The following is a 41,039-nucleotide window of genomic DNA, read 5'->3' as shown; positions in this document are numbered from 1 at the left end:
CGGGCGGTCTCTCCGGTGGTGGTGGGGCAGACGGGACGGGGGCGGACGGACACCGTCAGGACCGACGTGTCGGCTGCGGCGGCTCGTGCGTCGCGCCTGCGCTGGAGCCTACCGAGCACCCGGTCGACCCCGAACCCGAGCAGTCCGGCGACCACCATCGAGACGGCCGCGGCGACGAGCGGCTCGTGCAGGAAGGACGACGTGGCGAGGGCGATGCCGATCGACGTCGCACTCCACGCCGTCCCCGCGACCGCACTGATGCCGAGGAACCGGCGGTACCGGAGGCCCGTGGCCCCGGCCGTCATGTTGACGGCGACCCGACCGACCGGGATGTACCGACCGACGAGGATGAGACTCGCGGAGCGGCGCTGCATCTGTCGCTCGGCGAACGCGAAGGCCGCCGCGATCCTGGGACGCCTGGCGTTCCGCAGGCGACGCAACCCGACGCGACGACCGATGGCGTAGGCGACCGAGTCGCCCGCGATCGCGCCGACCGCAGCGACGCCGAGGACGGCCGCGAGCACCGGCTGACCGGAGGTCGCGGCGACCGCGGCCACCGCGACGAGGGCCGTCTCGCTCGGGACCGGCGGGAAGAACCCGTCGACGAGGCACAGGGCGAACAGGACGACGTAGACGAGCGGCGAGGACGCCAGGTCGACGACGAACGGGGTGATCTGGTCGAGCACGGGTGCCGCTCCTCCCGTCGACGTCCCTCGCCGACGGGTCCGACGCTACGGAAGCCGTGGCTGCTTGCCATCCCGCTGTGGTCGGGGTGACCCCCTACCGCGGTATGACTCCGCCGGTCGGGTCAGGAGCGCCGGGGCTGGTCGGCGTGCTGGTCGCGCTCCGCCGGCTGCTCGTGCGCGAAGACGACGTCGGGGGCGTCGACCGAGCGGTCCGTCACCGTGGTCGGGGCCTCGAGGTGCACGGCCCCGGACGGCACGATCCCGACCCCGCCGAAGCGCTCCATGACCCGCCACTGCACGACGACGTCCTCGCCGGCGTGCCCGACCGGCAGGGTCTCCCAGAAGCCGAAGCCCCCGACCGCCTCGAGCGCGGCCCGGTCGTAGAGCGCACACGCGCCGACCCATGCGACCCGGTACGGCAACCAGCCACCCGGCTCGACGTCGAGGTCGGCGGCGACGTGCACCAGGTTCGCCGCGTTGTGCAGGGACCAACGGTCGAAGCCGGGCGTGCCGCGTCGCACCACCTCGGGCACGACGGGACCGTCCCAGAGGGCGAACGGCGCCGTCTCGTGCGGCCGGCGGTCCGGCAGGTAGGACAGACCCTGGACGGCGCTCCCCACGAACCCGGTCCCGAGCGAGCGGAGGGCGTCGAGCATCCGGTGCACGGAGCCGGGCTCCAGCCACACGTCGTCGTCGAGGAACAGGACGGCGTCGGCCGTGGCGTGGGCGAGCAGGAAGTGCCGGTGCTCGGCGAGACCCCGCCGCTCCGGGTGCGTGAGGAGCGTGACGGGGCGGCCCTGGGCCTCCAGGACGCGGACCATGGCGGCGACCGCCGGCTGGGCGGCGGCGTCACCGGCCTCGGACTGGTCGCTGAGCACCAGCCGGAAGGCGACGTCCGTCTGCGCGGCCAGGCCGGCGAGCGTCGCGGCGAGCTCGGCGGTGCGCCCCACGGTCGGGATGAGGACGTCGACGTCGACGGGGGCGCTCCCGCCCGGTGTCACCTCGGTCGGACGGCCCCAGTCGCCCGACCAGCGCGCGCCGCGCGTCACGCGTCCCCCGGGACCGGAGCGTGGTCGGCCGTCGGTGCGCCGTCGCTCGTGCGGGTGCCGGCCGCGGTCTCGCGGATGCGCCGGACGACCGCGCTGGTCGAGTGTTCGGCGACGTAGTCGACCATCACGACCTCACCGCCGTGGGCCCGGACGACCTCGGTCTCACTGAGCATCTCGGGGGAGTAGTCCCCGCCCTTGACGTAGACGTCCGGCCGGATGCGTTCGATCAGCGGGATCGGGGTGTCGGTGGCGAACACCGTCACGAGGTCGACGCACGCCAGCGCGGCGAGCACCCCGGCACGGTCCTCGGCGGTGTTGATCGGCCGCTCCGGGCCCTTCAGCCGGCGGACCGAGTCGTCGTCGTTCAGCGCGACGACGAGCAGGTCGCCGAGCTCGCTCGCCTGGCGGAGGTACGTCGTGTGGCCGCGGTGGACCACGTCGAAGCAGCCGTTGGTGAAGACGATGCGGCGACCGGCGCGACGGGCCTTCTCGACCGCCGCGGCGAGTTCGTCGTGGTCGACGACGGTCTCGGCGGGGGCGGACACCGAGGCCACGAGGGCGTCGGCGGAGCAGACCGAGGTGCCGGCCTCGCGCACGACGACGTCGGCGGCGGCCTGCGCGAACGACACCGCGTCGCGGACCGGGGTGCCGACGGCGAGGGCGACCGACGCGGCGGCGCAGAAGGTGTCGCCCGCCCCGGACGCCTGCTGTTCGGACGCCGGCGTGGCCCGGGTCCGGTGCACGTCGGCAGCAGCGTCCGCACCGGGGCCGTCGAGCAGCACCGTGCCGTTGCGGTCGAGCGTCACGACGGCGTTCCGGGCCCCGGTGACGGCGAGCAGGTCGTCGCGTGCGGCGACCACGGTCGTGGCACGGTCGGCGCCCTGACCGAGGTCGCGCCCGAGCAGCGCGGAGGCCTCGCCGGCGTTCGGTGTGACGAGGTCCGGGTGCAGTGCGCTCCAGCGCGAGAGGTCGTGTGCGTCGACCACGACCGTCGTCGGACGGTCGCGCTCGAGCACGGGGACGACGGCGGTCGCGTCGACCCCGAGGTCGTAATCGCAGACCACGACGGCATCGGCACGGGCGGTGTCGGCACCGTCGGTGACGGCGCCGTCGGTCGTGCGCGCGTCGTCGGCCGTCGCGGGGCGTCGGCCCTGCACGGCCGCGGCCGTCGCCTCGGCGAGCAGCGCGGTGTCCGCGGCGCTCGGCCGAGCGGCCAGGTCGTCGACCCGGACGACCACGCGGTCGCCACCGACGATCCGGTCCTTGCTCGTGGTCGTGGCCCCGGGGACCGCGACCAGCCACCGCGTGTCGACGCCGGCGGCCTCCAGGCGGTCCCGCAGCACACGGCCGGTCTCGTCGTCGCCGATGAGGGCGACCATGCGGACGTCGGCGCCGAGGGCGCGGGCGTTGACGGCCGTGTTCGCCGCGCCGCCCGGGACGGCGATGGTCTCGGTGACCCGGACCACGGGTGCCGGTGCTTCGCGGGACACCCGCTCGGCGGCGCCGACCGTCCAGCGGTCGAGGATCACGTCCCCGACCACGACCACGGTCGGACGTTCGGTGGTGATCGTCTCGACGACGCGGCGGACCAGCCGGACGTCGGCGGTCATCGGACGTCCTCGGCGGTCGCGGTGTCGGTGTCGTGGCTACCCGCGGTCGCCGGGTCGACGGAGGACGTCGCCGTGCGGCGAGGAGCGGCCTCCAGGTGCACGACCGTGGTGGTCGTCATCTCGTCGAGCAGGTGCGGGCCGTACCCGAAGCCGGAGCCCGACGCGCCGCGGGGCTCGGCGCTGCCGCCGGGTGCACCGCCGAACACGGCGTTGATCTTCACGGTGCCGACGGGCAGCTCGGCGGCGGCCTGCAGCGCGGTCGCGGTGTCACCGGTCAGGACGGTCGCGGCCAGGCCGTACCGGTCCTCCGCGGCGAGGCGCAGCCCCTCGGCCATGTCGTCGACGACCCGGATCGGTGCGATCGGGCCGAACGTCTCCTCGGTGAGCACGAGCATGTCGTCCGTGCAGCCGGTGAGGACCGTCGCCGGGTAGAACGTCCCCGGTCCCTCCGGGACCGCACCGCCGGTGACGACACGGGCTCCTGCTGCCACCGCCTGGTCGACGTGCTGCTGCACGGTCGCGCGGAGGCGCTCGTCGACGAGCGGGCCGAAGTCCGCTGCGGCCGACGCGGTCTTGCGCTCCGCGGCACTGACGAGGGCCGCCGTGAAGTCCTCGGCGATGTCCCGGTGCACGTAGACGCGCTCGACGCTCGTGCAGATCTGACCCGTGTTCGCGAAGGCCCCGAGGGCGACCTGCTCCGCCGCCCACACCGGGTCGACGTCGGCGTCCACGATCGCGGCGTCGTTGCCACCGTTCTCGCGGATCACGTGCGCTCGGGTGCGCAGCGCGGCCTCGGCGAGACGGTCACCGGTCGCCGTCGAGCCGACGTGGGCGTAGACCGCGATGCCGTCCTCCGCGAGGAGCTGTTCGCCCGTCGAGGCGTCCCCGTCGACGCCGACGAGCACGCCCTCGGGCAGTTCGGCCGCGAGCAGGCGGTTGAGGAGCGCGATGGTGCCGGGGCTCCGCTCGCTGCCCTTGTGGACGACGGTGTTGCCAGCGGCGATCGCGGCACCGAGGATCCCGCAGGCCACCGCCACCGGGTCGTTCCACGGGGTCAGGGCGAGCACGACACCGCGCGGGTGCGGCACGGCGAAGTCGGCGGCGCCGTGGTTGCCTCGGAGTGCCTCGCCCCGGTGCAGCGGGCCGAGTTCGGCGTACTGGATGAGCGTGTTGATGCCGGCCTCGACGCCGCCGAGGGCGTCACCCGGGACCTTGCCGGTCTCGCGGGTGTTCATCGCCGCGAGGTCGTCGGCGTGCTCGCGGAGCCGCTCGGCTGCGGCACGCAGGAGGGCACCGCGCTCACCCGGCGCGGTCCGGGCCCACCCGGTCGCCGCTGCCCGCGCACGCGCGACCGCGTCACGCACCTCGTCCGCCGTGCTCCGGCGGGTCTCCGAGGCCACCTCGCCGGTCACGGGGTCGAGCACCGTGATCGTGTCCGCGGACGAGTCGTCCGTCGACGGAGCGGTCGTGGTGGGGGCATCCAGCGTCATGTGCGTCCTCTCGTGGTGGTCCGGCGTCGTGGCACCGGCCCCTCCACGCTGCTCCTCCTCCGCTGGACACGCCCGCGGGATGCGTGCGGGTGTCCACGGGACGCAGCAGCAGCGCGCCCGGACGGCTGCTGCACACCGGCCCGAGCGCGGCCGGGTAGGAACGAAGGGATGCGGTCGGACGACCCGCCGCGTCGGACACGAGGAGGACGACGGGCGTGGTGCAGATCGGACGGGGCGGCGAACGGTTCGAGGGGGTCCGCGAGATCGCGGTGCTCCGCGGTGGGGGACTCGGTGACCTGATGTTCGCGATGCCCGCGATCGAGGCCCTCGCGGCCGCCTACCCGGAGGCCCGCCTGACCCTGCTCGGGACCCCGATGGCGGCGGCGCTGCTGCCGGGGCGCACGGACGCCGTGCACGCCGTCGAGGAGCTCCCGGTGTCCCCGGGGGTCCGGGACGGCGGCGACGGCGCGCCCGACCTCGAGGACTTCTTCGCCCGGTTGACCGGCCGGTTCGACCTCGCGGTCCAGCTGCACGGCGGCGGGCGGAACTCGAACCCGTTCGTCCTCCGTCTCGGCGCGGCGCACTCGGTCGGCACGGCCACCGAGGACGCGACCCCGACCGAGCGGTGGGTCCGCTACGTCTACTACCAGCACGAGGTGCTGCGCGCGCTCGAGGTCGTCGGACTGGCCGGGGCGGAACCCGTGACCCTCGACCCGCGCATCACGGTGTCCGACGAGGAGCGCGCTGCCGTGCGGGAACGACTCGGGGTGCACGGCCGCCTGGTCGCGATGCACCCGGGCGCGACCGACCCGCGTCGTCGCTGGAGCCCGGAGCGCTTCGCCGCCGTCGCCGTCGCGCGGCTCGAGGCGGGCGACGACGTCGTCCTGGTCGGGGACGACTCGGACCGTCCGGCCGCGACGACCATCCGCGCCTCGGTGTCCGAGGCCGTGGAGCCCGAGGTCGCCGCGCGCCTGCACGACCTCACCGGGGCGCTGCCGCTGCGTGAGCTCCCGGCGGTGCTCGCCGCCGCCGACGTCATGGTCGGCGACGACTCCGGACCGCGACACCTCGCCGTCGCCGTCGGGACGCCGACCGTGGGGGTGTTCTGGTTCGGGAACGTCATCAACGCCGGGCCGCTCGACCGCGGCCGGCACCGGGTGCTCATGAGCTTCGTCACGCGCTGCCCGGTGTGCGACGTCGACGTCACCCAGGTCGGGTGGAGCGCGGAGCGCTGCGAGCACGACCCGTCGTTCGTCGACGAGGTCACGCCGGACCGGGTGCTCGCCGACGTCGAGGACCTGCTCGCCACCACCTGAGCGCTCTGGCGTCCGCCCCGACGCCTCTCGAGGTCGCACGACACGCCGCGGCGCGACGCCGGACGGACGGGAGGCCCGGTACCAGCTGGTACCGGGCCTCCCGTCAGGCGCGTGTGCCGGTCAGGGCCAGCTGGGCTCCGTCGCCGGCATGATCGACAGCTCGCGGATCTCGCAGCCGGCCGGCTGCGACAGCGCGAAGATGATCGAGTTCGCGACGTACTCCGGCTCGATGAGCTGCGCGTCCGGACCCGGCTTGTACTGCTCGGTGCGGTCGGCGAAGAAGTTCGTGCGCATGCCCGCCGGGATCACGTTCGTGACGCCGATGCGGCCGGCGGTCTCGGCGGCGAGGGCCTGCGAGAACCCGCGGACGCCGAACTTCGACGCCGAGTAGGCGGTGCCGTGGCCGACACCGCGGAGCGCGAGCGACGACGAGATCGTGACGACCCGGCCGTGCGTGGCCTCGAGCGCGGGGAGCGCGGCGCGGACGGTCGACGCGGTGCCGATGAGGTTGACGCCGACGATCTTCTCCCAGTTGCCGGACGAGATCGCGTCGATCGGGGCCGGGGTGTCGATTCCCGCGGCGGTCACGACCGCGTCCAGGCCGCCGTGGCGCTCGACGGCCTCGCGGACGGCCTGCTCGACGGCGTCGGTGTCCGACACGTCCACGGCGACGGCGTCGACGCCCTCGGGGACGGCGTCGATCCGGAGGTCGAGCACGATCGGGGTGCCGCCGGCCTCGGTGACGGCGGCCACGACGGCAGCGCCGAGTCCGGAGGCGCCGCCGGTGACGAGGACGCGGCCGATGGGGGTGGTGGGGACGGGCATGGATGTCCTTTGCGTTGTGGTGCTGTGGTCGTGAGGTGGGGTCGGCGGGCTCAGCCGACGCGTTCGATCGCGGCGGCGAGCCGGGTGGTGGAGCGGCCCGGGTGGAAGGGCACGGTGACGACCCGGCCGCCCCACTCGGCGAGCGTGGCGGACTCGGGGAGCTCGTCCGCGGTGTAGTCGCCGCCCTTCGCCCACACGTCGGGCCGGAAGCGGCGGAGCGCCTCGTCGGGGGTGGACTCGTCGAACACCACGACGGCGTCGACGCAGTCGAGCGCGAGGAGGAGTTCGACGCGGTCGTCCTGGCCCATGATCGGACGGTCGGGCCCCTTGAGACCGCGGACGGAGTCGTCGGAGTTGAGGCAGACGACCAGGCAGTCACCCAGGGCCCGCGCGGCCGAGAGGGTGCGCGCGTGGCCGGCGTGCAACAGGTCGAAGCACCCGCCGGTGGCGACGACGACCCCGCCGGAGGCCCGGACCTCGTGCACCACGCGGAGCGCGTCGCGGTCGGCACCGGGGACGGCGATCGGTGCGGGCGGGGCACCCTCGACGAGCGAGGCGACCCCACCGGCGGCCAGGTAGGCGGATGCGTCGGCGACCCCGGCGGTGACCGCGTCGGCGATCTCCGCGCCGCCGGCGAGGGCGACGGCCACACCGGCGGCGAGACGGTCACCGGCGCCGCACGGGTCGCCCGCGGTGACGGACGGGGCCGGGACGAAGCGCGAGTCGGCCCCGCGCTCGGTGCGCCGACCGACCAGTGCGCCGCGGTCGCCCATCGTGACGGCGACGGCCTGCACGTCCCAGCGGGCGACGAGGTCCGCGGCGGCGTCGGTCGCGAACGCGACGCCGGAACCGGAGAGACCGGTGAAGCGGTGCGCCTCGCTCGCGTTCGGTGTCGCGACGGTGGTGCCGGGGACGGGGGCGGCGCCCTTCGGGTGCGGGTCCCAGACCACGGGTGTGGTGGCGACGGCCGCGGCGAGGGCGGCGCGCATGTCCTCGGCGGCGGCCAGGCCACGACCGTAGTCGGCGACGATGACCGCGTCGGCGCCGTCGAGCGCCTCCCGCATCGCGGGCGTGACGGCGGGCACCGGCGGGGTGTCGCAGCCCTCGTCGATGCGGACGAGGGCGTGCTCGCCGACGCGGACCCGGGTCTTCACCGGGGTCGGGGCGCCGGAGGGACCGTCGACGATCCGCACGCCGGGCAGCAGCGTCCGGAGCTGGTCCGCCGGCCGGTCGTCGCCGAGGACGGTGACGAGCGTGACGTCGTGGCCGTCCTTCGCGAGCATGGTGGCGACGAGGCCCGCCCCGCCGGCACGTCGCTGGTCGGACCGCACGTCGACGACGGGGACCGGGGCGTCGGGGCTGAGCCGGTCGCTCGTGCCGCTGACGTCGACGTCGAGCAGGGTGTCGCCGACGACGACGATGCGGAGCTGACGGTCGGTCATCGGGTGCCTCCTCGGCGGAGCACGGGCTCCATGGCCCGGCAGAGTGCGTGCACGAGGACGAGCTGGGCCTCCTGCACGTTGGCGGACGGGCCGTCGATCGCGATGACGTCGTCGACCGCGCTCGCGAGCGGGTTCGGCAACGAACCGGTCATCGCGATGGAGCGGGCCCCGGCGTCGCGCGCGGCGGCGGCGGCGGCGAGCAGGTTCGGGCTCTTGCCGCTGGTGCTGAGCAGGACGACGACGTCCCCGGCGCGGGCGTGGGCGCGCACCTGGCGGGCGAAGACCTCCTCGTAGCCGTAGTCGTTCCCGATGGCGGTGACGGCCGAGGTCTCGGCGTGCAGCGCGATGGCGGAGTACGCCGGGCGGTCACCGTCGAAACGGCCGGTGAGCTCGGAGGTCAGGTGCTGTGCCTCGGCTGCCGAGCCCCCGTTGCCCGCGGCGAGGAGCCGCCGCCCCGCGACCAGGCGGGTGGCGATGTCGTCGGCCCACGCGGCGATGTGTCCGCCGTGGTCGGCGAGCGACGCGATGACGGGCACGGATGCGGCGATGTGGTCGAGGACGACGTGCGTGCTCGTCGCGTCGCCGGTGGTGGACTCGGTCGTGCCGATCCCGGTCTGCTCGATGGTCATCGGGCGTTCCTCTCGGTGATGGGGAGCGCGGCGTCGGCCAGCGTCTCCTCGGCGGGTCGGACGGCGTCCGGGATGCGGGTGGTCGGTGCCGCGCTGGTGCGCCCGGGGGTCGGACGCGGCGCGTGGGTGCGGCCGCCCGCGACGAGTCGTTCGTAGACCCGCTGGGTGTCGGCGGCGACCTTCCGCCAGGTGTACTTCGACTCGGCGCGGCGGCGCCCGGCCTGGCCGTAGGCGGTCCGGCGTTCCGGGTCGTCGAGGAGACCGCCGAGGGCGACCGCGAGGCCGTCCTCGTCGCGCGGCTCGACGTGCAGCCCGGTGGCGTCCTCGACGACGGTGTCGATGAGGCCGCCCACCCGGGAGGCGACGACGGCGACACCGCACGCCATGGCCTCGAGCGGGACGATGCCGAACGGCTCGTACCAGGGTGCGCAGACGACGACGTCGGCACTGCGGTACACCGCGCCCATCTCCTCCTGCGCGAGCTGCCCGCGGAACGAGACGTGGTCGCGGATGCCGAGGTCGCGGGCGAGGGCGTCGAGACGCTGGTACTCGGGGTCGTCGGGCAGGTCGGCCCCGGCGACGCCGGCCCCGCCGACGACGACGAGTTCGACGTCGCGGCCTTCGGCGACCAGGCGGGCGACGGCGGCGATCGTCGTGCCGACGCCCTTCCGCTGCACCAGGCGCGAGGCGGTCAGCACCCGGAACGTGCGACCGCGATCCTCGACGGGGCCGTCCGGACGGAACAGCTCGACGTCGACACCGCACGGGACGACGGAGATGGACCGGAGGGGCACACCGAGGCTCTTCAGCTCGAAGGCCTCGTCGGAACAGGTGGCGACGACCTGGTCGGCTCCGCGTCCGACGGCCGGTTCGAGCCACTCGCGTTCGACCGGGCTGGTGTCTGCCGCCCCCTGGTGCCGCCGCTTGACGACGCCGAGCGCGTGGAAGGTCTGGACGACGGGGATGCGCGCCCCGCCGGTGCGGACCTGCACCTGCGTGACGGCGTCGAGGGTGGCGTGGCCGGACATCCAGAAGTGCCCGTGCACCACGTCGGGGCGGTCGGTCAGCCACTCGGACGCGAGCACCTGCGCGAACGTCCCCATGTACGGGAGCAGGTCGTCCTTGGGCACGCGTTCGGCGGGACCGGCGTCGACGTGCACGACGTCCACGCCCGGCCGCAGCGGGACGCGGACCGGCAGGCTCGCGTCGTCCCGACGCGTGTAGACGGTGACCGTGTGGCCGCGGTCGGCCAGGGCCGCGGAGAGCGCGGCGACGTGGACGTTCTGCCCACCGGCGTCGACGCCGCCGAGGGTCGCGAGCGGGCTCGCGTGCTCGGAGACCATGGCGATCTTCATCAGCTGCTCCTCCCACCGTCCGGCACCGCTCCGGCGCCGACGGCCTCCGTCGACCGTTCCGGGCGCGCCGTGCGCATCCGGGCGTGGTGCTCAGTGTGCACGTCGTCGAGCAGGGCGTCCCAGTCCGCGGTGAAGCGGGACAGCGCGTGTCGCGCGAGCACGGCCTCCCGGGCGACGAGGCCGCGTCGGCGCGCCTCCTCCGGGTCCTCCAGGAGCGTCCGGGCGGCCCGCACCAGCTCGTCGACGTCCGTCGCGATGGCACCGGCCTCGGCGGGCACGGTGCGGGACGCGTCCGTGGTGGCGAGGACGAGCACCGGCATCGCCATGTGCATCGACTCGATGAGCGAGAGGCCGAGCGAGGTCCAGCGGTTCGCGTGGACGTAGGCGCGGCGCTGCGCGAGGGCGGCGTGCATCGGGTCCGGCTTGACGTCGCCGAGACCGACGAGCAGGTCGCCGTGCCCGAGTCCGGCCAGCTTCTCGGTGCCCATGCCGAAGACGTCGACCGGGGCGACCGCGCCGAAACGGGGGAGCAGGTCGGTGCCGACGACGCGGTTCCGTCGGACGGGTTCGTTGATGACGGCGCCGAACCGCTCCAGCTCGCCGGTGTACAGCGCGCCGGGGTCGACGACGCCGTGCTCGACCACGGTGGTCCGGGTGGAGCCGCAGTCCCACATGAGGGCGTTCCAGTGCGTCACGTGCGCGATCGTCACGTCGTCGCGGTCCCGGAAGGGGTGCCGGCTGTCCGGCACGTCCACACGCGGGGTGTTGTGCTCCACGAAGACGGTCGGGACGTCCCGACCGCCGAGCAGCTGCCGCGCGACCTCGAGTTCCTCGGGGCGCTGCAGCACGACGAGGTCGACGTCCGCGTCGGCGACGTCCGCGGGTGCGATCTCGACGGCGTTCGTGCCCCAGTCCCGGCCACCGCGACCGAGGCCCCAGCCGTCACGCTCCGGGGTGGTCGGGATGAGGTACTCGTGCGGGCCGCGGACGAAGGCGTCCATCCAGCCGCCGTGCACGTGCCACACGAGGATCCGCATGCACTGCCTTTCGGTCACTGTCGATCAGGAGGAGGAGGAGAAGGAGAAGCAGTGCCGCACGCTACCGCCGGGTCTCTGGTGCTGTTCGCAGGGAGCCGTCGTTCGTCCGGAGAGCGCATCCGACCAGGCGCTCGTGGGCGGCGAGCACGTCATCGACGCCGACGCCCGTCAGGCAGGGGTGTCCGGGGACCGGACAGTCGCGCGCCCGACTGAGGCGGCACGGGGCTTCCTGGTCGCCGAGCAGTTCGACGTGCGCGGCGTACGGCGCCCACTTCACCGCCGGGACGACCGGCGAGAACAGGCTGACGATCCGCGCGCCGACGGCGGCGGCGAGGTGGGCGGGCCCGGTGTTGCCGACCACCACCACCTCGGCGCCGGCGAGGACGGCGGCGAGTCCGGCCGGGCTGGTCCGACCGCCGAGGTCGACGGCCGTGCTGCCCGCGACCTCGGCGGTGAGGTCGCGCTCGCCCGGGGACCCCGTGACGACGACGGGGACGCCGAGCCGGGCGTACTCGGCCACCAGGGCACGGTGGGAGGACGGGGGCCAGGAGCGGGCCTCGACGCTGGTACCAGGGTGGACGACGACGTAGCGGTCCAGGGCCGCGACCTCGGAGGGGACGCTGACTCCCTCGTCGTCCCGGATCCGGAGCGCTCCGTCGTCGCCGTCGGGCAGCGGGAAGCCCGCGGCCGCGGCGATCCGGAGCGCGCGCTCGGGCTCGGGGACGTCCTCGGGCAGGTCCTCGCCCGGGCGGAGCCGCACGTCGAGCAGCGCGCCCGGGTGGTCGACCGAGGCGCCGGACACGCGCGGGACGCCGGCGAGCCGGAGCAGCATCGCGAGCGGCAACGGGGACTGGTGGAAGGACGTCAGGACGACGGCCTCGTCCGGCCGCTCCTCGGCGATCAGCGCCCGGAACTCGGCGAGCACGGCGTCGTCGAGCGGGCGGACCGTCTCGGTGACCCAGGGCGCGGCCCACACCCGCAGGGTGTCGACGCCGGGCAGCAGGGCACCGGCCGGGGCTCCCTGGGGGCCGCAGAGCAGGGTCACGTGGTCGGCACCGGCGGCGACGGCGCGGACGGCGGGCCCGGCGACCAGGACGTCGCCGAACGAGTCGAGCCGGGCGACCAGCACCCGGTGTCCGTCCCCGCGCCCGCCGCTCACGCCGACACCGGGGCGGCGTGCGCGACGACGAGGGCGACGGCCTCCTCGAGGGAACCGGCCACCGTCGTGGCCGCCGCGACCTCGGCGGGCAGGGTGCGCCCGGTCGGGACGAGGACGCCCTGCGCCCCCGCGGCGGCCGCGGCGCCCACGTCGGCGCCGATGTCGCCGATCACGACGAGGTCCGCCGCGTCGAGCCCGAGTCGCTGTGCCGCAGCGAGGACCATGCCCGGCCGGGGCTTGCGGCACGAGCAGTCGTCCTCGCGGTCGTGCGGGCAGACCTCCCACACGTCGAACGGTCCGACGAGTTCGTCGACCCGGGCGTTCGTGGCGTCGACCTGCTCGCGGGTGGCCATGCCCTTCGCGATGACGGACTGGTTCGTGACGACACCCACCGCGAGCCCGGCGGCCCGGGCCGCGGCGACGGCGCGCGCGGCGTCCGGGACGGGGACGACACGTTCCGGGTCCGCGTTGTACGGGACGTCGATCACCAGGGTGTCGTCACGGTCGAAGAGCACACCGCGCAGCGGTCGGTCGGAGAGAGCCACACTCCTCTCTACCGGGCGGACGGCGGGCTCGCCCAACCCGGCAGCGGCGCGTGGCGCGCCGCGGACAGCTCCTCGGTGTCGCGGACGACGGGCCCGCGGCCCGGTAGCGTCGGACCTCGTGACCGCCGTACCCACCCTGCCCCCGTCCGACGGCCGACCGGAGCTCGTCGTGCTCCGTGCGATCAAGCTCGGCGACCTGCTCGTCGCCGTCCCCGCGCTGCACGCCCTCCGTCGGGCGTTCCCCGGCCACCGGATCACGCTCGCGACGACGGCCTGGCTCGCCCCGGTCGTCGAACTCGTCACCGACGTGGACGTGCACCTCGCCCAGCACGGCCTCGACCACCCGATCGCGGTCCCGGCCGGCGTCGTCGACGTCGCCGTGAACCTGCACGGCGCGGGCCCGGAGTCCGGGCAGCTCATCGACGCGCTGCAGGCCCGACGGGTGATCGGGCACGGCGCCCCCGACGGGCCGGAGTGGCAGCACGACGTGCACGAGCGCGAGCGCTGGGCCGGCCTGGTGACCGCGCACGGCTTGCCGGCCGACCCGGACGACGTGTCCATCGCCGTCCCGGCCGTCCCCGCCGTCGTCGAGGGTGCCGCAGTGGTGCACGTGGGCGCCTTCCACGGGGCGCGGCACTGGCCGGTCGACCGCTTCGCCGAGGTGGTGCGCGGCCTCGTCGCGCGCGGTCACCGCGTGGTGCTGACGGGCGGCTCGGACGACGTCGAGCGGGCGCTGGCCGTCGCGGCGTCGGCCGGTCTCGACGACGCCGCTGTGCTCGCCGGCCGCCTCGACCTGCAGCCGTTCGCCGCGGTCGTGGCCGCGGCGAGTCTCCTCGTCACGGTCGACACCGGAGCCGCGCACCTGGCCTCGGCGTACGGCATCCCGTCCGTGGTGTTGTTCGGTCCGGCCCCGCCCGAGGCCTGGGGTCCGCCGGCGTCCGGCCCGCACGTGGTCCTCACCGACGCCTCGGTGCGCCGCGGCGACGTGTTCGCCGAGGACCCGGACCCCGCGATCCTCGCCGTCAGCGCCGAGGACGTGCTGACCGCGGTCGACGGGCTCGGTGTGACGCCCGCCGTCACCGCACCCAGCACCGATCGGTAGCGTCGATCCGACGGCTCGGAGGGTCCGGCCGTCGGAGGGAGACGCCGTGTTCGAAGCAGCCAACATCCGGGACTGGATCGGTCTGCCGGTCGTCGACGACCAGGACGACAAGATCGGCAACCTCGAGAGCATCTACTACGACACCGCGACGTCGGAGCCGGCGTTCGGGTCGATCACCACGGGCGTCGTCGGCAAGAAGCTCGTCTTCGTCCCGCTCGTCGGCGCGACCGTCACCCCGAAGCACCTCGTCGTGACGTTCGACAAGAAGGCCGTGAAGGAAGCACCGTCGATCGCCACCGACGGCGAGCTCGACGCCGCGCTCGAGCCGGAGCTCTTCGCGCACTACGGCATGCCGTACCAGCCCGGCGCCGGCGGCGAGCGTCGTCTCGGTCGTCGCTGACCATCCCTGTCCGCGGAGGTCGAGCCGGACCGGCTAGCCTGGTCCGCTCGACCCCGCCCGCGGGTCGCCACCCGACCCGAACCCGCTCCGGAGCCCACCCTGCGCCGCTCGACCGTCCGCCGCGTGCTCACCGCACTCGTGACGTCGGCCGTGCTCGTGGGGGCCGTCGTCGTCGGTGACACGGCCGTGACGCCGGCGGCGGTCGCCGCTCCGCAATGGCCGGTCCCGCAGCCCTTCCCGGTCACGGACGACCCGCCGGAGACGCTCCCCGACCTGCCACCGGGCAGCGAGTACGTCGCCCTCGGCGACTCGTACTCCGCCGGGTACGGTCTCGGGCACCCGACGGGCCTGCCGGTCCGGGCCTGCGCCCAGTCGGGTGAGGACTACCCGCACCGCATCGCCGCCCGGTTCGGGCTCGACCTCACCGACGTCAGCTGCGCCGGGGCGACGAGCGAGGACGTCCGCGACGGCACCCAGTTCCGCGGGGCTCCGCCCCAGATCGAGGCCCTGTCCGCGTCCACCCGGCTCGTGACGCTGACCATCGGCGGCAACGACGCCGACCTGTTCGGCACGGCCGCGTCCTGCCTCGCGCTGTCGGCCTCGGGGCCGGTCTTCTCGGGCCAGAACGCGCCCTCGTGCCGGAGCACCCTGGTGGCCGACGGGCTGGACACCCTCGGCGTCAAGATCCAGAGCCGGGTGGCGCTCGGGATCGCCGAGACGCTCGCCGACGTCCGTGCCGCGGCCCCGAACGCCAGGGTGGTCCTGCTCGGGTACCCGGCGATCTTCCCGGACGAGGCGCACACCCCGTCGTCGGGTTGCTTCCGGCCGGCCGTCGACCTCGGGACCCTCGCCGGACGGTTCCCCGAGGACACCTACCCGTTCACCGACACCGACGTGCGCTGGCTGCACGGCGTGCAGGAGCAGCTCGACGAGGTCGGACGGGACGCCGCCCGCGCTGCCGGCGTCACGTTCCTCGACGTCTTCGCCGCCACCCAGGCGCACTCCGCCTGCGCGCGCAGGGGGTCCTACGTCGAGGGCATCTCCCTCGACTCCCTCGGCGGGCTGCGCCGCATCGACCTGAAGCCCGGCGCCCTCCACCCCGACCGAGCGGGCGTCCGGTTCCTGACCGAGAGCACCGCGGACCTGCTCCGGCGCGAGTTCGGCTGACGCGTACCGACCGGGAACGGCAGGCGGCCGGCGGTGTCCCCTCAGCTCCGGAGCACCGCCGCGAGCCGGTCGAGGAGCGCCGGCACCGCCGCCAGGACCGCGATGTGTCCGTCCGTGGCGCGTTCCTCGTACTCGACCGCCGGGAGTGCCGCGGCGAGTCGCCGCCCGTGCGCGACCGGCACGACCCGGTCACGGGCGCCGTGCACGACGACCGGCGGGACGGTGACGGCCGACGGTTCGAACCCCCAGTCGGTCACGAACGCCACGTCGTCGTCGGCGCCGCCCTGGAGGCCCGTCGCACCGGCCGCGCCCGCATCGCGTCCCAGCGCCGCCCAGTCCCCGTCGAGCGCTGCCCGGTCGACGTCGACGAACTGAGCCGGGTCGAACGTGGCCGACGCCGCCCAGGCGATCCGGGCCTCCCGTCCGGCGGTCGCTGCCCGGAGGCCTCCGTCGGCCGCCATGCCGTCCCACCACTCCGACGTGTCCTCGAACGGCGCGGGGCAGGCGAGGACGGCCGCTGCCGCGACGCGGTGGGGGAGGAGCGCTGCGGCGGCGAGCGCGTGCGGACCCCCGCCGGAGCCGCCGAGCACCGCGACGCGTGCGACCCCCAGGACGTCGAGGACCTGCTCGAGGTCCTGGGCGCCGTCCGCGACGCGTCGCCCGGGCAGGGCGTCGGCGCCGCCGTAGCCCGGGCGGGTGACGGCGACGAGGCGCAGACCGCGCGCGGTCGCTGCGCTCGTCAACGGCTCGAAGAGGACGCCCGTGTGCGGCGACTCGTGGTGCCACACGACCGTCGGCCGCTCGGTGTCCGGTGCGGTGTCGTCGACCAGGACGAAGCGGCCGTCCCGGAGCTCGATGCTGCGCATGCGCGCGAGGGTAGTCTGCCGACCGTGCCCCCACGTTCCGCCGGTCTCCTGCTGCACCGTGACACCGGCGAAGCACTCGAGGTGTTCATCGCCCACATGGGCGGTCCGTTCTGGCAGCGGCGCCCGCGGGCGTGGACGATCCCGAAGGGCGAACCGGTCGACGGTGAGGACACCCTCGCCGCCGCGTGCCGCGAGTTCGCCGAGGAGATCGGCACCGCGCCTCCCGACGGTGTCCCGGAGCTGCTCGGGGAGTTCCGGCAGGGGTCCGGCAAGGTCGTGACGGTGTACGCCCTGCAGGCGCCGGCGTTCTCGGTGGACGTGGTCCGGAGCAACACGGTCGCCCTCGAACTGCCCCGCGGCTCCGGTCGGTTCGTCGACGTCCCCGAGGTGGACGACGCGCGGTGGACACCGCTCGACGTGGCGCGGGGGCTCGTCGTCGCCGGGCAGGTCGCCGCGCTGGACGCCCTGGTGGCACGCGCCTGACCGACTCCGGGCGGAAGCCAGGTCGGGGAGCCGGCGACGGACCTCCCGGGGCTTGCTACCGCTCACCGACGGTCCGGACGGAGCCCGTCGCCGTGCGGATCGACCCCGTCGCAGCACGGTGGACGGTCGCGACCGAGCCGGTGATCGTCTGGATGGCGCGGCTCACCGTCGGGATCGAACTCGTGACGACGGCCAGCGACGAGGTGAGGACCTCGATGGAGGACGTGCTGAGGTGCGGCTGCGCGGTGGCGCGCACCGGGAACCCGCGGCGGGCGAGCACGACGACCGACAGGCCACCGACGAGCACCACCGCTCCGGCGAACGGCAGCGTCTGCAGCCCGGACAGCCCGAGCACCTGCCCGCCGAGTGCGGCACCGCCCGCGATGCCGATGTTCGAGGCGCCGTTGACGAGCGCACCGGCGATCTCGGGGCTGACCCCGCCGGTGCGGATCGCTGCAGCCATGAACAGCGTGCCGGTCGTCCCGTTCGCCGCCATCCAGACGCCGGCGACGACCATGGTGCCGACCAGGGACCCGTGGGCGAAGGGCATCACGACGAAGGCGACGGCCATCGCGGCGATCGACACCAGGAGGGTCTGCCGGGGCGCCCGGTCGACGAAGACCCCGGCGAGCCAGAGCCCGATCACCCCCGTGCCACCGAGGACGAGCAGCGCGCCGGAGACCATGCCCGCGTCGAGTCCGGCGTCGACGACGTAGGGCCCGACGTAGGTGTAGACGACGTAGTGCCCGGCGAAGAGCAGCAGGTCGGCGACGACGACGGACAGCAGTCCGGTGCGGGCCCACGCCTTCGGAGAGCCGACGTGCGGTGAGGCGGCACCCCGCACGGAGGGCAGGAAGGCCGCGGCGACCACGGCGAGGACGGCTGCGCAGGCGGCGACGGCGCCCACGGCCGGACGCCAGCCGACGGACTGGCCCACGCCGGTGGCGAGGGGCACGCCGATCACGAAGCCGAGTGAGCTGCCGGAGTACACGAACGCGATGGCGCGTCCGGCCAGGCGCGGCGGGACGATGCGAGTGGCGTACGCCGAGGCGACGGAGAAGAACAGCGCGTGGGCGATGCCGCCGACGACCCGGCCGGCGCAGACGACGGCGAACGAGGGTGCGAAGGCGACGAGCGCGTTCGACACGGTGTACCCGACCAGGGTCGCGACGAGCACGGTCTTCCGTGGCAGCCTGGCGGTCAGTGAGGTCAACGGCAGCGCGAGCAGGGCGACCGCCGCGGCGTACACGGTGATGACGATGCCCATGGTCGACTCGGTGACACTCAGGTCGTGGCTCATGGTGCCGAGCAGTCCGACCGGCATGAGCTCGGTCGTGATGGCGAAGAACGTGGCGAGCCCGAGCACGGCGATGCCGACCACCGACGACGTCGTCACGGTGATCGGCGTCGTGTACGGGTGGACGGTCTGGTTGCTGGTGGTGGACACGGCGGCTGACCTCCTCGAGGACGTGCGAGGAGCGCGCGCGGACGACTGGTCGACCGGGGTGGGGCGCGCTCGGGTGGATGGGTGGGGTGTGGAGATGTGGTCCTGGCCACTCCACGGCGAGTGCGCTCATCCAGTGTTGCACGAGGCTCGCGGTTCCCGCGAGCACGCCCGGGCGGTTCTCGCGATGCTCTCAGGAGCGCTCCAACGAGCACCCGGTCGCGCACCTGGCGGGGGCTCGGCGTGCGTCAGTACGTCCGGCTCGTGGCCGTGCTCGTCACGGTGCCCCGGACGGCGCCGCCGACCAGACGCACCCAGAGTGTCCCGCTCAGCGACGTCGCCGACAGGGACACCGTGCCGTGCAGGGCGTCCTCGCGGGGGTAGCAGGCGCTCGTGCCCTCGATGCGGTCGGCCGTCGCGACCAGGCAGACGGTGGAACCGTCCCGCCCGACGCCGGCCCAGACGTTCCACGGCGTGGCCGAGGCCTCACCGGACAGCGACCGGTTCGTGAACACCAGGCGTGTCGTCCGGAGTGAGACCGGCGCCTCGACGGACCCGGGGAGCTGGTCGGCGAACGTCTGTGGCAGGTCGAGCATCTGTTCGACGGTCACCGTCCCGGCCGCCGGGGTGACCGTCGTCGTCGCGGGTCGTGCTGCGCTCGTGCCGACCGAGAGCCCGACTCCCGTGCCCACGACGAGACCGACGACGACGGCCCCGCCGCCGAGCGCCCACAGCACGGTCTGGTCGGTCCGCCGCGCGCGTCCGACCAGACGCCGGACAGCGCCCAGGAGGCCCGTGCCGCGCCGGTCCGTCCCACCGCGGTCCGCCTCGTCGTCGTCCATCGCAGGGCCGTCGCTGCCCGCACCGGTCGCGGTGTCCACACGCCCTCCGGGGGTGGCGCCGTCGGACGACCCGACCGGGAGGGTGCCGGACGGTGAACCGGTGGGCACCGGAGTCATCGCCGGGTCCGCCCGCGGTCGCGTGTCCGGAGCGGACCGTGTGCCGGACGGGGGATCGGTGCGGGCGCGTCCCCGGGCCTCCCGGTCGAGATCGGCCAGGGCCATCCGGGCGCGCACGGCCTCGGCGGGTGTGGACGCGGCGCCCCAGGCGACGCGTTCGAGACGGGCACGTGCTGCCGCGTCGTCGTCGGTCCGGCTCATGCGCGCTCCTCGTCGTCACGCCTGTGCTCAGCCTGCCACCGGCACGGTGTCGGCGCGCACCCAGACCGGGGGGAGTACGCCCGGGGGATGACCACCGCGCAGAACGACCAGTCGCCCGACCCTGCCGTCCCCGCCGACGCCACCGGATCCACGCCGGCGGACGTGGACGAGGAGACCCTCGAACCGCTCAGCCACGACACGCAGTCGGGCGAGGCCGACTACGTCGCGACGAGCCCGGGCGGGAGCGGTACCGAGCGGCACGTGCCCCTGCCCGAGGAGGAACAGGGTCGTGACACCGAGTACGACCCGGTCGACCAGGGGCCGCAGCAGGAGGGCCAGGGCGGCTGACGGCCAGCGGGGCGCGGCTCGACCGTGCCCTGCTGGTCACCCCGCCCTCGGTCGTCCCCCGACTAGCGGACCAGGCGGCGGAGGGCGGCGCGCTCACCGAGCGTCCAGACCGCGCTCGTCACGACGTACAGTGCGGCGGCGAGCGGGACGACCGCGGCGAAGACGACCGAGACGAACGGCACCCACCGTGCGATGCCCGCCGCGACCGCAGCGCCGGGTGCGGTGGCGTCGGACCCCGCTGGGCCCGGCGCGACGACCGGGTTCCAGTGGAGCTGCGCCCGGCGGGTCAGCTCGACCGTGACGGCGAGCACGCCGAGCAGCACGAGGACGACCCAGGCGTGCACCCACAGCGGTGACGTGACGACCGCGACCGCCGACTGCGCGAGCGGGATGCCGGCGAGGGTTGCGCGGAGCAGGGCGTTGACGGTCCCGTCGATGCTCACGTGGGTGCAGAGCGTGTACAGCAGCGAGACGACCGGCGCCTGCGCGAGGACGGGCAGGCACCCGGCGAGCGGTGACACGCCCTCCGCGGTGTACAGCTCCTGCAGCGAGCGCTGGAACCGTACCGTGTCACGGCCGGCTCGCCGCCGGAGTTCGGCGATCCGGGGTGCGAGGCGCCGGCGGTCCCGCTCCGCGCGCACCTGCAGGACGGACAGCGGGACGAGCAGGACGCGGACGGCGAGCGTCAGCACGACGACGGCGAGTGCCGCCGCCATCGGTCCCACGACGGGGGTGAGCAGTTCGGTGAGGGCGGTGACGGCGGTCGCGCCGGTGTGCAGCACGGCGTCGAGGCCAGGCAGGGTGGTGATGTCCACGGGGGTCCTTCGATCGATGGGTCGGGGCGTCTGCGGCCCGACACCGACCGGTGTCAGACCGCCGAGACGGCTCCCGGTGCCCGCGGTCGGGCGTGCCCGTCCGCGTCGGGGTCGCTCCACGCGATCCGGGTGGCGAGATCCGGGGCGTTCGAGGGCACCCGGGGGGCGGCGCCGACCGCTCCGATGAGGAGGGCGACGAGACGCAGCACGAGTGCGGCCGCGGCGAGCGCCGCGATCCCCGCGACCGTGAGACCCATCGCGGTGACCCCGAGCACGGCGACCGTGATCGCCGGTGGAGCGCCGAGTGTCGGCAACTGGGCGAGTGCGGCGGGGTCGAGTGCGTGCAGCGCGGCGACCACGCGGAGCAGCACCTCGATGACGGTCATGGTGCGGCTCAGCGTAGCGTCCGCGAGCCTCCGTCGGCGTGCCGGTCGTGCGGGGCAGGATCGGTGCATGAGCGCAGCCTCCCCGAGCACCCCGGCGACTCTCGCGCTGGAGCGGGCCGGCGTCCCGTACACCCCACACGTCTACGAGCACCACGAGAGCGCGACGAACTTCGGCGAAGAGGCCGCGGCGGCGCTCGGGCTGCGTGAGGAGCAGGTGTTCAAGACCCTCGTCGTGTCGGTGGACGGCGAGCTCGCGGTGGCGATCGTCCCCGTGGCGGACCGGCTCGACCTCAAGGCGATCGCAGCCGCCGTCGGCGGGAAGAAGGCCTCGCTCGCCGATCCGACGCTCGCGGAACGTCGCACCGGGTACGTCGTCGGCGGGATCAGTCCGGTCGGGCAGCGCACCCGTCTGCGCACCGTCCTCGACGCCTCGGCCGCCGACCACCCGACGATCTTCGTGTCGGGCGGGCGTCGCGGGTTCGACGTCGAGCTGGCCCCGGCGGACCTGGCACGGGTCACGGACGCGAGCACAGCGACCATCACCCGGACCTGAGTCGACCCGCCGCAACTTCTTCCTCCAGACGGGAATGACGGCGGTCCTCCTGCGTTGCATTGAGCCGAAGGCACTCAAGTTCCTCAGGAGGTCCCTTTGCCACAGACGTTCGGCCCGACCGGCGGCAACGACTCGTTCGACGAGTTCCTCGCACGACTGCTCGCGGCTTCCCAGAACCCCGGCCAGTCCCAGCGGTCCATGCCGTTCGGACGACCGGTCGACATCACGCGGCTCCTCAGCCGGCGTACCCACGAGCTGCTCCAGCAGACGGCCGCGTACGCGGTCGAGCAGGGTCAGCACGAGATCGACGCCCTGCACGTCCTGCACGTGCTCGTCGGCACCGAGCCCTTCGCCGCCGTGCTGCGGTCCGCGGGCGCCGATCCCGAGCGGTTCGCCGCCGAGGTCGAGCAGCGCCTGCCGATGCCGTCCGGCGACCGACCGGAGGGCCGTCCGGCGCTGACCCCGTCGGCGCAACGGATCCTGCTCGAGGCCACCCAGGCCGCGCGCGGCTTCGGCAGCACGTACACCGACCCCGAGCACGTCTTCTTCGCGCTCGTCACGGACCAGGACACGGTCGCGGGCCAGCTGCTCGCGAGCGCCGGCGTCACCCCGCAGGTGATGCAGTCCTACGCACAAGAAGCGGCCGAGGCCGCACGAGAGGGGCGTCCCATGCCCGGCACCACCGCCCAGCAGGACCAGCAGTCGGAGACGCCGACGCTGGACCAGTACGGCACCGACCTCACCGCCCGCGCCCGCGAGGGTCGCATCGACCCGGTGATCGGCCGCGCCGACGAGATCGAGCAGGCCGTCGAGATCCTGCTCCGTCGCACCAAGAACAACCCGGTCCTCATCGGCGAGCCCGGCGTCGGCAAGACCGCCATCGTTGAGGGGCTCGCCCAGCGCATCGTCGACGGTGACGTCCCGGCCCTGCTGCAGGGCAAGCGGGTCGTCGCCCTCGACCTGCCCGGCATGCTCGCCGGCACGCGCTACCGCGGTGACTTCGAGGAGCGTCTGACGAAGGCGATGGACGAGATCGCCGCACACGCCGACGAGCTCATCGTGTTCGTCGACGAACTCCACACGGTCGTCGGCGCCGGCGGCGGCGGCGAGGGCGGTGCCATGGACGCGGGCAACATCCTCAAGCCGCGCTTGGCCCGGGGCGACCTGCACCTGGTCGGCGCGACGACGCTGAACGAGTACCGACGCATCGAGAAGGACGCCGCCCTCGAGCGCCGCTTCCAGCCCGTCACGGTGGGGGAGCCGAGCGTCGAGGACGCCGTCGCGATCCTCGCCGGTCTCAGCCCCCGGTACGCCGAGCACCACGGCGTGACCTACGCCGACGACGCCATCCGCGCCGCCGTCGAACTCTCCCACCGGTACGTCACCGACCGGCACCTGCCGGACAAGGCGATCGACCTCATCGACCAGGCCGGCGCCCGCCGCCGCCTCGCCCGCTCGGGCGACGTCGACGTCGAGGCGCTCCGTGCCCAGGTCGCCGACCTGACGGCCCGGAAGGACCGCGCGGTCGCGGAGGAGCAGTACGAGGAGGCCTCGGACCTGCGGGACGAGATCGCCGGACTGGAGGCGCGGATCACCGCCGCCGCCACCGGTGACGTCGAGCGCGCCTCCGTCCCGTCGCCCGCGGACGACGTCATCACCGAAGCGGACATCGCCGCCGTGGTGTCACGCGCCACCGGCATCCCGGTGACCCGCCTCGGTTCCGCCGACAAGACCCGACTCGCCGCCCTGGAGTCGGAACTGCACGACCGGGTGGTCGGACAGGACGACGCGGTGCGGGCGATCGCGAAGGCGGTCCGGCGCAGCCGCACCGGCATGGGCGACCCGCGTCGCCCGGTCGGCAGCTTCCTCTTCCTCGGTCCGACCGGTGTCGGCAAGACCGAACTCGCCAAGGCGTTGGCCTCGTCGCTGTTCGGTGACGAGTCGGCGATGCTCCGCTTCGACATGAGCGAGTTCGGCGAGCGGCACACGGTCTCGCGGCTCGTCGGTGCCCCTCCGGGGTACGTCGGCTACGACGAGGCCGGCCAGCTCACCGAGCGCGTCCGTCGGAACCCGTACTCGGTGATCCTGCTCGACGAGGTCGAGAAGGCGCACCCCGACGTCTTCAACCTGCTGCTGCAGGTGCTCGACGACGGCCGGCTCACCGACGGCCAGGGCCGGACGGTCGACTTCCGGAACACGGTGGTCATCATGACCTCGAACATCGGGTCGGAGTTCCTGGCCTCCCGCTCGGGCGCGCTCGGGTTCTCGGTGGCCGCCGACGGCGGCTACGCGGAGGACGACCTGCGCAACCGGGTGATGGGCAAGCTCCGCGAGTCGATGCGGCCGGAGTTCATCAACCGCATCGACGAGATCGTGCTCTTCCGCAAGCTCGAGCGCGGGCAGCTGCGGTCGATCGTGTCGCTCCTGCTGCAGGAGACGGCGTTCCGGCTCGCCGCGCAGGGCATGGTCCTGTCGGTGTCCGAGGCGGCGACCGACTGGCTCGCCGAGCACGGGTACGAGCCGGAGTACGGCGCCCGTCCGTTGCGCCGGCTGATCCAGCGCGAGGTCGACGACCGGATCGCCGAACTGGTGGTCGACGGGTCCGCGCACGAGGGTGACACGGTACGGATCGACATCGCCGACGGCTCGGTCGTCGCCGTGGTCGCCGCTCCCGTCGCGGTCTAGTCCTGTCGATGACGTCAGGAGCCCCCCGGCACTCCGGTGCCGGGGGGCTTCTCGTGTTCCCGGATGCAATTCCGCAAGAGATGGAGAAAAGGGGTTGCGGAGCCCGAGTCGACCTGGATAGTGTTCTCTCGACGCGAACGGACGACCGAATGCGTCGGGAATCACATCCCGCATCACCAGAGAACCGTGCCGAAAGGGGGCCGACAATGATCACCACGCAGACGCCGTTCCGAGCAGTCCGTGGAACCACCGGTCCCACCGTCGGTTCCTGCTGACCGGACCTCCTCCCTGCCACCTGCCGTGCGCTGAGCCTCAGCTCGCGACCGGCTCCCGGCTCCGATCCCGCACTGCCGGGCCGTTCCGACGGGCCTGACCGAGCGGGAGCGCCGCTGGGCGGCCCCGCTGGTCGGACGCCGTGGATCCCGCTCGTGCCGTCGCACGCGCGGGTCGCCGCGGTCCCCGACCGATCGCAGCGTCCGTCACCGCGACGATGAGGCGATCGACACGGTGGGCCGCCGTGGCCGGGAGAAGGCCGACCTGCAACGACCCGAAATGCTCGCTGGACCTCGTCGAGTGCATTCTCCCGGCATTCACGAGGTGTCTTCGTCGCGCCGCCTCGGCGACGCGACGGTCTTCCCGGTCGATTCGTCGACCCCTTTTTCCCGAAATGCATCCGAAATGGTGAACCAATGTCCTCCAAGACCGTCCTCCCACCCCCGAGACCCGTCCGGCCGCCGATCCGTGCTCCCCGGCCCGTGTCGCTGCCGGACCGGCTGGCGCTCCGCCTCGGCCTCGCCCTCATCGTGTGGAGCCGCCGCACCCGCCGTCAGCCGCACGAGGTCGACCCGGCCGCGGTGCTCCGCCGGCAGCGCGAGCACGAAGCGCGCCTCGCCCGCGAAGCCGAGTGGCTGATCCTCGGCGCCGGCATGCACCTGTGGCGCTGACCGGTCAGGCTCGGCGAGCGCGTCCTCGGCCACGGCCACGGACGGGAGGCACGGCACCAGCCGGTCCCGAGCCTCCCGTCCGTCCCGTCCGCACGCACCCGCTCCACCCGCCCGGGGCGTCACGGCCGTGCGCCGTCGGCCCGTACGGTTGACGACATGACCGACACCGCCGCCGCCCTCGTCGAGCGCCTCACCCAGATCGTCCCCGACTTCCCGAAGCCGGGCGTGCTCTTCCGCGACGTCACCCCGGTGTTCGCCGACCCGATCGCGTTCGGTCGGGTCTGCGAGGCCCTCGCCGCGCCGTTCGCGATCGGTGCGGGCTTCGCCGCCGTCGCCGGCATCGAGGCACGCGGGTTCGCCCTCGCCGGTGGCATCGCCGCGCAGCACCAGGTCGGCGTGCTCACCGTCCGCAAGGCCGGCAAGCTCCCCGGCGAGGTCCTCAGCGAGCAGTACGCGCTCGAGTACGGCGAGGCCGAACTCGAACTCCGCCCCGGGCAGCTCGAGCCGGGCACCCGGGTGCTCGTCGTCGACGACGTCCTCGCCACCGGCGGCACGGCAGCCGCGACCGTGACGCTGCTCGAGCGCGCCGGGTACGAGGCGATCGGGTTCGCCGCGCTGCTCGAACTCGACGGGCTCTCCGGGCGTGAGCGCCTCGAGCCGCGCCTGCCCGTCACCACGCTCGGCGCCGTCCCCGCCTGAGCGCGACGGCGTCCCGGGGTGGACCCGTGACGCCACTACCATTGACGCACCACCAGACCGAGGGAGCCCCACCATCGTGACCGAGTCAGTCGCTGCCGAGTCCGCCGAGCCCGCCGACGTGCCCCAGGCACCCGAGCCCCGCACCGCGACGACGACCACGACGGGCACCGAGCTCTTCGACGGCATCCGCGGTGTCGTCGCCATCCGGGTCGACGGCGTCCTCAAGGACCTCGCGGCCGAGGTCGCCACCGGTGAGACCGCCGAGCCGGTCACCCTCGACGAGCAGGACGGTCTCGACATCCTGCGCCACAGCGCCGCGCACGTGCTCGCGCAGGCCGTGCAGCAGATCAACCCCGACGCCAAGCTCGGCATCGGGCCGCCCGTCACCGACGGCTTCTACTACGACTTCGACGTCGCCGAGCCCTTCACGCCGGACGACCTGAAGGCGATCGAGAAGGGCATGGACCGCATCGTCAAGCAGGCCCAGCGCTTCCGGCGCCGGGTGGTCTCCGACGACGAGGCCCGCGAACTGATGGCGGGGGAGCCCTACAAGCAGGAGCTCATCGGCCTGAAGGGCGCCGCGTCCGAGGGTGACTCGGGCGAGAGCGTCGAGGTCGGCGCCGGCGAGCTCACCGTGTACGAGAACGTCGACCCGAAGACCGGCGACGTCGTGTGGCAGGACCTCTGCCGCGGCCCGCACGTCCCGCACACCCGCTGGATCGGCAACGCCGCCAAGCTCATGCGCGTCGCCGCCGCCTACTGGCGCGGTTCGGAGAAGAACCCGCAGCTGCAGCGCGTCTACGGCACCGCCTGGCCGGACAAGGACCAGCTCAAGGCGTACCTCGTGCGCCTCGAGGAGGCCGCCAAGCGCGACCACCGCAAGCTCGGCGCCGAGCTCGACCTGTTCTCGTTCCCCGACGAGATCGGCTCGGGACTGGCGATCTTCCACCCGAAGGGCGGCATCATCCGCCGCGAGATGGAGGACTACTCGCGCCGTCGGCACGAGCAGGAGGGCTACTCCTTCGTCTACACGCCGCACATCACCAAGGGCGACCTGTTCGAGCAGTCCGGCCACCTCGGCTGGTACAAGGACGGCATGTTCCCGCCCATGCACATGGACGAGGCACGCGACGAGGACGGCAACGTCACCCGGCAGGGGGCGGACTACTACCTCAAGCCGATGAACTGCCCGATGCACATCCTCGCGTACCGGTCGCAGGCCCGGTCCTACCGCGACCTGCCGCTGCGGATGTTCGAGTTCGGCACCGTGTACCGCAACGAGAAGTCCGGCGTGATCCACGGGCTCACCCGCGTGCGCGGCCTGACGCAGGACGACGCCCACATCTTCACCACGCAGGAGAAGATGAAGGAGGAGCTCACCACGACGCTCCGGTTCGTGCTCTCGCTGCTCCGCGACTACGGCCTCGACGACTTCTACCTCGAGCTGTCCACGAAGGACCCGGAGAAGTACGTCGGCGACGACGACGTGTGGGAGGTCGCGACGAACACCCTGCGCGAGGTCGCCGAGGAGACCGGCCTCGAGCTCGTCCCGGACCCCGCCGGCGCCGCCTTCTACGGCCCGAAGATCTCCGTGCAGGCCCGTGACGCCATCGGCCGGACCTGGCAGATGTCGACCGTGCAGCTCGACTTCAACCTGCCGGAGCGCTTCGGCATCGAGTACGCCGCGGCCGACGGCACCCGCCAGCGCCCGGTGATGATCCACCGCGCCCTGTTCGGGTCGATCGAGCGCTTCTTCGGCGTGCTCACCGAGCACTACGCGGGCGCCTTCCCCGCGTGGCTGTCGCCCGTGCAGGTCGTCGCCATCCCCGTCGCCGAGGAGTACGGCGACTACCTCGACGAGGTCGTCGCGAAGCTCCGCGCGAAGGGCGTCCGCGCCGAGGTCGACCACTCCGACGACCGCATGCAGAAGAAGATCCGCACGCACACCAAGGCGAAGGTGCCGTTCCAGCTCATCGCGGGCGGGGACGACCGTGACGCCGGGGCGGTGAGCTTCCGCTTCCGTGACGGCCGTCAGGACAACGGCGTGCCCGTGGACGAAGCGGTCGAGCGCATCACGACCGCCATCCGCGACCGCGTCCAGGTCTGATGTCCGGCCCGCTCGACGACGAGGGCGACCCGCTGGTGATCCGGGACGCCGCCACCCAGGCGGCGGTCCCGGACGCCTTCCAGCGGCTGTGGAACCCGCACCGGATGGCGTACATCGACGCCGGCCGGGCCGGTGAGGGGCGCGGACACCGCGACGACTGCCCGTTCTGCGAGGCGCCGCACAAGTCCGACGAGGACGCCCTCATCGTCGCGCGGGGCGAGCACGCGTACGTGCTGCTCAACCTGTACCCGTACAACAACGGCCACCTGCTCGTCTGCCCGTACCGGCACGTCCCGCTGTACGACCAGGCCACGCCGGAGGAACTGCAGGAGATCGGCGAGCTGACCCAGACGGCGATGCGCGTCCTCCGACAGGTCTCCCACTGCGACGGCTTCAACATCGGGATGAACCAGGGCGAGGTCGCCGGTGCCGGGGTCGCCGCCCACCTGCACCAGCACATCGTGCCGCGGTGGCAGTCGGACGCGAACTTCTTCCCGATCATCGCCCGCACGAAGTCGCTCTCACAGCTGCTCGGCGAGACCCGACGACTCGTCGCCGAGGGGTGGCCGGAGCACTAGACTGTCGGCATCATGAGCGACAGCACCCCCAGCACCGTCAACGCCACTTCGACCACCGGGTCCTCGCGCGTCAAGCGCGGTCTCGCGGAGATGCTCAAGGGCGGCGTCATCATGGACGTGATCGACGCCGAGCAGGCCCGCATCGCCGAGGAAGCCGGCGCCACGGCCGTCATGGCCCTCGAGCGCGTCCCGGCCGACATCCGCGCGCAGGGCGGTGTCGCCCGCATGTCGGACCCGTCGATGATCGAGGAGATCATCGCCGCCGTGTCGATCCCCGTCATGGCGAAGGCCCGCATCGGCCACTTCGTCGAAGCGCAGGTGCTGCAGGAGCTCGGCGTCGACTACATCGACGAGTCCGAGGTCCTTTCGCCCGCCGACTACGTGAACCACATCGACAAGTGGGGCTTCACGACGCCCTTCGTCTGCGGTGCCACCAACCTCGGCGAAGCCCTCCGTCGCATCACCGAGGGCGCGGCCATGATCCGCTCCAAGGGCGAGGCCGGCACGGGCGACGTGTCCGAGGCGACCAAGCACATCCGCACGATCTCGAAGGAGATCGCGGCGCTCCGGAACCTCAAGGACGACGAGCTCTACGTCGCCGCCAAGGAACTGCAGGCACCGTACGACGTCGTGAAGGAGGTCTCACGGACCGGCATGCTGCCGGTCGTGCTCTTCACCGCCGGTGGCGTCGCCACCCCGGCCGACGCCGCGATGATGATGCAGCTCGGGGCGGACGGCGTGTTCGTCGGCTCCGGCATCTTCAAGTCCGGAGACCCGGCCAAGCGTGCCGCGGCGATCGTCAAGGCCGTGACCTTCCACGACGACCCCAAGGTCATCGCCGAGGTCTCGCGCGGGCTGGGCGAGGCGATGGTCGGCATCAACGTCGCCGACGTCCCCGCGCCGCACCGTCTCGCCGAGCGTGGCTGGTAAGGCCGCGCCCCGGATCGGCGTCCTCGCACTGCAGGGGGACTTCCGCGAACACATCGCCTCGCTGACGGAACTCGGTGCCGACGTGGTGCCGCTCCGCCGTGCAGAGGAACTCGGCGCGCTCGACGGCGTCGTGATCCCCGGCGGGGAGTCGAGCGTCATGGACAAGCTGTCCCGGACGTTCGGCATCGCGGAACCACTCGCCGACGCCATCCGCGGCGGACTGCCGGCCTACGGCACGTGCGCGGGCATGATCATGCTGAGCGCCCGGATCACCGACGGCATTGCCGGACAGCACACGCTCGGCGTCCTCGACACCACGGTCCGGCGCAACGCGTTCGGCAACCAGAACGACTCGTTCGAGACCGACATCCCGATGCCCGAACTCGGCGAGGACCCCGTCCACGCGGTCTTCATCCGTGCGCCCGTGGTCGAGGAACACGGCACCGACGTGCGCGTGCTCGGTGCACTGGCGGACGGTCAGGTCGTCGCGGTCCAGCAGGGCAACGTCCTCGCGAGCGCCTTCCACCCGGAGGTCGCGGGGGAGGACCGCTTCCACCGGCGCTTTCTCGACATGGTCCGTTCCGCCTGAGCCGGCTCGCGGCTCCGGTTGCCGCCGCGCCCCGTCTCGGGCCGCGCCAGCGAGGCGGGCCCTGGCCGTGCCTCCCGGGTCGGTAGACTGGACCGGATTTTCGGCTAGACGCAAGGAGAACCGTGTCCGGGCATTCCAAGTGGGCAACGACCAAGCACAAGAAGGCGGTCATCGACCAGCGCCGTGCGAAGTCGTTCGCCAAGCTCATCAAGAACATCGAGGTCGCCGCGAAGATGGGCGGCGCCGACCTGTCGGGCAACCCGACGCTCGTCGACGCGGTCCAGAAGGCCAAGAAGACCTCGGTGCCGAACGACAACATCGACCGCGCGATCAAGCGCGGCGCCGGCCTGACCGGTGAGTCGATCGAGTACACGACGATCATGTACGAGGGCTACGGCCCGAACGGCGTCGCGCTGCTCATCGAGTGCCTCACCGACAACAAGAACCGCGCCGCTGCCGAGGTCCGCACCGCGATGTCGCGCAACGGCGGCACCATGGCCGACCCGGGCAGCGTCGCCTACAACTTCAACCGCAAGGGCGTCATCTCGGTCACCAAGACCGACGGCCTCTCCGAGGACGACGTCATGACGGCCGTGCTCGACGCGGGTGTCGAGGACGTCATCGACCAGGGCGGCGGCTTCGAGGTCATCACCGAGGCGTCTGACCTCGTCGGAGCGCGCACCGCGTTGCAGGAGGCCGGGATCGACTACGACTCCGCCGACGCCGAGTTCGTGCCGAACCTCAAGGTCGAGGTGGACGCCGAGACCGCCCGCAAGGTGTTCAAGCTCATCGACGCGCTCGAGGACTCCGACGACGTCCAGAACGTCTTCGCGAACTTCGACGTCCCGGCGGACGTGCAGGCCGAGCTCGACGAGGACGAGGACTGAGACGGTGCTCCGCGTGCTCGGGGTCGACCCCGGGCTCACCCGGTGCGGTGTCGGCGTGGTCGAGGTCACGCCGGACCGGCGCGCCCGCCTCGTGCACGTGACGGTCGTCCGCACCCCGGCGGACATGGCCCTGGAACTCCGACTGCTCCACATCGCCGAGGGCATCGCGGAGCAGATCGACGAACACCGACCGGACGCCGTCGCCGTGGAGCGCGTGTTCGCCCAGGCGAACGTGCGCACCGTGATGGGCACCGCCCAGGCCTCCGGTCTCGCGCTGCACGCTGCCGCTGCCCGCGGGCTGCCGGTCGGACTGCACACGCCGTCCGAGGTCAAGGCCGCCATCACGGGCTACGGCAACGCCGACAAGCGGCAGGTCCAGGCCATGGTCGCGCGCGTCCTCGGTCTGGCCGAGGCACCGAAGCCCGCCGACGCCGCGGACGCGCTCGCCCTGGCGGTCTGTCACGCCTGGAGGCTCGGATCGCCCGACGCGGTGAGCACCGGACCACAGACCCTCACCCCGGCGCAGCGCGCGTGGCGGGACGCGCAGGCGGGTGCTGCCGGCCGGAGCGCGTCGTCGCCGCTCGTCCGGAGCGGCGGGCCGAGGACGTCCCCGGTCCGGCCTAGGCTCGGAGCATGATCGCGAGTCTCCGGGGCACCTGCATCGACGTCGCCGGGTCGACCGCCGTGGTGGAGGTCGGGGGAGTCGGGTACGCCGTCACCGTGACCCCCGCCCACGCCCTGACGATGCGCCACGGGGCCGAGGTGTTCCTCCGCACCGCCCTCATCGTCCGCGACGACGCGTTCGAGCTGTTCGGGTTCGACTCCACCGACGCCCTCCGCGTGTTCGACCTGCTGCGGAGCGTCTCCGGCGTCGGTCCGAAGTCCGCGCTCGGCGTCCTCGGTCAGATGACCGCCGCGCAAGTGGCGAACGCCGTGGCGAACGACGACGACGGCGCGTTCCGCAAGGTCTCGGGCATCGGGCCGAAGACCGCCAAGCTCATCATCGTCGCCCTCGCCGGCAAGCTCGCGGCGTTCGAGGCCCCCGCCGCCGCCGGATCGTCGACGGCCGCCGCCCACCCGGCGACGGAGGACGTCGTCATCGCGCTGGTCGGGCTCGGCTGGCGCGAGGACGCGGCCCGCTCCGCCGTCGACGACGCCGTCGCGACCGAACCCGGCGTCGCCCAGATGGGGACGCAGGCGCTCCTGCGTGCCGCGCTCGGCAGCCTCCGTCCCGCCGGAGCCGGGCGATGAGCGGCGGGATCACGGCCGCGGACGCCCAGTCACCCGAGGAACTCGCGTTCGAGGGCGCACTGCGACCGAAGTCGCTCGACGAGTTCGTCGGCCAACGGAAGGTCCGGGGGCAGCTCGACCTGCTCCTCAAGGCGGCGGCCATGCAGGACCGGACGCCGGACCACATCCTGATGGCCGGGCCTCCCGGGCTCGGCAAGACGACGCTCGCGATGATCGTCGCCCACGAGTCCAACCGACCGCTCCGCATGTCGAGCGGGCCGGCGATCCAGCACGCCGGCGACCTCGCCGCGGTGCTGTCGTCGCTCATGCCCGGCGAGGTGCTCTTCATCGACGAGATCCACCGGATGGCCCGTTCGGCCGAGGAGATGCTCTACCTCGCCATGGAGGACTTCCGGATCGACGTGATGGTCGGCAAGGGCGCAGGTGCCACGAGCATCCCGCTCGACCTCGCGCCGTTCACCCTGGTGGGGGCGACGACCCGGGCGGGCCTGCTGCCGAACCCCCTGCGCGACCGCTTCGGTTTCACCGCGCACCTCGAGTTCTACGAGCGTGACGAGCTCGAGCAGGTCCTCATCCGCGCGGCACACCTGCTCGAACTCGACTTCGACCGGTACGCCCTGCGGGAGATCGCCGGTCGCTCCCGGGGGACACCGCGCATCGCGAACCGCCTGCTCCGGCGGGTCCGTGACTTCGCGCTCGTGCACGGCACCCGGGACGGCATGGCCGCGGTGCAGGGCGCACTCGAGCTGTACGACGTCGACGAATACGGCCTCGACCGACTCGACCGTGCCGTGCTCGAGACGATGCTCACCCGCTTCGACGGCGGCCCGGTCGGCCTCAACACCCTCGCGGTGTCGGTCGGCGAGGAGTCCGAGACCATCGAGTCGGTCGTCGAGCCGTTCCTCGTGCGGATCGGTCTCGTCACCAGGACGCCCCGCGGGCGCATCGCCACGCCGCAGGCCTGGCGCCACTTCGGTCTCACGCCCGGCCAGGCCGCGGCGCAGCCCGGACTCTTCGACGCCGACGGAGCGTGAAGTACCGTACATCCGCGTGCTCTAGACTGCTCGCGCCCGAAACCGCTCGACCGACCGGAGGGTCCCCATGGACCAGTACTTCCTCATCATCATCATCGTGGCGTTCGCGGCCTTCATGTTCTACAGCAGCCGCAAGCGCAAGAAGCAGCAGTCGGAGACCGCCAGCCAGATGGTCCCGGGCGCTCGCGTCATGCTCTCCTTCGGCCTCTACGGCACGCTCGTGTCCGTCGACGACGAGAAGGTCACCGCAGACGTCGAGATCGCGCCGGGGACCGTCATCACCGTGCACCGCCAGACGCTCTCCCGCGTGGTGCCGGAGGAGACCCCGGAGGCCGTCGACACGACCGCCACGACCGAGCACGAGACGGACCACGTCACGGAGCTGAACGGCGAGCCGATCTACGGCGAGCGGGTCGAGGACGTCGACACCACGAAGCGCAAGACCGAAGACTGACCCACGACGCCGTCGGGCTGCCGACGGTGCGACACCATGGGCCCCGTGCGTTCCGACGCGCGGGGCTCACGACAGAAAGACGAGACGACCGGTGGCACGATCGACACCCGTCAAGAAGGCGCTTCGCTCGCTCACCTGGTTGGTGATCATCATGGCGATCCTCGCGGGGCTGAACACCGCCGCGTCGATCCTCGCGAGCACGTCGAAGGACGCCTCCGACAAGTGGTACGACGGGGCGAGTTGGGTCCCCGAGCTGGCACTCGACCTGCAGGGCGGCACGCAGATCACGCTCGCCGCGCAGAGCACCGAGGGCTCGGCCGTCACCTCGGAGCAGCTGCAGCAGGCGGTGAACATCATCCGCCAGCGCATCGACGCCACCGGTGTCTCGGAGTCCGAGATCAACACCCAGGGCGCGAACAACATCGTCGTCTCGATCCCCGGCAAGCCCGACCAGGAAACCATCCAGCGGATCGAGGCAGCCGCCAAGCTGACCTTCCGCCCGGTGCTCTACACCGAGGCCGCGTCCGACAGCGCCGTGGGTGACGACGGCTCGCAGTCCGCGTCACCGACGCCGTACTCGCCGCCCGCGTCGCTGCAGGCGACGCCGAGCGCCGAGCCGACCAACGGCAGCGACCTGGCATGGGTGACGCCGAAGCTGCAGGACCTGTACACGAACTACAAGTGCTCCGCCCCGGACGACGTCACCGCCGCCCCGGACGACGAGCCGCTCGTCACGTGCGACGCCGACGGGACCGCCAAGTACATCCTCGGCCCGGTCGAGGTCTCGGGTGCGGACATCAGCAACGCCACCTCCGGGCTCGCCTCGACCTCGCAGGGCACGACGACCGGTGAGTGGGCGGTCAACCTCACGTTCAACGGTGCCGGCACGAAGGACTTCGCGTCCGTCACCAACCGCCTGGTCTCGCTCGCACAGCCGCAGAACCAGTTCGCGATCGTCCTCGACGGCACGGTCATCACGGCCCCGTCGACCAACGCCGCGATCACCAACGGCAAGGCCCAGATCACCGGCGCCTTCACCGCCGACTCCTCGAAGACCCTCGCCGACCAGCTGAAGTACGGCGCGCTGCCGATCAACTTCCAGGTGCAGTCGAACGAGGTCATCTCCGCGACGCTCGGCACCGCCCAGCTCGTGGGTGGTCTGATCGCCGGACTCATCGGTCTCGGCCTGGTCATCATCTACTCGGTGATCCAGTACCGCGCCCTGGCCTTCGTCACGGTCCTGTCGCTCGGCGTGGCCGCAGCACTGACCTACCTCGTCATCGCGATCATGTCGTGGCGGGTCGACTACCGGCTCTCGCTCGCCGGCGTGGCCGGTCTGATCGTCGCGATCGGCATCACGGCGGACTCGTTCATCGTGTACTTCGAACGCATCCGCGACGAACTCCGTGACGGCCGGGCGCTCGAGAGCGCGGTCGAGTCCGGCTGGAAGCGTGCCCTCCGCACGATCCTGGCGTCCGACTCGGTCAACTTCCTCGCCGCCGTCACGCTGTACGTGCTCGCGGTGAGCGATGTGAAGGGCTTCGCGTTCACGCTCCTCCTGACGACCCTCATCGACGTCGTGGTCGTGGCCCTGTTCACGCACCCGATGATGCAGCTCATCGCCCGCAGCCGCTTCTTCGGCGAGGGACACCGGTTCAGCGGACTGGACCCGGCCGCCCTCGGCGCGGTGTACCGCGGACGCGCGCAGTTCCGCGCACCCATCGTGGACGGCAAGCGCCAGCGCAGTGCGCGCGAGGCCGCTCGCCGCCAGACCATCGCCGAGCGCAAGGCCTCGGGCAGCACGGGCAACGACAACGGCACCGGCAACGGGAAGGACAGCTGATGGCGAGCTTCAGCCAGTTCGGCAGCGACCTCTACACGGGCAAGCGCTCCTACGACTTCGTCGGTCGACGGAAGACCTGGTACCTCATCGCGGTCGCCTGCATCGTGATCTCCCTCGCGGTGCCGTGGCTCCGCGGTGGCTACCAGCTCGGCATCGAGTTCACCGGTGGTTCGGAGTTCACGGTCTCCGACGTCAAGACCACCGACCAGAACATCGCCACCGAGACGGTCGAGCGGGTCGTGTCCGACGAGGCGCCGCGCGTCTCGCAGCTCGGCACCCACGGCATCCGCGTGCAGACCGGTCAGCTCACGAACGCGCAGACCGACGAGATCGCCTCGGACCTCGCCGAGGCGTACGACGTGCCGGAGTCCCAGGTCGCCGCGACCTTCATCGGTGCCACGTGGGGTGCGGACGTCCTGGCGCAGGCCATCCGCGGCCTCGTGATCTTCCTCGCCCTGGCCGCCGTCTTCATGGCGCTCTACTTCCGCACCTGGAAGATGTCGCTCGCCGCGATGACCGCGCTCATCCACGACCTGCTCATCACGGCGGGCGTGTACGGCATCGTCGGTCTCGAGGTCACCCCGGCGGCCGTCATCGGCTTCCTCACGATCCTCGGCTACTCGCTCTACGACACGGTCGTGGTGTTCGACAAGGTCCGCGAGAACACCGCGATCGAGTCGCACCGGACGTTCAAGCAGTCCGTCAACCTCGCGATCAACCAGACGCTCGTCCGGTCGATCAACACCTCGGTCGTGGCGCTGCTGCCGGTCGCGGCGATCCTGTTCATCGGGTCGTACGTCCTCGGCGCCGGCACCCTGCGTGACATCTCCCTCGCGCTCTTCATCGGCATCATCGTCGGCACCTACTCGACGATCTTCCTGGCGGCGCCGATGTACGCGCACCTCCGCGAGAACGAGCCGAAGGTCGTCGCGGGTGACGCCAAGAAGGCGCAGGCCGCCGCGAAGCAGCGTCCGGTCGAGGCCGGAGCGGACGCCTGATGGCCGTCCACGAGGTCGACGTCGCCGAGGCGCTCCGCCGTCTCGACGAGGGCGCTGCCCTGATCGACGTCCGTGAGCAGTCGGAGTGGGACGACGTGCACGCACCGCAGGCGACACTCCTGCCCATGTCGGAGCTGCAGTCACGCTGGGGCGAGGTGCCGACGGACGACGACCACCCGGCGGTCGTGGTCTGCCACAGCGGGTACCGCTCGGCGCAGGTCGCCGCTGCGCTCGAGCGCGCCGGGGTCGCGGCCGTCAGCCTGGCGGGTGGCATGGTCGCCTGGGAGCAGTCCGGCGCTCCGGTCGTCCGCCCCGGTCGGGACGCCGCCGCTGACGGCGAACGTGGTCACGAGCACTGACCCGACGCGCGTAGTGTTGTCGGATCGAGTCCCGGGAGGCGCAGCATGACCGACACGCGTGAGTCCTCGCAGCCGGATGCCGGAGCCGCCTCCCGCCCGGACGCCGGGTCGCGGCCCGGATCGGCTCCTCGTCCGTCGAGTCCGCCGCTCGGCGCGAACACCACCGGCAACCTCGGGTCGCTCCGGTCGCTGCTGCCGCGGCTGTTCTCCCGTGCTCAGCCCGCCGGTGCCGTCGACACCCTGATCCGAACGGTTCGCTCACACCACCCGAAGGCGGACACGACGCTCATCGAGCGGGCGTACTCGGTCGCGGAGCGGGCGCACGACGGGCAGAAGCGCAAGTCCGGTGAGCCGTACATCACGCACCCGGTCGCGGTCGCGCAGATCCTGGCCGACCTGGGCATCGGCACGATCACGATCGCCGCCGCGCTGCTCCACGACACGGTGGAGGACACCGACTACCAGCTCGACCAGCTGCGCGAGGACTTCGGCGACGAGATCGCGATGCTCGTCGACGGCGTCACCAAGCTCGACAAGGTCAAGTACGGCGACAGCGCACAGGCCGAGACCGTGCGCAAGATGGTCATCGCGATGTCGAAGGACATCCGCGTCCTGGTGATCAAGCTCGCCGACCGGCTCCACAACGCCCGCACGTGGGGCTTCGTCGAATCCGCCTCCGCCACCCGCAAGGCCAAGGAGACGCTCGAGATCTACGCGCCGCTCGCGCACCGCCTCGGCATCCAGATGATCAAGCTCGAGCTCGAGGACCTGTCGTTCGCGGTCCTGCACCCGAAGCTCTACGTCGAGATCGACAGCCTGGTCAAGGAACGGCAGCCGAAGCGCGAGCAGTTCGTGCAGAACGTCACGGCGACGCTGAAGAAGGACCTCAAGGCCGCGAAGGTCCGCGGCGACGTGATGGGCCGGCCGAAGCAGTACTACTCGATCTACCAGAAGATGATCGTGCGCGGCCGCGAGTTCGACGAGATCTACGACCTCGTCGGCATCCGGGTCCTCGTCCCGACGGTGCGCGACTGCTACGCCATGCTCGGCGCCGTCCACGCGCGGTGGACACCGCTGCCCGGTCGCTTCAAGGACTACATCGCGACGCCGAAGTTCAACCTCTACCAGTCGTTGCACACCACGGTCCTCGGGCCGCAGGGTCGCGCGGTCGAGATCCAGATCCGCACCCACGAGATGCACCAGCGGGCCGAGTTCGGTGTGGCCGCGCACTGGAAGTACAAGCAGCGCGTCACCGGGCGCGATGCCGAGAGCTCGTCGCAGTCCGACCAGGACATGGCGTGGCTCGCGCACATCACCGACTGGCAGGCGGAGACGAGCGACCCGGCCGAGTTCCTCGACTCGCTGCGGTACGAGATCGGGGCGAAGGAGACCTACGTCTTCACGCCGCAGGGCAAGGTCATCGGGCTGCCTGCGGGCGCCACACCCGTCGACTTCGCGTACGCCGTGCACACCGAGATCGGGCACCGCACGATGGGCGCCAAGGTGAACGGCCGTCTCGTCCCGCTCGAGAGCCAGCTGTCCAGCGGGGACGTCGTCGAGATCTTCACGTCGAAGAACCCGGACTCGGGCCCCAGCCAGGACTGGCTGACCTTCGTCCGGAGCCCGCGGGCGCGCAACAAGATCAAGCAGTGGTTCACCAAGGAGCGCCGCGAAGAGGCGGTCGAGCAGGGCCGTGACGCCATCGCACGTGCGATGCGGAAGCAGAACCTGCCGCTCCAGCGCATCATGAGCCAGGACACCATCTCCGAGGTGGCCTCGGCCATGCGCTACGACGACGTCTCGGCACTGTACGCGGCCGTGGGCGAGGGGCACGTCTCGAGCCAGTCGGTCATCGAGAAGGCGCTCGGCAGCATCCAGACCGAGACGGAGACGGACGAGCCGGAGCTCGCCTTCCCACGGCACGTCACGAGCCGACAGCTGCGCAACAGCGACAGTGGCGTGCTCGTCCGCGGCGCGCCCGACATCCTCGTCAAGCTGGCGAAGTGCTGCACCCCGGTCCCGGGTGACCAGATCGTCGGGTTCATCACCCGTGGTCAAGGCGTCTCGGTGCACCAGGCGTCGTGCACGAACGTGAAGTCGTTGATGAACGAGCCCGACCGGATGATCGAGGTCGAGTGGGCACCCTCCTCGAAGTCGGTGTTCCTCGTCCAGATCCAGATCGAGGCGCTCGACCGCTCCGGCCTGCTGAGCGACGTCACTCGTGTGCTCACCGACCACCACGTCAACATCCTGTCCGCGACGGTGTCGACGTCGTCCGACCGGCTGGCGCTGTCCCGCTTCGTCTTCGAGATGGGTGACACGACGCACCTGGACCGCGTGCTCAACGCAGTCCGACGCATTGACGCCGTGTACGACGTGTACCGGGTCAGCGCCGGCTGACGCTGCTCCGGGAGCGGCGGTCGAGCAGTCCGGTCACGTCCGGTCTGCGGGTGCAGAACGTGGCGTGGGTCGCGTGGGCGCACGTGTCCGCGGCTCCACGGATCGAGGCGGGCACGGCGAGCATTCACGGCCCGACGGCGGCCAACCCGGTCTCCCGGAACCGTCGCTGCGCCTGCCGGCCCATCGGCAACCGCTCGGACCGGACGAGCAGCGTCACGAGGTGTGACGGGTCCACCTGCGCCGTGACGACCAGACCGCGGAGCGCGTCGGCCTCGGCAGCACCGAACCCGCGCCGGTCGCGGAGGAGGTCGAGGGCCGTCGCGACCGGGCTGAGGACCCGGGAACCCGCCCGGACGACGACGTCCTCCGCCCCGAGGGTGACCTCGCGGACCGCTGACCAGGCGCCGCGACGCCGGAACCGCTCGCTGGCCGGGACGCAGCTGGCGTGGGGCAGCGGCGGGCGGGAACACGCACCCCAGATCCAGGCGGCACTCCGACCCGCGGCGACGAACCGAGCATCCGCGACGCTCCACCCGTAGGACGCGGCGCGCAACGCGGAGTCCTGCGGCTCGGCGACGGAGGCCCAGCACGCGCCCACGGGGACGAGTTCGCCCGCGAGCACCGCCGCGTGCAGCTCCGCCGCCGGCCAGTCGTCCGTCGTGACGAGGCGGGAGGTGGGCACAGGGACGATGATGCCGCATCGGACCGCCGTGGACGACGACCGTGTGGAGAAGCGCCGACGGACGGACCGGAGCGGCCCCGCGACCGTCAGTCCGAGAGCGCCAGGTCAGGAGCGGACCGGGGAGGGGACGCCGCTCACGACCGACGTCATGGGCGCCGGGTCAGCGCAGGACGTCGGCGCGGTGCACGAGCGCAGCGGCACCGATGAGGGGCCCGTCCTGGGACAACCCGGTCGGGACGATCCGCACCTTCGTGACGAAGGGGAACTCCGTCCGCTCGGCGACGGCCTGGCGGGCGTACTCGAACAGGTCCGGGGAGACGTGCGAGAACCCACCGCCGATGGCGACGACCTCGAGGTCGACCAGACTCGTGGCCGCGGCGATCGCCTGTCCGAGAGCGCGTCCACTCCGCCGCACTGCCGCGACCGCGATCTCGTCGCCCGCGGCGTAGGCGGCGGCGAGCTCCTCGCCGGTCGTGCCGGTGAAGCCCTGGCGTCTGGCCCACGCGACGGTCTTCGGACCGCTGGCCACAGCCTCCAGGCAGCCGGTGCCGCCGCAGGCGCACGGGTCGTCGTAGCCGCCGCACTCGACGTGCCCGATGTGTCCCGCGTTGCCGGTCGGACCGCTCACGGTCCGGCCGTGGAGGATGAGCCCGCCTCCGACACCGGTCGATACGATCATGCCCATGACGTGCTCGGAGCCCTGGGCCGCTCCGACCCAGTGCTCGGCGAGGG

General features: G+C 72.8%; 41 protein-coding genes (1 of these 41 cut by a window edge). 23 read left to right on the top strand and 18 right to left on the bottom strand.

What is annotated here, in order from left to right; translation table 11 throughout:
• The 4 genes from DEI83_RS06030 to DEI83_RS06015 form a co-directional block, all read right to left on the bottom strand.
• On the bottom strand, positions 1 to 686 hold a 686-nt coding region (locus DEI83_RS06030), incomplete at its 3' end, for a DedA family protein (RefSeq protein WP_111080867.1).
• Between the two features lie 122 nt (positions 687 to 808).
• The gene (locus DEI83_RS06025; protein WP_220036754.1) at positions 809 to 1,735 is read right to left on the bottom strand and encodes a glycosyltransferase; all 927 of its coding nucleotides are present in this window, start codon (positions 1,733 to 1,735) and stop codon (positions 809 to 811) included.
• Entirely contained in the window at positions 1,732 to 3,345 is a 1,614-nt protein-coding gene (rfaE2, locus tag DEI83_RS06020) for a D-glycero-beta-D-manno-heptose 1-phosphate adenylyltransferase (protein WP_111080866.1), read from the bottom strand. Before rfaE2 ends, DEI83_RS06025 begins: the two co-directional genes overlap by 4 nt.
• Positions 3,342 to 4,835, bottom strand: coding sequence for an aldehyde dehydrogenase (locus DEI83_RS06015; RefSeq protein ID WP_111080865.1), 1,494 nt, complete (start codon positions 4,833 to 4,835; stop codon positions 3,342 to 3,344). Before DEI83_RS06015 ends, rfaE2 begins: the two co-directional genes overlap by 4 nt.
• Before the next feature lie 215 nt (positions 4,836 to 5,050).
• On the opposite strand from DEI83_RS06015, the gene DEI83_RS06010 reads away from it, so the two are divergent.
• Positions 5,051 to 6,151 carry a glycosyltransferase family 9 protein gene (locus DEI83_RS06010; protein ID WP_111080864.1) on the top strand — a complete coding sequence of 367 codons (1,101 nt, stop codon included), beginning with the start codon at positions 5,051 to 5,053 and terminating at the stop codon, positions 6,149 to 6,151.
• Positions 6,152 to 6,271: 120 nt separating this feature from the next.
• On the opposite strand, the gene DEI83_RS06005 is transcribed toward DEI83_RS06010, so the two are convergent.
• The 7 genes from DEI83_RS06005 to DEI83_RS05975 form a co-directional block, all read right to left on the bottom strand.
• The gene (locus DEI83_RS06005) at positions 6,272 to 6,976 is read right to left on the bottom strand and encodes an SDR family oxidoreductase (RefSeq protein WP_111080863.1); all 705 of its coding nucleotides are present in this window, start codon (positions 6,974 to 6,976) and stop codon (positions 6,272 to 6,274) included.
• Positions 6,977 to 7,026: 50 nt separating this feature from the next.
• Positions 7,027 to 8,418, bottom strand: a complete 1,392-nt coding sequence (locus tag DEI83_RS06000) for a PfkB family carbohydrate kinase (RefSeq protein ID WP_111080862.1) — start codon at positions 8,416 to 8,418, stop codon at positions 7,027 to 7,029.
• Positions 8,415 to 9,047 carry an SIS domain-containing protein gene (locus tag DEI83_RS05995; RefSeq protein WP_111080861.1) on the bottom strand — a complete coding sequence of 211 codons (633 nt, stop codon included), beginning with the start codon at positions 9,045 to 9,047 and terminating at the stop codon, positions 8,415 to 8,417. Before DEI83_RS05995 ends, DEI83_RS06000 begins: the two co-directional genes overlap by 4 nt.
• Positions 9,044 to 10,402, bottom strand: a complete 1,359-nt coding sequence (locus DEI83_RS05990) for a glycosyltransferase (protein ID WP_111080860.1) — start codon at positions 10,400 to 10,402, stop codon at positions 9,044 to 9,046. The genes DEI83_RS05995 and DEI83_RS05990 overlap by 4 nt, the downstream gene beginning before the upstream one ends.
• Entirely contained in the window at positions 10,402 to 11,439 is a 1,038-nt protein-coding gene (locus tag DEI83_RS05985; protein ID WP_111080859.1) for a glycosyltransferase, read from the bottom strand. The genes DEI83_RS05990 and DEI83_RS05985 overlap by 1 nt, the downstream gene beginning before the upstream one ends.
• 61 nt (positions 11,440 to 11,500) lie before the next feature.
• Positions 11,501 to 12,598 (bottom strand): glycosyltransferase family 9 protein, encoded by a 1,098-nt coding sequence (locus DEI83_RS05980; protein WP_111080858.1) that lies wholly within the window; start codon positions 12,596 to 12,598, stop codon positions 11,501 to 11,503.
• Positions 12,595 to 13,143 carry an HAD-IIIA family hydrolase gene (locus DEI83_RS05975; protein ID WP_111080857.1) on the bottom strand — a complete coding sequence of 183 codons (549 nt, stop codon included), beginning with the start codon at positions 13,141 to 13,143 and terminating at the stop codon, positions 12,595 to 12,597. Before DEI83_RS05975 ends, DEI83_RS05980 begins: the two co-directional genes overlap by 4 nt.
• A gap of 118 nt (positions 13,144 to 13,261) precedes the next feature.
• Here DEI83_RS05975 and DEI83_RS05970 point away from each other — a divergent pair, with 118 nt between their 5' ends.
• From DEI83_RS05970 to DEI83_RS05960, 3 genes are all read left to right on the top strand, one after another.
• Positions 13,262 to 14,245, top strand: coding sequence for a glycosyltransferase family 9 protein (locus DEI83_RS05970; RefSeq protein ID WP_111080856.1), 984 nt, complete (start codon positions 13,262 to 13,264; stop codon positions 14,243 to 14,245).
• Between the two features lie 46 nt (positions 14,246 to 14,291).
• Positions 14,292 to 14,645 carry a PRC-barrel domain-containing protein gene (locus DEI83_RS05965; protein WP_111080855.1) on the top strand — a complete coding sequence of 118 codons (354 nt, stop codon included), beginning with the start codon at positions 14,292 to 14,294 and terminating at the stop codon, positions 14,643 to 14,645.
• A 123-nt stretch (positions 14,646 to 14,768) separates the two neighbouring features.
• Complete coding sequence (locus DEI83_RS05960) at positions 14,769 to 15,812, top strand: SGNH/GDSL hydrolase family protein (protein WP_181431084.1); 1,044 nt, start codon at positions 14,769 to 14,771, stop codon at positions 15,810 to 15,812.
• A gap of 41 nt (positions 15,813 to 15,853) precedes the next feature.
• Here DEI83_RS05960 and DEI83_RS05955 read toward each other — a convergent pair whose 3' ends face one another.
• The gene (locus DEI83_RS05955; RefSeq protein ID WP_111080853.1) at positions 15,854 to 16,678 is read right to left on the bottom strand and encodes an alpha/beta fold hydrolase; all 825 of its coding nucleotides are present in this window, start codon (positions 16,676 to 16,678) and stop codon (positions 15,854 to 15,856) included.
• Between the two features lie 24 nt (positions 16,679 to 16,702).
• On the opposite strand from DEI83_RS05955, the gene DEI83_RS05950 reads away from it, so the two are divergent.
• A complete protein-coding gene (locus DEI83_RS05950; protein ID WP_111080852.1) occupies positions 16,703 to 17,161 on the top strand; it encodes an NUDIX domain-containing protein in 459 nt (152 codons plus the stop codon).
• Positions 17,162 to 17,216: 55 nt separating this feature from the next.
• Here DEI83_RS05950 and DEI83_RS05945 read toward each other — a convergent pair whose 3' ends face one another.
• Positions 17,217 to 18,608: an MFS transporter gene (locus DEI83_RS05945; protein ID WP_111080851.1), complete on the bottom strand. Its 1,392-nt coding sequence runs from the start codon at positions 18,606 to 18,608 to the stop codon at positions 17,217 to 17,219.
• Positions 18,609 to 18,853: 245 nt separating this feature from the next.
• Positions 18,854 to 19,765 carry a hypothetical protein gene (locus DEI83_RS05940; RefSeq protein ID WP_111080850.1) on the bottom strand — a complete coding sequence of 304 codons (912 nt, stop codon included), beginning with the start codon at positions 19,763 to 19,765 and terminating at the stop codon, positions 18,854 to 18,856.
• A gap of 87 nt (positions 19,766 to 19,852) precedes the next feature.
• On the opposite strand from DEI83_RS05940, the gene DEI83_RS05935 reads away from it, so the two are divergent.
• Positions 19,853 to 20,113 carry a hypothetical protein gene (locus DEI83_RS05935; RefSeq protein ID WP_111080849.1) on the top strand — a complete coding sequence of 87 codons (261 nt, stop codon included), beginning with the start codon at positions 19,853 to 19,855 and terminating at the stop codon, positions 20,111 to 20,113.
• A gap of 62 nt (positions 20,114 to 20,175) precedes the next feature.
• Here the strand turns inward: DEI83_RS05935 and DEI83_RS05930 are convergent, their stop codons facing one another.
• A complete protein-coding gene (locus DEI83_RS05930; RefSeq protein WP_111080848.1) occupies positions 20,176 to 20,928 on the bottom strand; it encodes a membrane protein insertase YidC in 753 nt (250 codons plus the stop codon).
• 53 nt (positions 20,929 to 20,981) lie between these two features.
• Positions 20,982 to 21,314 (bottom strand): DUF6412 domain-containing protein, encoded by a 333-nt coding sequence (locus DEI83_RS16190; protein ID WP_258371077.1) that lies wholly within the window; start codon positions 21,312 to 21,314, stop codon positions 20,982 to 20,984.
• A gap of 67 nt (positions 21,315 to 21,381) precedes the next feature.
• Between DEI83_RS16190 and ybaK the strand changes: the two genes are divergently transcribed.
• From ybaK to DEI83_RS05840, 17 genes are all read left to right on the top strand, one after another.
• A complete protein-coding gene (gene ybaK / locus DEI83_RS05920) occupies positions 21,382 to 21,867 on the top strand; it encodes a Cys-tRNA(Pro) deacylase (RefSeq protein ID WP_111080847.1) in 486 nt (161 codons plus the stop codon).
• 96 nt (positions 21,868 to 21,963) lie between these two features.
• Positions 21,964 to 24,552 (top strand): ATP-dependent Clp protease ATP-binding subunit, encoded by a 2,589-nt coding sequence (locus tag DEI83_RS05915; RefSeq protein ID WP_111080846.1) that lies wholly within the window; start codon positions 21,964 to 21,966, stop codon positions 24,550 to 24,552.
• A gap of 689 nt (positions 24,553 to 25,241) precedes the next feature.
• Positions 25,242 to 25,496 (top strand): hypothetical protein, encoded by a 255-nt coding sequence (locus DEI83_RS05910; protein WP_111211520.1) that lies wholly within the window; start codon positions 25,242 to 25,244, stop codon positions 25,494 to 25,496.
• A 156-nt stretch (positions 25,497 to 25,652) separates the two neighbouring features.
• Positions 25,653 to 26,195: an adenine phosphoribosyltransferase gene (locus DEI83_RS05905; protein WP_111080844.1), complete on the top strand. Its 543-nt coding sequence runs from the start codon at positions 25,653 to 25,655 to the stop codon at positions 26,193 to 26,195.
• Between the two features lie 118 nt (positions 26,196 to 26,313).
• Positions 26,314 to 28,302, top strand: coding sequence for a threonine--tRNA ligase (gene thrS, locus DEI83_RS05900; protein WP_111080894.1), 1,989 nt, complete (start codon positions 26,314 to 26,316; stop codon positions 28,300 to 28,302).
• Positions 28,302 to 28,880: an HIT domain-containing protein gene (locus tag DEI83_RS05895; RefSeq protein ID WP_111080843.1), complete on the top strand. Its 579-nt coding sequence runs from the start codon at positions 28,302 to 28,304 to the stop codon at positions 28,878 to 28,880. The genes thrS and DEI83_RS05895 overlap by 1 nt, the downstream gene beginning before the upstream one ends.
• Before the next feature lie 12 nt (positions 28,881 to 28,892).
• Positions 28,893 to 29,810: a pyridoxal 5'-phosphate synthase lyase subunit PdxS gene (pdxS, locus tag DEI83_RS05890; RefSeq protein ID WP_111080842.1), complete on the top strand. Its 918-nt coding sequence runs from the start codon at positions 28,893 to 28,895 to the stop codon at positions 29,808 to 29,810.
• On the top strand, positions 29,800 to 30,399 hold the full coding sequence (gene pdxT, locus DEI83_RS05885) for a pyridoxal 5'-phosphate synthase glutaminase subunit PdxT (RefSeq protein WP_111080841.1): 600 nt from the start codon (positions 29,800 to 29,802) through the stop codon (positions 30,397 to 30,399). The genes pdxS and pdxT overlap by 11 nt, the downstream gene beginning before the upstream one ends.
• 122 nt (positions 30,400 to 30,521) lie before the next feature.
• A complete protein-coding gene (locus tag DEI83_RS05880) occupies positions 30,522 to 31,286 on the top strand; it encodes a YebC/PmpR family DNA-binding transcriptional regulator (protein ID WP_111080840.1) in 765 nt (254 codons plus the stop codon).
• 4 nt (positions 31,287 to 31,290) lie between these two features.
• Positions 31,291 to 31,923: a crossover junction endodeoxyribonuclease RuvC gene (gene ruvC / locus DEI83_RS05875; protein WP_111080839.1), complete on the top strand. Its 633-nt coding sequence runs from the start codon at positions 31,291 to 31,293 to the stop codon at positions 31,921 to 31,923.
• Positions 31,920 to 32,537 carry a Holliday junction branch migration protein RuvA gene (ruvA, locus tag DEI83_RS05870; protein ID WP_111080838.1) on the top strand — a complete coding sequence of 206 codons (618 nt, stop codon included), beginning with the start codon at positions 31,920 to 31,922 and terminating at the stop codon, positions 32,535 to 32,537. The genes ruvC and ruvA overlap by 4 nt, the downstream gene beginning before the upstream one ends.
• Complete coding sequence (gene ruvB, locus DEI83_RS05865) at positions 32,534 to 33,571, top strand: Holliday junction branch migration DNA helicase RuvB (protein WP_111080837.1); 1,038 nt, start codon at positions 32,534 to 32,536, stop codon at positions 33,569 to 33,571. The genes ruvA and ruvB overlap by 4 nt, the downstream gene beginning before the upstream one ends.
• A 67-nt stretch (positions 33,572 to 33,638) precedes the next feature.
• Positions 33,639 to 34,025 (top strand): preprotein translocase subunit YajC, encoded by a 387-nt coding sequence (yajC, locus tag DEI83_RS05860; RefSeq protein ID WP_111080836.1) that lies wholly within the window; start codon positions 33,639 to 33,641, stop codon positions 34,023 to 34,025.
• Positions 34,026 to 34,116: 91 nt separating this feature from the next.
• The gene (secD, locus tag DEI83_RS05855) at positions 34,117 to 35,868 is read left to right on the top strand and encodes a protein translocase subunit SecD (RefSeq protein WP_111080835.1); all 1,752 of its coding nucleotides are present in this window, start codon (positions 34,117 to 34,119) and stop codon (positions 35,866 to 35,868) included.
• Positions 35,868 to 36,866, top strand: coding sequence for a protein translocase subunit SecF (gene secF / locus DEI83_RS05850; RefSeq protein WP_111080834.1), 999 nt, complete (start codon positions 35,868 to 35,870; stop codon positions 36,864 to 36,866). Before secD ends, secF begins: the two co-directional genes overlap by 1 nt.
• Positions 36,866 to 37,225 carry a rhodanese-like domain-containing protein gene (locus DEI83_RS05845; RefSeq protein WP_111080833.1) on the top strand — a complete coding sequence of 120 codons (360 nt, stop codon included), beginning with the start codon at positions 36,866 to 36,868 and terminating at the stop codon, positions 37,223 to 37,225. Before secF ends, DEI83_RS05845 begins: the two co-directional genes overlap by 1 nt.
• A gap of 45 nt (positions 37,226 to 37,270) precedes the next feature.
• Positions 37,271 to 39,625, top strand: a complete 2,355-nt coding sequence (locus DEI83_RS05840; protein ID WP_258371076.1) for a bifunctional (p)ppGpp synthetase/guanosine-3',5'-bis(diphosphate) 3'-pyrophosphohydrolase — start codon at positions 37,271 to 37,273, stop codon at positions 39,623 to 39,625.
• 124 nt (positions 39,626 to 39,749) lie between these two features.
• On the opposite strand, the gene DEI83_RS05835 is transcribed toward DEI83_RS05840, so the two are convergent.
• Both DEI83_RS05835 and DEI83_RS05830 read right to left on the bottom strand, forming a co-directional pair.
• Positions 39,750 to 40,307: a hypothetical protein gene (locus DEI83_RS05835; RefSeq protein WP_181431083.1), complete on the bottom strand. Its 558-nt coding sequence runs from the start codon at positions 40,305 to 40,307 to the stop codon at positions 39,750 to 39,752.
• A gap of 160 nt (positions 40,308 to 40,467) precedes the next feature.
• Positions 40,468 to 41,039, bottom strand: the 3' portion of a protein-coding gene (locus DEI83_RS05830) for an ROK family protein (protein ID WP_111080831.1). The gene runs 376 nt beyond the window's last position; only the last 572 of its 948 coding nucleotides appear in the window; the start codon falls outside the window, past its right edge — the gene reads right to left on this strand; it ends in the stop codon at positions 40,468 to 40,470.

It is taken from the genome of Curtobacterium sp. MCBD17_021 (assembly GCF_003234525.1).
GTDB lineage: Bacteria > Actinomycetota > Actinomycetes > Actinomycetales > Microbacteriaceae > Curtobacterium.
The sequence above is the reverse complement of the archived record's forward strand: the minus strand, read 5'-3'. Positions and strand labels throughout refer to the sequence as shown.

Excerpts from the sequence above, each read along its gene's own strand:
- rfaE2 (WP_111080866.1), bottom strand. The coding sequence starts at position 3,345 with ATGACCGCCGACGTCCGGCTGGTCCGCCGCGTCGTCGAGACGATCACC.
- DEI83_RS06015 (WP_111080865.1), bottom strand. The coding sequence starts at position 4,835 with ATGACGCTGGATGCCCCCACCACGACCGCTCCGTCGACGGACGACTCG.
- DEI83_RS06005 (WP_111080863.1), bottom strand. The coding sequence starts at position 6,976 with ATGCCCGTCCCCACCACCCCCATCGGCCGCGTCCTCGTCACCGGCGGC.
- DEI83_RS06000 (WP_111080862.1), bottom strand. The coding sequence starts at position 8,418 with ATGACCGACCGTCAGCTCCGCATCGTCGTCGTCGGCGACACCCTGCTC.
- DEI83_RS05995 (WP_111080861.1), bottom strand. The coding sequence starts at position 9,047 with ATGACCATCGAGCAGACCGGGATCGGCACGACCGAGTCCACCACCGGC.
- DEI83_RS05990 (WP_111080860.1), bottom strand. The coding sequence starts at position 10,402 with ATGAAGATCGCCATGGTCTCCGAGCACGCGAGCCCGCTCGCGACCCTC.
- DEI83_RS05985 (WP_111080859.1), bottom strand. The coding sequence starts at position 11,439 with ATGCGGATCCTCGTGTGGCACGTGCACGGCGGCTGGATGGACGCCTTC.
- DEI83_RS05955 (WP_111080853.1), bottom strand. The coding sequence starts at position 16,678 with ATGCGCAGCATCGAGCTCCGGGACGGCCGCTTCGTCCTGGTCGACGAC.
- DEI83_RS05940 (WP_111080850.1), bottom strand. The coding sequence starts at position 19,765 with ATGAGCCGGACCGACGACGACGCGGCAGCACGTGCCCGTCTCGAACGC.
- DEI83_RS05935 (WP_111080849.1), top strand. The coding sequence starts at position 19,853 with ATGACCACCGCGCAGAACGACCAGTCGCCCGACCCTGCCGTCCCCGCC.
- DEI83_RS16190 (WP_258371077.1), bottom strand. The coding sequence starts at position 21,314 with ATGACCGTCATCGAGGTGCTGCTCCGCGTGGTCGCCGCGCTGCACGCA.
- ybaK (WP_111080847.1), top strand. The coding sequence starts at position 21,382 with ATGAGCGCAGCCTCCCCGAGCACCCCGGCGACTCTCGCGCTGGAGCGG.
- DEI83_RS05910 (WP_111211520.1), top strand. The coding sequence starts at position 25,242 with ATGTCCTCCAAGACCGTCCTCCCACCCCCGAGACCCGTCCGGCCGCCG.
- DEI83_RS05905 (WP_111080844.1), top strand. The coding sequence starts at position 25,653 with ATGACCGACACCGCCGCCGCCCTCGTCGAGCGCCTCACCCAGATCGTC.
- DEI83_RS05895 (WP_111080843.1), top strand. The coding sequence starts at position 28,302 with ATGTCCGGCCCGCTCGACGACGAGGGCGACCCGCTGGTGATCCGGGAC.
- pdxS (WP_111080842.1), top strand. The coding sequence starts at position 28,893 with ATGAGCGACAGCACCCCCAGCACCGTCAACGCCACTTCGACCACCGGG.
- ruvA (WP_111080838.1), top strand. The coding sequence starts at position 31,920 with ATGATCGCGAGTCTCCGGGGCACCTGCATCGACGTCGCCGGGTCGACC.
- ruvB (WP_111080837.1), top strand. The coding sequence starts at position 32,534 with ATGAGCGGCGGGATCACGGCCGCGGACGCCCAGTCACCCGAGGAACTC.
- yajC (WP_111080836.1), top strand. The coding sequence starts at position 33,639 with ATGGACCAGTACTTCCTCATCATCATCATCGTGGCGTTCGCGGCCTTC.
- secF (WP_111080834.1), top strand. The coding sequence starts at position 35,868 with ATGGCGAGCTTCAGCCAGTTCGGCAGCGACCTCTACACGGGCAAGCGC.
- DEI83_RS05845 (WP_111080833.1), top strand. The coding sequence starts at position 36,866 with ATGGCCGTCCACGAGGTCGACGTCGCCGAGGCGCTCCGCCGTCTCGAC.
- DEI83_RS05840 (WP_258371076.1), top strand. The coding sequence starts at position 37,271 with ATGACCGACACGCGTGAGTCCTCGCAGCCGGATGCCGGAGCCGCCTCC.